General features: G+C 60.1%; 65 protein-coding genes and 3 tRNA genes (2 of these 68 only partly in view). 16 read left to right on the top strand and 52 right to left on the bottom strand.

Annotation, left to right across the window (positions count from 1 at the left end):
• Both ACD590_RS07695 and ACD590_RS07690 read left to right on the top strand, forming a co-directional pair.
• Nucleotides 1–757 carry the final stretch of a PAS-domain containing protein gene (locus ACD590_RS07695; protein ID WP_439002380.1) on the top strand. The gene continues 779 nt to the left of window position 1, outside the view, so the window shows 757 of its 1536 coding nt (coding positions 780–1536); the start codon falls outside the window, past its left edge; it ends in the stop codon at nt 755–757.
• Between the two features lie 63 nt (nt 758–820).
• Nucleotides 821–1444 (top strand): carboxymuconolactone decarboxylase family protein, encoded by a 624-nt coding sequence (locus tag ACD590_RS07690; protein ID WP_018241667.1) that lies wholly within the window; start codon nt 821–823, stop codon nt 1442–1444.
• Between the two features lie 70 nt (nt 1445–1514).
• Here the strand turns inward: ACD590_RS07690 and ACD590_RS07685 are convergent, their stop codons facing one another.
• Complete coding sequence (locus ACD590_RS07685; RefSeq protein WP_018447006.1) at nt 1515–2489, bottom strand: alpha/beta hydrolase; 975 nt, start codon at nt 2487–2489, stop codon at nt 1515–1517.
• A 169-nt stretch (nt 2490–2658) separates the two neighbouring features.
• Entirely contained in the window at nt 2659–3546 is an 888-nt protein-coding gene (locus ACD590_RS07680; protein ID WP_439002379.1) for a LysR family transcriptional regulator, read from the bottom strand.
• 126 nt (nt 3547–3672) lie between these two features.
• Between ACD590_RS07680 and ACD590_RS07675 the strand changes: the two genes are divergently transcribed.
• Nucleotides 3673–4524 carry an oxidoreductase gene (locus tag ACD590_RS07675; RefSeq protein WP_439002378.1) on the top strand — a complete coding sequence of 284 codons (852 nt, stop codon included), beginning with the start codon at nt 3673–3675 and terminating at the stop codon, nt 4522–4524.
• Between the two features lie 147 nt (nt 4525–4671).
• Nucleotides 4672–5676, top strand: coding sequence for a ketopantoate reductase family protein (locus tag ACD590_RS07670; protein WP_168300203.1), 1005 nt, complete (start codon nt 4672–4674; stop codon nt 5674–5676).
• Nucleotides 5677–5717: 41 nt separating this feature from the next.
• Here the strand turns inward: ACD590_RS07670 and ACD590_RS07665 are convergent, their stop codons facing one another.
• On the bottom strand, nt 5718–6665 hold the full coding sequence (locus ACD590_RS07665) for an alpha/beta fold hydrolase (protein WP_439002377.1): 948 nt from the start codon (nt 6663–6665) through the stop codon (nt 5718–5720).
• Between the two features lie 194 nt (nt 6666–6859).
• Here ACD590_RS07665 and ACD590_RS07660 point away from each other — a divergent pair, with 194 nt between their 5' ends.
• The 6 genes from ACD590_RS07660 (at nt 6860) to ACD590_RS07635 (ending at nt 9932) form a co-directional block, all read left to right on the top strand.
• Entirely contained in the window at nt 6860–7009 is a 150-nt protein-coding gene (locus ACD590_RS07660) for a hypothetical protein (protein WP_155256902.1), read from the top strand.
• A gap of 9 nt (nt 7010–7018) precedes the next feature.
• Nucleotides 7019–7939: a 4-hydroxy-tetrahydrodipicolinate synthase gene (gene dapA / locus ACD590_RS07655; RefSeq protein ID WP_439002376.1), complete on the top strand. Its 921-nt coding sequence runs from the start codon at nt 7019–7021 to the stop codon at nt 7937–7939.
• A gap of 122 nt (nt 7940–8061) precedes the next feature.
• Entirely contained in the window at nt 8062–8244 is a 183-nt protein-coding gene (locus ACD590_RS07650; protein ID WP_439002375.1) for a hypothetical protein, read from the top strand.
• A 26-nt stretch (nt 8245–8270) separates the two neighbouring features.
• Entirely contained in the window at nt 8271–8534 is a 264-nt protein-coding gene (locus ACD590_RS07645) for a hypothetical protein (RefSeq protein WP_439002374.1), read from the top strand.
• Nucleotides 8535–8665: 131 nt separating this feature from the next.
• Nucleotides 8666–8977, top strand: coding sequence for a DUF1883 domain-containing protein (locus ACD590_RS07640; RefSeq protein ID WP_018447014.1), 312 nt, complete (start codon nt 8666–8668; stop codon nt 8975–8977).
• Between the two features lie 280 nt (nt 8978–9257).
• Nucleotides 9258–9932, top strand: a complete 675-nt coding sequence (locus ACD590_RS07635; RefSeq protein ID WP_115156936.1) for a VIT1/CCC1 transporter family protein — start codon at nt 9258–9260, stop codon at nt 9930–9932.
• Nucleotides 9933–9963: 31 nt separating this feature from the next.
• Here the strand turns inward: ACD590_RS07635 and ACD590_RS07630 are convergent, their stop codons facing one another.
• Complete coding sequence (locus ACD590_RS07630; RefSeq protein WP_334543529.1) at nt 9964–11280, bottom strand: replication-associated recombination protein A; 1317 nt, start codon at nt 11278–11280, stop codon at nt 9964–9966.
• Nucleotides 11277–12680 carry a DegQ family serine endoprotease gene (locus ACD590_RS07625; RefSeq protein WP_112902580.1) on the bottom strand — a complete coding sequence of 468 codons (1404 nt, stop codon included), beginning with the start codon at nt 12678–12680 and terminating at the stop codon, nt 11277–11279. Before ACD590_RS07625 ends, ACD590_RS07630 begins: the two co-directional genes overlap by 4 nt.
• 256 nt (nt 12681–12936) lie before the next feature.
• Here ACD590_RS07625 and ACD590_RS07620 point away from each other — a divergent pair, with 256 nt between their 5' ends.
• Together ACD590_RS07620 and ACD590_RS07615 are read left to right on the top strand one after the other, a co-directional pair.
• Nucleotides 12937–13317, top strand: coding sequence for a YkvA family protein (locus ACD590_RS07620; RefSeq protein ID WP_439002373.1), 381 nt, complete (start codon nt 12937–12939; stop codon nt 13315–13317).
• 23 nt (nt 13318–13340) lie between these two features.
• A complete protein-coding gene (locus tag ACD590_RS07615) occupies nt 13341–13694 on the top strand; it encodes a lysozyme inhibitor LprI family protein (RefSeq protein WP_439002372.1) in 354 nt (117 codons plus the stop codon).
• Nucleotides 13695–13752: 58 nt separating this feature from the next.
• Here ACD590_RS07615 and ilvD read toward each other — a convergent pair whose 3' ends face one another.
• A complete protein-coding gene (gene ilvD, locus ACD590_RS07610; RefSeq protein WP_439002371.1) occupies nt 13753–15591 on the bottom strand; it encodes a dihydroxy-acid dehydratase in 1839 nt (612 codons plus the stop codon).
• Nucleotides 15592–15926: 335 nt separating this feature from the next.
• On the opposite strand from ilvD, the gene msrP reads away from it, so the two are divergent.
• Nucleotides 15927–16874: a protein-methionine-sulfoxide reductase catalytic subunit MsrP gene (gene msrP, locus ACD590_RS07605; protein WP_168339225.1), complete on the top strand. Its 948-nt coding sequence runs from the start codon at nt 15927–15929 to the stop codon at nt 16872–16874.
• The gene (gene msrQ / locus ACD590_RS07600; RefSeq protein ID WP_018241649.1) at nt 16874–17530 is read left to right on the top strand and encodes a protein-methionine-sulfoxide reductase heme-binding subunit MsrQ; all 657 of its coding nucleotides are present in this window, start codon (nt 16874–16876) and stop codon (nt 17528–17530) included. Before msrP ends, msrQ begins: the two co-directional genes overlap by 1 nt.
• Before the next feature lie 10 nt (nt 17531–17540).
• Here the strand turns inward: msrQ and ACD590_RS07595 are convergent, their stop codons facing one another.
• From ACD590_RS07595 to rpsL, 32 genes are all read right to left on the bottom strand, one after another.
• Entirely contained in the window at nt 17541–17960 is a 420-nt protein-coding gene (locus ACD590_RS07595) for a DUF2809 domain-containing protein (RefSeq protein WP_115156939.1), read from the bottom strand.
• Nucleotides 17961–18043: 83 nt separating this feature from the next.
• On the bottom strand, nt 18044–18466 hold the full coding sequence (gene rplQ / locus ACD590_RS07590; protein WP_003558556.1) for a 50S ribosomal protein L17: 423 nt from the start codon (nt 18464–18466) through the stop codon (nt 18044–18046).
• A 123-nt stretch (nt 18467–18589) separates the two neighbouring features.
• The gene (locus ACD590_RS07585; protein WP_003547579.1) at nt 18590–19600 is read right to left on the bottom strand and encodes a DNA-directed RNA polymerase subunit alpha; all 1011 of its coding nucleotides are present in this window, start codon (nt 19598–19600) and stop codon (nt 18590–18592) included.
• 97 nt (nt 19601–19697) lie between these two features.
• Nucleotides 19698–20087, bottom strand: coding sequence for a 30S ribosomal protein S11 (gene rpsK, locus ACD590_RS07580; RefSeq protein ID WP_003547577.1), 390 nt, complete (start codon nt 20085–20087; stop codon nt 19698–19700).
• Between the two features lie 133 nt (nt 20088–20220).
• Complete coding sequence (gene rpsM, locus ACD590_RS07575; protein WP_003573772.1) at nt 20221–20589, bottom strand: 30S ribosomal protein S13; 369 nt, start codon at nt 20587–20589, stop codon at nt 20221–20223.
• 222 nt (nt 20590–20811) lie between these two features.
• The gene (locus ACD590_RS07570) at nt 20812–21462 is read right to left on the bottom strand and encodes an adenylate kinase (RefSeq protein WP_017963910.1); all 651 of its coding nucleotides are present in this window, start codon (nt 21460–21462) and stop codon (nt 20812–20814) included.
• Nucleotides 21459–22799, bottom strand: coding sequence for a preprotein translocase subunit SecY (gene secY / locus ACD590_RS07565; protein ID WP_018447022.1), 1341 nt, complete (start codon nt 22797–22799; stop codon nt 21459–21461). Before secY ends, ACD590_RS07570 begins: the two co-directional genes overlap by 4 nt.
• Nucleotides 22800–23034: 235 nt before the next feature.
• Nucleotides 23035–23511 carry a 50S ribosomal protein L15 gene (gene rplO, locus ACD590_RS07560; RefSeq protein WP_003547567.1) on the bottom strand — a complete coding sequence of 159 codons (477 nt, stop codon included), beginning with the start codon at nt 23509–23511 and terminating at the stop codon, nt 23035–23037.
• A 16-nt stretch (nt 23512–23527) separates the two neighbouring features.
• Entirely contained in the window at nt 23528–23737 is a 210-nt protein-coding gene (gene rpmD, locus ACD590_RS07555) for a 50S ribosomal protein L30 (RefSeq protein WP_003547566.1), read from the bottom strand.
• Nucleotides 23738–23751: 14 nt separating this feature from the next.
• Complete coding sequence (rpsE, locus tag ACD590_RS07550) at nt 23752–24321, bottom strand: 30S ribosomal protein S5 (protein ID WP_017963908.1); 570 nt, start codon at nt 24319–24321, stop codon at nt 23752–23754.
• Nucleotides 24322–24451: 130 nt separating this feature from the next.
• Nucleotides 24452–24814: a 50S ribosomal protein L18 gene (rplR, locus tag ACD590_RS07545; protein ID WP_018241643.1), complete on the bottom strand. Its 363-nt coding sequence runs from the start codon at nt 24812–24814 to the stop codon at nt 24452–24454.
• 12 nt (nt 24815–24826) lie between these two features.
• The gene (gene rplF / locus ACD590_RS07540) at nt 24827–25360 is read right to left on the bottom strand and encodes a 50S ribosomal protein L6 (RefSeq protein ID WP_017963907.1); all 534 of its coding nucleotides are present in this window, start codon (nt 25358–25360) and stop codon (nt 24827–24829) included.
• A gap of 42 nt (nt 25361–25402) precedes the next feature.
• Entirely contained in the window at nt 25403–25801 is a 399-nt protein-coding gene (gene rpsH / locus ACD590_RS07535; RefSeq protein ID WP_003547562.1) for a 30S ribosomal protein S8, read from the bottom strand.
• Between the two features lie 12 nt (nt 25802–25813).
• Entirely contained in the window at nt 25814–26119 is a 306-nt protein-coding gene (rpsN, locus tag ACD590_RS07530; protein WP_003547561.1) for a 30S ribosomal protein S14, read from the bottom strand.
• 32 nt (nt 26120–26151) lie between these two features.
• The gene (gene rplE, locus ACD590_RS07525) at nt 26152–26709 is read right to left on the bottom strand and encodes a 50S ribosomal protein L5 (protein WP_018067987.1); all 558 of its coding nucleotides are present in this window, start codon (nt 26707–26709) and stop codon (nt 26152–26154) included.
• On the bottom strand, nt 26702–27010 hold the full coding sequence (gene rplX / locus ACD590_RS07520) for a 50S ribosomal protein L24 (RefSeq protein WP_003547559.1): 309 nt from the start codon (nt 27008–27010) through the stop codon (nt 26702–26704). The genes rplE and rplX overlap by 8 nt, the downstream gene beginning before the upstream one ends.
• 11 nt (nt 27011–27021) lie before the next feature.
• On the bottom strand, nt 27022–27390 hold the full coding sequence (gene rplN, locus ACD590_RS07515; RefSeq protein ID WP_003573790.1) for a 50S ribosomal protein L14: 369 nt from the start codon (nt 27388–27390) through the stop codon (nt 27022–27024).
• Between the two features lie 259 nt (nt 27391–27649).
• Nucleotides 27650–27889 (bottom strand): 30S ribosomal protein S17, encoded by a 240-nt coding sequence (gene rpsQ / locus ACD590_RS07510; RefSeq protein ID WP_003547557.1) that lies wholly within the window; start codon nt 27887–27889, stop codon nt 27650–27652.
• 12 nt (nt 27890–27901) lie between these two features.
• Nucleotides 27902–28102: a 50S ribosomal protein L29 gene (gene rpmC / locus ACD590_RS07505; RefSeq protein ID WP_018241642.1), complete on the bottom strand. Its 201-nt coding sequence runs from the start codon at nt 28100–28102 to the stop codon at nt 27902–27904.
• Nucleotides 28103–28114: 12 nt separating this feature from the next.
• Nucleotides 28115–28528 (bottom strand): 50S ribosomal protein L16, encoded by a 414-nt coding sequence (gene rplP, locus ACD590_RS07500; RefSeq protein ID WP_003573792.1) that lies wholly within the window; start codon nt 28526–28528, stop codon nt 28115–28117.
• A 36-nt stretch (nt 28529–28564) separates the two neighbouring features.
• Complete coding sequence (gene rpsC, locus ACD590_RS07495; protein WP_003547554.1) at nt 28565–29296, bottom strand: 30S ribosomal protein S3; 732 nt, start codon at nt 29294–29296, stop codon at nt 28565–28567.
• Complete coding sequence (gene rplV, locus ACD590_RS07490) at nt 29296–29685, bottom strand: 50S ribosomal protein L22 (protein ID WP_003547553.1); 390 nt, start codon at nt 29683–29685, stop codon at nt 29296–29298. The genes rpsC and rplV overlap by 1 nt, the downstream gene beginning before the upstream one ends.
• 2 nt (nt 29686–29687) lie before the next feature.
• Nucleotides 29688–29966, bottom strand: coding sequence for a 30S ribosomal protein S19 (rpsS, locus tag ACD590_RS07485; RefSeq protein WP_003547552.1), 279 nt, complete (start codon nt 29964–29966; stop codon nt 29688–29690).
• Nucleotides 29967–29981: 15 nt separating this feature from the next.
• On the bottom strand, nt 29982–30818 hold the full coding sequence (gene rplB, locus ACD590_RS07480) for a 50S ribosomal protein L2 (protein ID WP_018241641.1): 837 nt from the start codon (nt 30816–30818) through the stop codon (nt 29982–29984).
• Between the two features lie 11 nt (nt 30819–30829).
• Nucleotides 30830–31123, bottom strand: a complete 294-nt coding sequence (locus tag ACD590_RS07475; protein WP_003547550.1) for a 50S ribosomal protein L23 — start codon at nt 31121–31123, stop codon at nt 30830–30832.
• Nucleotides 31120–31740 (bottom strand): 50S ribosomal protein L4, encoded by a 621-nt coding sequence (gene rplD / locus ACD590_RS07470; protein WP_003573800.1) that lies wholly within the window; start codon nt 31738–31740, stop codon nt 31120–31122. Before rplD ends, ACD590_RS07475 begins: the two co-directional genes overlap by 4 nt.
• Before the next feature lie 13 nt (nt 31741–31753).
• Nucleotides 31754–32395, bottom strand: a complete 642-nt coding sequence (gene rplC, locus ACD590_RS07465) for a 50S ribosomal protein L3 (protein WP_439002370.1) — start codon at nt 32393–32395, stop codon at nt 31754–31756.
• Between the two features lie 39 nt (nt 32396–32434).
• Nucleotides 32435–32743: a 30S ribosomal protein S10 gene (gene rpsJ, locus ACD590_RS07460; RefSeq protein ID WP_003547547.1), complete on the bottom strand. Its 309-nt coding sequence runs from the start codon at nt 32741–32743 to the stop codon at nt 32435–32437.
• Between the two features lie 154 nt (nt 32744–32897).
• The gene (gene tuf, locus ACD590_RS07455) at nt 32898–34073 is read right to left on the bottom strand and encodes an elongation factor Tu (protein WP_018241634.1); all 1176 of its coding nucleotides are present in this window, start codon (nt 34071–34073) and stop codon (nt 32898–32900) included.
• Between the two features lie 68 nt (nt 34074–34141).
• Nucleotides 34142–36241: an elongation factor G gene (gene fusA, locus ACD590_RS07450; protein ID WP_018241640.1), complete on the bottom strand. Its 2100-nt coding sequence runs from the start codon at nt 36239–36241 to the stop codon at nt 34142–34144.
• Between the two features lie 29 nt (nt 36242–36270).
• Entirely contained in the window at nt 36271–36741 is a 471-nt protein-coding gene (gene rpsG / locus ACD590_RS07445) for a 30S ribosomal protein S7 (protein WP_003547538.1), read from the bottom strand.
• A 77-nt stretch (nt 36742–36818) separates the two neighbouring features.
• Complete coding sequence (rpsL, locus tag ACD590_RS07440) at nt 36819–37190, bottom strand: 30S ribosomal protein S12 (protein WP_003547537.1); 372 nt, start codon at nt 37188–37190, stop codon at nt 36819–36821.
• A 495-nt stretch (nt 37191–37685) separates the two neighbouring features.
• Between rpsL and ACD590_RS07435 the strand changes: the two genes are divergently transcribed.
• Nucleotides 37686–37979, top strand: a complete 294-nt coding sequence (locus tag ACD590_RS07435; RefSeq protein ID WP_003547528.1) for a hypothetical protein — start codon at nt 37686–37688, stop codon at nt 37977–37979.
• Nucleotides 37980–38118: 139 nt separating this feature from the next.
• Here ACD590_RS07435 and rpoC read toward each other — a convergent pair whose 3' ends face one another.
• From rpoC to ACD590_RS07365, 14 genes are all read right to left on the bottom strand, one after another.
• Nucleotides 38119–42327 carry a DNA-directed RNA polymerase subunit beta' gene (gene rpoC, locus ACD590_RS07430; protein ID WP_018241638.1) on the bottom strand — a complete coding sequence of 1403 codons (4209 nt, stop codon included), beginning with the start codon at nt 42325–42327 and terminating at the stop codon, nt 38119–38121.
• A gap of 190 nt (nt 42328–42517) precedes the next feature.
• Nucleotides 42518–46657 (bottom strand): DNA-directed RNA polymerase subunit beta, encoded by a 4140-nt coding sequence (gene rpoB / locus ACD590_RS07425; RefSeq protein ID WP_018241637.1) that lies wholly within the window; start codon nt 46655–46657, stop codon nt 42518–42520.
• Nucleotides 46658–46919: 262 nt separating this feature from the next.
• Complete coding sequence (gene rplL, locus ACD590_RS07420; RefSeq protein ID WP_439002369.1) at nt 46920–47300, bottom strand: 50S ribosomal protein L7/L12; 381 nt, start codon at nt 47298–47300, stop codon at nt 46920–46922.
• A 58-nt stretch (nt 47301–47358) separates the two neighbouring features.
• Nucleotides 47359–47877, bottom strand: coding sequence for a 50S ribosomal protein L10 (gene rplJ, locus ACD590_RS07415; protein ID WP_003547522.1), 519 nt, complete (start codon nt 47875–47877; stop codon nt 47359–47361).
• A gap of 329 nt (nt 47878–48206) precedes the next feature.
• The gene (gene rplA / locus ACD590_RS07410) at nt 48207–48908 is read right to left on the bottom strand and encodes a 50S ribosomal protein L1 (RefSeq protein WP_012757015.1); all 702 of its coding nucleotides are present in this window, start codon (nt 48906–48908) and stop codon (nt 48207–48209) included.
• Nucleotides 48909–48912: 4 nt separating this feature from the next.
• Complete coding sequence (gene rplK, locus ACD590_RS07405) at nt 48913–49344, bottom strand: 50S ribosomal protein L11 (RefSeq protein ID WP_003547518.1); 432 nt, start codon at nt 49342–49344, stop codon at nt 48913–48915.
• Between the two features lie 177 nt (nt 49345–49521).
• The gene (gene nusG / locus ACD590_RS07400; RefSeq protein ID WP_003547516.1) at nt 49522–50052 is read right to left on the bottom strand and encodes a transcription termination/antitermination protein NusG; all 531 of its coding nucleotides are present in this window, start codon (nt 50050–50052) and stop codon (nt 49522–49524) included.
• Between the two features lie 17 nt (nt 50053–50069).
• Nucleotides 50070–50270 (bottom strand): preprotein translocase subunit SecE, encoded by a 201-nt coding sequence (gene secE, locus ACD590_RS07395; protein WP_003547514.1) that lies wholly within the window; start codon nt 50268–50270, stop codon nt 50070–50072.
• A gap of 195 nt (nt 50271–50465) precedes the next feature.
• A tRNA-Trp gene (locus ACD590_RS07390) sits at nt 50466–50541 on the bottom strand.
• Nucleotides 50542–50708: 167 nt separating this feature from the next.
• A complete protein-coding gene (locus ACD590_RS07385) occupies nt 50709–51602 on the bottom strand; it encodes an NAD-dependent epimerase/dehydratase family protein (RefSeq protein WP_130652204.1) in 894 nt (297 codons plus the stop codon).
• Between the two features lie 171 nt (nt 51603–51773).
• Nucleotides 51774–51908, bottom strand: coding sequence for a hypothetical protein (locus tag ACD590_RS07380; RefSeq protein ID WP_003547509.1), 135 nt, complete (start codon nt 51906–51908; stop codon nt 51774–51776).
• 202 nt (nt 51909–52110) lie between these two features.
• Nucleotides 52111–53286, bottom strand: coding sequence for an elongation factor Tu (tuf, locus tag ACD590_RS07375; RefSeq protein WP_018241634.1), 1176 nt, complete (start codon nt 53284–53286; stop codon nt 52111–52113).
• A 348-nt stretch (nt 53287–53634) separates the two neighbouring features.
• Nucleotides 53635–53708, bottom strand: a tRNA-Gly gene (locus tag ACD590_RS07370).
• Nucleotides 53709–53732: 24 nt separating this feature from the next.
• Nucleotides 53733–53817: transfer RNA gene (locus ACD590_RS07365), tRNA-Tyr, on the bottom strand.
• A gap of 201 nt (nt 53818–54018) precedes the next feature.
• On the opposite strand from ACD590_RS07365, the gene rlmB reads away from it, so the two are divergent.
• Nucleotides 54019–54656: the 5' portion of a 23S rRNA (guanosine(2251)-2'-O)-methyltransferase RlmB gene (gene rlmB / locus ACD590_RS07360; RefSeq protein WP_047622609.1), read on the top strand. It continues 253 nt past the right edge of the window; only the first 638 of its 891 coding nucleotides appear in the window; it begins with the start codon at nt 54019–54021; its stop codon lies beyond the right edge, outside the window.

Genomic DNA, 54656 nt, shown 5'->3' with positions numbered 1-54656 from the left:
GCAGGCGCGGGAACTCGAGCGCATGCTGGCGCAGGAGCGGAACATCAACGAATTGCAGCAGCAATTCGTGGCGATGGCATCGCATGAATTCAGGACCCCGCTTGCAATCATCGACGCTGCTGCCCAGCGGCTGCTGCGAAAAAGGGGGGCGGTCGAGCCCGAATTTCTCAGCGACAAGGTCGATCAAATCCGCGCATCGGTGAACCGGATTGTCGATCTCATGGAGAGCATCCTGTCAGCGGGACGCCTTGCTACCGGCAAGATCGATATCAATTACGACGCCTGCGCATTGAGATCATTGATAAAAACCTGTTGCGAGCGGCAGTCGACGATCGCAAAGTCGCACAGTTTTGTGTTGGATATCGATGGGCTGCCGGAGTTCATCGATGCCGATCCCCGCACTTTGGCACAGGTCTTTACCAACCTGCTTTCCAATGCCGTCAAATACGCGCCTGGAACATCGGAAATTCGCGTCACGGCATGGGCGGAGACAGGAAACGTTAAAGTTTCCATCAGCGATGACGGGGTGGGGATCGATCCAGAAGACGTGCCACGGCTATTCCAGCGCTATTTTCGTGCCCGGACGTCGACCGGGATTGCCGGAACGGGTATCGGCCTCAACCTGGTGAAGCAGATCGTTGAACTGCATAGCGGCTCGATAGAGGTTCGAAGCGAAAGAGGATGCGGATCGACATTTACCGTAACCCTTCCCATCAAGAGAATTGGTAACGCTTCCGCGACCAGTGACGCTGCCTGATGTTTCAGGATTGCTGTCCTGCATATCTACCCTATCCTTCTCACAATAGAGGAGGATCATGCCATGGCTTTCATTCACACCCCCAATGCATCCGCCAGCGAGAAGACGACGTCGATGTATGCGTCGGCCGAGGCGAACTACGGATATCTGCCGAACATGTACCGGGCCTTCGGCCACCGGCCGGAGGTGATGGAGAGCTGGGCAGCGCTGCTTTCGAGCATTCGCGGCCATATGAGCCTGCGGCGCTATGAACTGGTGACGCTGGCGGCGGCAAAAGAGCTGAAATCCTCGTATTGCATGCTGGCGCACGGCTCGGTGCTGCTGCGCGAGGGTTTCACCAGCGACGGGCTGACAGCTGTTGTCAACGAGACGGAGAAGGCGCCGATCGATGCCGGCGAACGCGCGATCATGGCCTTTGCCGCCAAGGTGGCACGCGATGCGACGTCGGTGACACAGCAGGATATAGATGGCCTGAAAAAACACGGGCTGAGCGATGCCGATGTCTTCGACGTCACCGCTGCGGCAGCGGCCCGGTGTTTCTTCTCGAAAATGCTGGATGCGCTGGGCGCTGCACCCGACCACGCCTATATCGAGCGGCTGGAGCCGAATGTGCGAAAGACGCTCAGCGTCGGCCGGGAAGTCGAGCGGCCTCTGGCGCCCTCACCGTCCCGCGGCACATCGCAATGATGCGATGACGGAGAGCGTCCGGCGTGTGCTCTTGCGGCTCCAACTCCTCAGGCCGTCACTCCTGCGGCCTCTACTCCTGCGGTTTGTCCGCAAAATGCTGGATCGCGAACTCGGCGATATTCTGGCTCGACCGATCGGCATCGTCGAGCAAAGAGGGAAACAGCTGCCACTGATGCGGCATGCCCGGCCAGACCTCGGTGGTGACATCCACTCCCGCCTGGTGCGCCTTGTCGGCGAGCCGTAGCGTATCATCCAGCAGGACTTCGCCGGAGCCGACCTGCAGCAGCAGCGGTGGAAAACCGGCCATGTCGGCATAGAGCGGCGATGCCTGGGGATCGGTCGGAGACCGGCTGCGGAGATAGGTCTTGCGCAGCGTCTCGATCTCAGCCTTGCCGAGCAGTGGGTCGTTTCCGGCATTTGATGTCATCGAGCCGCCCGTCGCGGCAAGATCGGTGATGGGGCTGAGCGCAATCACGGCAGCCGGCAGCGGTTTCGCCGCCTGCATCTGCCGCAGCACCGTCTCGATCGCGATATTGCCGCCAGCGCCGTCTCCGGCGACGATGATGTTCTCGTTGCGATAGCCGTTGTCGAGAAGCCAACGATAGGCCGTCAGCGCATCGTTGATCTGCGCGGGATAAGCATATTCGGGCATCAGCCGATAATCGATGAGAAGAACGTCGCTGGACGCGGCCTTGGCGAGAGATCCCGCGAGCAGGCTGTGCGTGCGGATCGAGCCGCTGGAAAAGCCGCCGCCATGAACATAGAGGATCACCCTTTGGCCGATCGGATGATGAAGACGAGCGGGCCACATCAACTCGGCATCGACGCCGTCGGCATCGACTTGCCGAACCTGGATGCGCGTCGGTCCCGGCGTCGTCTCCATCAGCGTCCTGAAGGCTGTCCGCCGCTGCTGCAGGCTATCGGCGCCGGCAAAGTGATCTTTCCAGAGGCCGATGAATTTTTCGACCTGCTCGCGCGAGATTTGGCTTTGCGGTCCGATGTCCCGCCCGGTCGCCGCCGAGGCGAGCAGCATCAGCGCAGCCAACGCAGGAAACAGACCGCTGATCCGCTTTAGTCCTCTTCGATTGGCAGTTGGCAAAATCCGACGGTTCATCAACCTCTCCCGATGATGCGGGCCATGACGGCCATGGCAGTATCTTTGGCCAGTTCACGCGTCGGAGTCAAAAGGGTGAGCGATGCGAATCCCGACCTTTTTACTCGGCTCTCATCGCGTCGATGACTGCTCTGAAGCCCGCCGACATGTGGCGGCGGCTCGGATAGTAGAGATAGAGCGGTTCCTCCGGTTGGCACCAGTCGTCCAGCACCTGGATCAGCTCTCCGCTGGCGATCGCCTTCTCCACGCGCGGCTCCCAGATATAGGCAAGGCCGACACCGCCAAATGCCGCCTGCATCATCAGTTCGGGGTCATCGAGCGACAGCGGTCCGGTTGGCTGAAAGCTGACGGTCTGGCCATCCTTCTCGAATTCCCAGGCATAGCGCGCACCTGACGGAAACATGTTCTGAATGCAGAGATGGCGCTTGAGTTCGTGGGGTGTCGTCGGCTTCGGCCGGGTCTCGAAATAGGCGGGCGAACCGACGACGACCAAGCGGATGCGCGGCTTGATGCGCAGCGCGATCATGCCTTCCGTGACGCGCTCGCCGAAGCGGATGCCGGCATCGAAGCCCTCCTCGACGATATCGACCAGCCTGTCGGTCGCGTTGATCTCCAGCTGCAAATGGGGATTGCTTTTGAGCAAGGGGCCGATGATGCGGCCGATGACGAAGGGGCCGATCGAGTTCGGCACATTAATCCTCACCTTGCCGAACGGCGTGTCGCGGTAGCGGTTCAGAGCATCGAGCGCTGCTGCCATCTCGCCGAAGGCCGGATCGAGATGCGAGACCAGGAGTTCGCCGGCCTCGGTCAGCGAGACGCTGCGCGTCGTGCGGTTGAGCAGGCGAACGCCGATCCGGTCTTCGAGATTGAGCACGGCATGACTGATTGCGGAAGCGGTGACGCCCCGCTCCTCACTCGCCTTGCGGAAGCTCTTATGCCGCGCGACAGCCGCGAAGGCCGCAAGTTCGGACAGTTCGGTGGCTCTCATTACTGAAATACACTCATCATAGTTTCAAGAATAACAAATCTTATACAGCAACGGATTTTCGGTCAAATTCAAACCGTCAGCACAGAGATGCGACGCCAACCGAACAGTTATCGAGAGGAATTCGTCATGAAAGTCTGGTTCATCACTGGTGCATCCCGCGGCTTCGGCGCGCTGATGACCAAGGAAGCCCTCGCATCAGGCGATGCCGTCATCGCCACCGCCCGCAACCCGAAGACGGTGACCGAGCAGTTCGGTGATCATCCGAACCTGCTTGCTGTCGCCCTCGACGTCACCAACGAGGCACAGGCGAAAGAGGCCGCGGCTGCCGGCATCGCCCACTTCGGCCGCATCGATGTTCTCGCCAACAATGCCGGCTACGGCCTGCTCGGCGCTGTCGAGGAAGCCACTGCCGAAGAGATCGAAAGGCTCTATGCCACGAACGTCTTCGGGCTCCTGAAGGTGACGCGCGCCGTGCTGCCCTATATGCGCCGCCAGCGTTCCGGCCACATCCTGAACTTTTCCTCGATCGGCGGTTACTTCGGCTATCCCGGCTGGGGCGTCTACGGCTCGACGAAGTTCGCCGTCGAAGGTTTGTCCGAGTCGATGGCCGCCGAACTCGAACCTTTCGGCATCAAGGTGACGATCGTCGAGCCCGGCTTCTTCCGCACGGATTTCCTCGCCGACACGTCGCTGGCGGTGAGCCCGGCCTCCATCGCCGACTACGAAGGCACGCCGGCCGGCAACATGCGCAGTTTCGCCGCCGACGCCAACCATGCCCAGCCCGGCAATCCCGCCAGGCTCGCCACCGGCATCATGACGATGGTCAACTCGGCCAATCCGCCGCTGCGGATGCCGTTCGGCAGCGACACGGTGGCCGTCATCGAGCAGCAGCATGCCAGCGTCGAAAAGGAACTTGCCGCCTGGCGCCAGCTCGCGCTGTCCACGGATTTTCCAAGCGATGCAACGGCCTTGGCCTGAGGGGCACTGCCCGCCGCATCCCAGATCTCGGGAAGGCGGCGGCAGCGCCGCTGTGAGCAGGAAAACCCATGATGCGGCAAATTAGCATTCGCCTCACGTCTGGAATGACCTAGATCTAGGTTCGACCACCACCATGAAGAGGCGAGCATGTCCATCAAGTCCATCTGCATCTATGGCGCTGGCGCACTCGGCGGCGCTATCGCCGTCAAGCTTGCAAGCCAAGCCGGAAACGACGCCACCATCTCCGTCGTCGCGCGCGGAGCCCATCTCGACGCCATCCGCGACAACGGTCTCAGCCTGCGCGAAGCCGATGCGGAAAGGCCGCTCAATGTCCGCCTCACCGCGACCGACGATCCCAAGACATTGCCGCCGCAGGATCTCGTCATCACCGGCCTCAAGGGGCATCAGCTGGCACCCGCTGCCGAAGGCATTGCAAGCCTCCTCAAGGAAGGTACCCGCGTCGTCATGATCCTTAACGGCATTCCGTGGTGGTATTTTCACCGCGATACGCTGAGCAGGCATGCCGAGCTGCAATTCGACGAACTCGATCCCGGCGGCAGGCTTTGGCGGCTGATCGGGCCGGAACGGGTCATCGGCGGTGTCGCTTATCAAGGCGCAGAGGTGATCAACGCCGGTGAGATCCAGCTTGCCAACAACGGCCGCTTCGTGCTCGGCGAGCCCTCGGGCGAGATCTCGCCCGATCTCGAGGCGATCGCCGCGGTGCTGACCGACGCCGGCCTCAACATCACGACGACGCCTTTTATCCGCGACGAGATCTGGAGCAAGCTGATGGGCAATACTGCCTTCAACCCGATCAGCGCGCTGACCAGGGCGCTGATGACCGACATCATGGCAGATCCGGCACTTTCGACCACGGTCGGCAAGGTGATGAACGAGGTCCGCGCCGTCGGCGAGGCCTTGGGCGCGCGTTTCAGCATGACCGTCGAGCAGCGGCTCGAACAATCGCGCCACATCGGCGCCGTGCGCACATCGATGCTGCAGGACCTGATCGGCGGCAAGGCGCTCGAAATCACGCCGCTGGTCGGCATGGTAGTGACGCTCGGACGCCTGAGTGCCGTGCCGACGCCAGTCTCGGAAACGATCCTGGCGCTGGTAACGCAATTGGATAGGGAAAACCAGCGCGGCAGCTGATCGCAGAGGGAAAGGCGACCGGAAAGCCCGGCCGTCTTCACTTACTTTCCGACCTGCTCGGCCCAGTTCGGCGCCTTGCCGCCGCCATCGAGGAAGGTCATTGCCATATTCGCCATAAGGGGCGAGGCGAAAGTCTCGTAATGGGTGAGATCAGGCAGGATCGCCAGCCGGTTCCTCGACATGTTTTCCCGCATCCAGCCTGCATCGCGCAGACCGCCGCCGAGCTTGTGGTAGAAGTCGATCATATGCTCGGGCCGAATCATGTCGGCATCGCCATAGATCAGCATGACCGGCATGGTAAGCTTGGCGACGGCATCGCTATAGTCGATAGGTTCGCGCATCAGTGCGCCCATGGCGTCGAGCAGCTTCGGAAATTCGGAAACGTCAGGCGCCACCGCCTTGTAGGAGAGGAACATCGGCGTGTCCTTCATCATGTCGGCCATACCAGCGCCGACGGCCGCCTGTTGCGGCAGCATCTCCGGGAAGAAGCCGTTCTGCGCATAGGGCGCCGAGAGTATCACCAGCCGGCGCACCCGGTCGGGCGCGGTCGCCGCCATGTTCAGCGCCACCCCGCCGCCGAAGGAATAACCGAAGACATCGAGCTTGTCGTAGCCGAGTTGCTTCACCAGGATCGCGAGATCGGCGCCGATGGCCGGAAGCTCGATCGGCCGCTTGCCGAGGGGCGTGCGGCCATGGCCCTGCAGATCGACGGCAATCACCTGCCGGTGGTCGGTGAAAACAGGCATGACCGGCGCGAACATCTCGATCTGCCCCAGGCCGCCGTGAAGGAGCAGCAGCGGTTCGCCCTCTCCACGGATCTCGTAATAATAATCGATGCCGTTGACCGGCACGCTTCCCTTCCTGACGATCGGCGCTACGGCCTTTCTGTCCTCGCTCGCCGGCGTGCCACCGTCAGCACCTGATATATCGGGCGCGGCCAGGAATGCGGCGACCGTTGCGATCATCGAAATCAGCGTCATCTTCGACATGTCCTTGCTCCGTGTTTGCGTCGATACCGCAAGGACGGCGGCGGCTATCCCTTTCCGACACCGCGCTTCGAAATTTCTGCCATCACCTTTATGCCATTCCTATATTTTCGCCCCGTGCCCCGAATGGATTTCCTATCGCGCGCAGCAGTAGGCTTTCGCCATCACTGCAAAGGTCAAATGCCATGCGATATGTCATGTCCTCCGATTCTAAACCCCTTCACCCCTACAGGATCACGCGCGGCAGCCGGCGGATGCGCGAGAAGCGCACTGCCCGAGCGCTGATCGTCTTCGGCGTGGTGCTCGCCTGCGTCGAGCTCTACGTCGTCGTTTTCGGCTGGCTCTGAGGCCGGCCCGTGGAAACGGCGAGAATGCCGCGCCTTGGCGGCGCGATCACCACTCTCATCACGCCGTTTCGTCATGGCTGTCTCGACAGGCCGGCGCTCCGGGCGCTTGCGGAATGGCAGATCCTTAGCGGCGTCGACGGGCTCACGGTCTGCTCGACAACGGGGGAAGGCCCGACGCTTTCGCAGCAGGAGCGCGCCGAGGCAATCGATCTCGTCATCCGCTCTGCGGCCGGCCGCGTGCCGGTCATCGCCGCCACCGGCACCAATTCCACCGACAGCACGATCGCGCTCACCCGCGAGGCGGAAGTGCTCGGCGCCGCAGCAGCGCTCGTCACAGTGCCCTATTATTCCAAGCCTGGGCAGCAGGGCATCGTCTACCACTTCGAGCAGCTGTCGGCGGCAAGCGGACTGCCCGTCATCATCGACCATGCGCCGGCGCAGACGGCGAGCGATCTTTCGACGGAGACGCTTGGCAGACTGGCAACCATCCCGGGAATCTTTGGCATCCGCGACGCCACGGGCGACATCGCTCGCTTCGTCGGCCTTTCGGCTATCCTGCGGCAGCGCTTCCGCTTCTTTTCCGGGCACGACCCTTCCGCGCTCGCCTTCACCATCGCCGGCGGCGACGGCACGATCTCGTCGGGCGCCAATGTGGTGCCGCGGCTCTTCATCTCGATGCAGCAGGCGGCCCGGGCCGGGAACCTTTCGGCCGCGCGTTCGCTGCAGGACCGGCTGATGCCGCTGATATCAGCGCTCGGACCGGAGGGCGATCCGGCGAGGATCAAGCATGCGCTGCGGCTGGTGCGCGGGCTGAAGGCCGAGCTTCGCCTTCCGCTTGTCGCCGCCGAGCCGGAGGTGTGTTTGGCCATCGGCGAGGCGCTTGCGCCTTTCCTTGACGAAAGCAGCACGAGGATGGCGCTATCCCTATGAGATTTTTATATTTTCCTCTCTGGCGCCAAATGGAAACCCTATCCGCAGACGCCTATCTTCCAAGGCGTGACACCGCCGCACTATCAAGCGGCGGTTGAGTGAGACTTCGAAAGGACAAACCGATGTCACGCCTGACTGAACCGAGTGCCGAGAGCGACCCGCTGCAACGCAGCCACCCCAGCACACTCGCCGCCGATCCCTCCCATACGATGCTCTCCGGCCTTGCCGCCATTGCGCCCCGCCTTGGGGCAGCGATGGCCTTTGCCGGGCTGGTGCAGATGACCTTCAACCTCATCTCCCGATGAACCATCAGGACCGAAGAATCATTACAATGGCAAACGCACAGCAACGCCGCAGCCTGCCTTCCGCAGCGCACTCGCCTTCTGCCCGCTTCACCGTCGGCCGCGACAGAAGCGGCCGCTGGATCGTCCACGATCGCGATGGCCTCGTTGGCGGGCTCTTCATCGATGAGGCGGCCGCCCTCCATTTCGCTGCAGGGGAATGCAACTGCCCCTCGGCTGATATCCATAGGGCGGCCGCAGGCATGGTGCTCGAATTCGCGCCCTTTGCGCGTAGCACCGCGAATATCCACTAAATCTTATCGGTCTCCCGCCGTTTTCAGCCGGCGGGAGACCGAAGACATGGGTTGGGGGCCAATATCCAACTTTTCCTTAACCGGCATGCTGGTAAAATCCTGGCGCAGAGACTTCAGACGCCGCGAGACCGATGCCGAAACCGAATTTCCGCTTCACCCATTATGATCTCAAGGAACAACGCGCCGGAACGATCATCGAGGTGTCGTTGAATGCGGTGAACAATGTCCGCCTGATGACGGCGCCGAATTTCCAGCGGTTCACCGAGGTTCTCGATTTCAAATATATCGGCGGCGTGGCGCGCAAATCGCCGATCAAGATCGCCGTTCCGGAAAGTGGTCACTGGCATGTCGTCGTCGACATGGAAGGTCATCACGGGCTTGCGGAATCGTCCGTCAAGGTAATCGCCGCACCACCAAATCAGAAGACACCGCGCGTTTCCTGAGCTTGGCAGCACCACGCATCTTCTCGGCTCGTCTCTCCTGCCAACCAGCCGGCGCCCCCGATTAGGGCGTTCGTGCAGCCATCAAGCGCTCGAAAAACGCGTACATCCTCCCCGATCCTTGATCAGGATCATTGAATCAGACTGCCACGTCGATCACAGTTCTCCTGTCGCGAGGCTTGCCCGCGCCGCAGCGCCACCAGATGCAGCTCGGCTCGCCATTTGATGCGCCGAGGGTAAGTGGGGTAGCAGACGAAGATCTTCACAACGTGGGGAGTAGGCCATGACTTCGAGCCCAATGGGTCGTATCACCAATATCATCGATCCTGGCGATGCGCTCGGCGAAGTACTTTTCGGATTGATTATGGCGCTCACGTGGACGATTGGTTCGAGACTTGTTCTTGAAAAAGAGGGGTTAAATGTTCAGGAGCTTTTAGTTGCAACAATCGGATGCAATGTCGCTTGGGGGATCATTGACGCCGTATTGTTCATCCTGGGCACGACATTCTACAGGAGCAGACGGCTGCGCCTTTTTCGGCAAATCAAAGCCGCCAAAAGTGAATCTGCGGCGCTCAAGGTGCTCGCGAACGAATTCCCGATTGAAGAAGCACCATTTTCTGGAAAGGCCGCCGATGCGGAGGCACTCTATCGGTCACTCCTGACGCTCGCATCGCGGGCCGATCCTGTGAAGGTGTCCCTATCGAAAGGCGATCTGTTTGCCGCAATTGCGATCTTCTTTTTGGTTTCTGCCACCTCCATTCCGGCAGTTATCCCTTTCCTTCTCATCGACAATGCGCAGCTTGCCCTGAGAGCCAGCAACCTGTTTCTTGTCATGCTGCTATTTGTGACGGGCTATGCGTGGGCGACGTTTTCAGGAGGCAGGCCCTTTTATGCAGGGATGACGATGACTTGTCTCGGATTGCTTCTGGTTGCAATAGCGATCGTTCTTGGCGGCTGAGCCCCTTCACCAACCGAACAGGCACCGCGCCTCAGCGCGGATTGCGCTCCTTGCGAAGCTTTGCCCACCATTCCAGCCGCTTGCGGATATCGCGTTCGAAACCGCGCTCCGGCGGATCGTAGAATATCTGGCGACCCATCTTCTCCGGGAAATAGTCCTGGCCGGAAAAGGCGTCCGGCTCGTCGTGGTCGTAGCGATAACCTTCGCCGTAACCCTCGCCCTTCATCAGCTTGGTCGGCGCATTGAGGATATGCTTCGGCGGCAGCAGCGAGCCATTCTGCTTCGCGGCCTGGCTTGCCGCCTTGAAGGCAGTGTAGACCGCATTCGATTTCGGCGCGGTGGCGAGATAGACGCAGGCCTGGGCCAGCGCCAGTTCACCTTCCGGCGAGCCGAGATACTCATAGGCATCCTTGGCGGCATTACAGATCACCAGCGCCTGCGGATCGGCAAGACCGATATCCTCCACCGCCATGCGCACCAGCCGCCGGCCGAGATAGAGCGGATCCTCGCCGGCATCGAACATACGGGCGAGATAGTAGAGCGCGGCATCGGGATCCGAGCCGCGTACGGATTTATGCAGCGCCGAGATCAGATTGTAGTGACCATCCTGCGCCTTGTCGTAGACCGGGGCACGGCGCTGGACGATGCGCGTCAGGCCTTCTGTGTCGAAGCTCTCGCCTTCGCGCGCCGCGCGCCAGACTTCTTCGGCGAGCGTCAGCACCGCGCGGCCATCGCCGTCGGCCATGCGGATCAGGCTGACGCGAGCATCCTCCGTCAGCGGCAGCGGCTTCTGCTCGATCGCCTCGGCACGCTTCAGCAGTTCCTCGAGGCTCCCCTCGTCATGCGACTTGAAGGTGAGCACACGGGCACGCGACAGCAGAGCGGCGTTGAGCTCAAAGGATGGGTTCTCGGTGGTGGCGCCGACGAGGATGACGGTGCCATCCTCCATGACGGGCAGGAAACTGTCCTGCTGGGCGCGGTTGAAACGATGGATCTCATCGACGAAGAGCAGCGTCTGACGGCCGTCCATACGCCGCAAACGGGCTGTCTCGAACACCTTCTTCAGATCGGCGACGCCGGAGAAGATCGCCGATATCTGCTCGAAGGCCAGGCCCGCCTCGCCCGAAAGCAACCGTGCCACCGTCGTCTTGCCGGTGCCGGGCGGACCCCAGAAGATCATCGAGCCGAGCGAGCCGCTTTCGATCATCCTTTTCAGCACGCCATCCTCACCGGTCAGGTGTTCCTGACCGGTGACATCGGCAAGCGTCTTCGGCCGCAGCCGGTCGGCAAGCGGCCGCCTGGCAGCGACCTCCTCCGGAACACGCGGCGCGAAGAGATCGTTGCTCATCGGAAAAATTGCCGGATGCGCTGGCCGTCGCGCTCTATCTCGACCCGCCAGAGGCCGGGGTCGCTATCGGCGATCTGGGATAGTTCGCTGGTCGACTTCACATCCGTGCCGTTGATCGAGACGATGATATCCTTCGGTTCGAAACCGAGACGGGCAGCAGGCGAATCGTCCTTCACCTCGGATACGACGACGCCTGCCGATTCCGGCGGCATGCGCAGCTCGTCGGCGACCCGGGGCGACAGGTTCTCGACGACGGCGCCGGTAAACGGCGTATGCCCGCCGATCGTGCGCTGGTCGCGCGGCGAGGTTTCCGGGGCACGGGCGAGCGTCAGCGGCAGCTGCTCCTCGCGGCCGTTCTCGACGACGGTGAGGTTGACCGATTTGCCGAGCCCCGCCGTCGTCAGCCGGTAGAGCAGCGCATCCGGATGTTCGACAGAAATCCCGTCGACGGCAGTGACGATTTCTCCGGCTTTCAGCCCGGCCTTGGCCGCCGGCCCGCCTTCCGAGACCTTGACGACGAGCGCGCCGCGGGCCTTGTTCAGCCCCAGCGCCTCAGCGACTTCCGAGGTTACGGCATCGAAGCTCGCGCCGACATAGGGCCGTTCGAAGGATTTGACGCCGGCATCGGCAGAGGAGAGGAAGACCTTGACCAGATTGGCAGGGATGGCGAAGCCGATGCCGTTCGAGCCGCCGCCGCGCGAGAAGATCGCCGTGTTGATGCCGATCAGTTCGCCCTTCATGTTCATCAAGGCGCCGCCGGAATTGCCGGGATTGATAGAGGCATCGGTCTGGATGAAGAAGCCGAATTCGTTCCTGACCACCTGGTTGCGGGCAAGTGCTGAGACGATACCGCTCGTCACCGTCTGGCCGACGCCGAAGGGGTTGCCGATCGCCAGCACGAGATCGCCGACCTCGACCGTATCGGAATTGCCGATCGGCAATGTCGGGAAGCTTTCCTTGGTGTCGATCTTCAGCACGGCGAGATCGACACGGTCATCACGCAGCACCACCTTGCAGGGGAATTCGCGGCCATCCGACAGTGCGATCTTGATGTCGTCGGCGCCTTCGACGACATGATTGTTGGTCACGACAGTGCCGTTCGCCTCGACGATGACGCCGGAACCGAGCGACGACTGCTTTTCCGAACGGTTTGGCATCTGCTGGCCGAAAAACTGCTCGAAGAAAGGGTCGCCGGCAAAGGGCGACTGCCGCTTGACGGTCTTTTCCGCATAGACGTTGACGACGGCGCCCGACGTCTGTTTGACGAGCGGGGCGAAGGAGAGCTGCATCTGCATCTGGCTCTCGGGTACGGTCTTTGCCGTCTGCGCATGGGCCGCAGCCGGCAGAACGAGCATGAGAGCGAATAGCGAGACGGAGGCGCGCTTGAACAGGCCTTGCATGGGTATCCCTTTTGAATCCTCTTGAGGAACGTTTTAGAGCATGATGCCGAAAAGTGTGAGCGGTTTTCGGACGACATCATGCTCTAACTATTTAATTGCGAACAGGATTCAGATTTTAGGCCGACCGGCCTGAAATCATCCTGTTCTGCGGCCCGACGCTAGAAAGGAAAGAGGGCGGAAGCATGGAAGAATAAGGCAAGGGGACGTCTTGGAAACCGGTTGAAGTCAATATGAATTTGATTCAGGAAGATTGGCCATGCAACTGATATCAAAAGCCAAAAACTGGGCGAAGTCACTGAGGCGTGACATCGTGGCCCTATGGCTTGCCGCCCGCGATCCCCGCGTGCCGTGGCATGCTAAAGCGGTGGCCGGCGCCGTTGCCGCCTACGCGCTGTCGCCCATCGATCTCATCCCCGATTTCATCCCCATCCTCGGCTATCTCGACGATCTCCTCATCGTGCCGCTCGGCATCATGCTGGCGATCCGGCTCGTTCCGGCAGAGGTGATGAACGAGCTTCGCACGGAGGCGGCAAGGCGCGTCGAACGTCCCTCCAGCCGGGTCGGACTGATCTTCATCCTTGCCGTCTGGCTCATCTGCATCATCTTCCTGGCTCTGGCACTGCGGAAGCTGGCCTGACCGGCGGCAATAGGAACATATGAATGATCACGACAAGAACGACGACAGCGGCCCTCGGCTTTGCGATGCTGCTCATTGCATCCAACCTGGTACAGGCAGCAAGCTTCGATTGCGATGCGAAGGAATTGAAGCCGGATGAGAAAGCGATCTGCGACAACCGCGCACTCAACGATGCCGACGTGAAGATGGTGACGACCTTCGAGCTGCTCTCCGGCCTGCTGGCGATGGGCTCGCGTGGAACATTGCAGGACGAACAGACCGCCTGGCTGAAGAAACGGCAGGAATGCGGGGCGGATGCGGCCTGCATCAAGGCTGCCTATGACGAGCGGCTGAAGCAGCTCGGCGAGACCTATAAAAACATCAACCGGCCGCTTTGAAAGCGACCGGTCGGCGGAGCAGCTGACTCTTAATCAGCGGGTCGCAGGTTGAAGCGACTCAGCGGGCGTTCAGATCGCGCACGGCGCCGCGGTCCGCACTCGTTGCGAAGGCGGCGTAGGCCTTCAGGGCGGTCGTGACGTTGCGCTTGCGGACTTCTGTGGGATACCAGCCCTTTCCATCCTGCTCGGAGCGGCGGGCGGCGAGCTCGGTCTCGCTGACACGCAGGCTGATCGTGCGGTTGGGGATGTCGATGTCGATCATGTCACCTTCGCGAACCAGGCCGATCGTGCCGCCATTTGCCGCCTCCGGCGAGACATGGCCGATCGAGAGGCCGGAGGTGCCGCCGGAGAAGCGGCCGTCGGTGATGAGCGCGCAGGCCTTGCCGAGGCCCTTCGACTTCAGATAGCTGGTCGGATAGAGCATTTCCTGCATGCCAGGGCCGCCCTTCGGGCCTTCGTAGCGGATGACGACGACGTCGCCGGCCTTCACCTCGTTGGCAAGGATCGCCTTGACGGAGGCATCCTGGCTTTCGAAGACGCGGGCGGGGCCGGAGAACTTCAGGATCGATTCATCGACGCCGGCGGTCTTGACGATGCAGCCGTCGATCGCAAGGTTGCCCTTGAGCACGGCAAGACCACCATCCTTGGAGAAGGGATGTTCGACCGAGCGGATGACGCCGTTTTCGCGGTCGGTGTCGAGTTCGTCCCAGCGGGCCTCCTGGCTGAAGGCGACCTGGGTGGGAATGCCACCCGGAGCGGCACGATAAAAGTTGCGAACGGTCTCGCTGTTGGTGCGGGTGATATCCCAGCGATCGATCGCATCGCCCAGCGTCTCGGCATGGACGGTCGGGCAATCGCGGTTCAAGAGACCGCCCTTGTCGAGTTCGCCGAGGATCGACATGATGCCGCCGGCGCGGTGGACGTCTTCCATATGGACATCGCTCTTGGCGGGGGCGACCTTCGACAGACACGGCACCCGGCGCGACAGCGCATCGATATCGGTCATGGTGAAATCGATCTCGCCTTCATGGGCGGCAGCAAGGATGTGCAGGACCGTATTGGTCGAACCGCCCATGGCGATATCGAGCGTCATGGCATTCTCGAAGGCCTGCTTGGAGGCGATGGTGCGCGGCAGCGCCTTGACGTCATCCTGCTCGTAATAACGGCGGGCGAGATCGACAATCAGATGGCCGGCCTCGACGAAGAGGCGCTTGCGGTCGGCGTGGGTGGCAAGTGTCGAGCCGTTGCCGGGCAGCGACAGGCCGAGTGCTTCCGTCAGGCAGTTCATCGAATTGGCGGTGAACATGCCGGAGCAGGAGCCGCAGGTCGGACAGGCAGAGCGTTCGATGGTCTGGACGTCCTCGTCACTGATCTTGTCATCGGCTGCGGCGACCATGGCATCGACGAGGTCGAGCGCATGCGTCTTGCCGTGCAGCACGACCTTGCCGGCTTCCATCGGACCGCCCGAGACGAAGACGGTCGGGATATTGAGGCGCAGCGACGCCATCAACATGCCGGGGGTGATCTTGTCGCAGTTGGAGATGCAGACCATGGCGTCAGCGCAATGGGCATTGACCATGTATTCAACGCTGTCGGCGATGAGCTCTCGCGAGGGCAGCGAATACAGCATGCCGTCATGACCCATGGCGATGCCGTCATCGACGGCGATCGTGTTGAATTCCTTGGCAACACCGCCGGCCGCCTCGATCTCGCGGGCGACGAGCTGGCCAAGGTCCTTCAGGTGCACGTGGCCGGGCACGAACTGGGTGAAGGAATTCACCACCGCGATGATCGGCTTGCCGAAATCCGAATCCTTCATGCCCGTGGCGCGCCAAAGGCCGCGGGCGCCCGCCATGTTGCGGCCATGGGTCGTGGTTCTGGAACGGTAAGCTGGCATCGGTGTCTTCCTCAACGTGTCGGAATTATCAGGCGAAGCGGGGCGGCATGGAGCCTGCAGGCCGGGCAAACGCTGCTTTTTCGAATTGTCCTAATCCAATCGACGGGGGCTGTCACTACCGTGAAGGCCAAATCCGGTACGCCATGGCCTGAGCGCCATGAGGCCCATCGATCATATACGGTAAGGCGCGACGTTTCGTTACAGCCTATTCCATCACGGCCGAACACAAAAAATTGGCTTCACGTCTGTAATATTCAAGGCTTAGACACTCATCCGAACATGCGGGCGGTTCGTTTAAAGACTATATTGCAGAAATCCGCCCAGGAGATTTCGACATGCCAACCTATCGCCCACCGAAGATCGCGTCATCGGAGATCACGCCGCGCCAGATCTATGTGCGCCGTCGTGAATTCCTCGGCGCGGCAGCACTTGGCGCCATGGCGCTCTACAGCGCCGGCAAGGCGAGCGCTGCGGCCCTCTCCGCCGTTGAGAGCAAGTACAAGGTCGACGAGAAGGCGACGCCGCTCAAGGACGTCACGACCTACAATAATTTCTATGAGTTCGGCCTCGACAAGGGTGATCCCGCAGCACTTTCCAGCGATTTCAAGCCGCTGCCCTGGACGATCAAGGTCGACGGCATGGTCAACAAGCCAGGTACCTTCGACCTCGAGGCGCTGATGAAGGAATTCCCGATCGAGGAGCGCACCTACCGGATGCGCTGCGTCGAGGCCTGGTCCATGGTCATCCCCTGGGACGGCTTTCCGCTGGCATCGCTGCTCGACAAGGTGGAGCCGCTCGGCAGCGCCAAATACGTCTCATTCGAAACCGTCGTGCGGCCGGACGAGATGCCTGGGCAGAAGGGCTTCTTCCAGTCGCTCGACTGGCCCTATGTCGAAGGTCTGCGCCTGGACGAGGCGCGCCATCCGCTGACGCTGCTTGCCGTCGGGCTCTATGGCGAAACGCTGCCAAACCAGAACGGCGCGCCGATCCGGCTCGTCGTGCCGTGGAAATACGGCTTCAAGGGCATCAAGTCGATCGTCAGGATCACACTCACCGACCAGCAGCCCAAGAATACCTGGCAGGTCACCAATCCGCAGGAATACGGCTTCTACGCCAACGTCAATCCAGCGGTCGACCATCCCCGCTGGAGCCAGGCGAGCGAACGGCGCATCGGCGAAAGCGGCTTCTTCGGCGCGAGCCGCCATCCCACCCTGCCCTTCAACGGTTATGCCGACGAGGTGGCGAGCCTTTATGCCGGCATGGACCTGAAGGCGAATTTCTGATGGCGGAACTGTCGCTCGCCATCCCGAAGCGCTGGCAACCCGCCTCCGTCTGGCTGCTTTATGTCGTCGGGCTCGTGCCTGCGGCCTGGACTTTCTATCTCGGCGCGACCGATCAGCTCGGCGCGGATCCGGTCAAAACCTTCGAGCTCTTCCTCGGCATCTGGACGATCCGTTTTTTGATCCTGACCCTTGCCGTTTCCCCTGCCCGTGAGCTCTTCGGCTGGAACTATCTACGCTATCGCCGCGCCCTCGGTCTGCTGACCTTCTACTACGCGCTGATGCACTTCACCGTCTACATGGTGCTCGACCAGGCGATGGATATTTCCGCCGTCATCAACGACGTGCTGAAGCGCCCCTTCATCATGTTCGGCATGGCCGGGCTTGCGATGCTCATTCCGCTGGCGCTGACATCCAACAATCTCTCGATCCGCCGCCTCGGCAAGAACTGGATCTGGCTGCATCGCCTCGTCTATATCGTCGCCGCCTGCGGGGCGTTGCACTTCGCGCTCTCGACCAAGATCCTCGACCTCGAGCAATATATCTATGTCGGGCTGATCATCGCGCTGATCCTCTACCGCTCTTATCGGCCCATCGCACGCAACAGGCAGAAGGGCAAAGGGCGGACGCGCAATCGCGCAGTAGCGTCTGTTTCGTAGGATTGCAGACTTACCCGCGAGGATGCGTCGCAGCCCGACGTGCGGGATCGAAGGCGCAGGCCGCGGCTATGCCGATGGCATAAGCCAGCATGTTCCAAAGCGAAAATACCCGGCCAAGCAACAACGCGCCTGCCGTGGTCAGCCGAAACGCGTCGAGCCAGGGCGTGTGATAAAGCCGGAACAATTCCACTGAGATCGCTATGAACAGCGCTGTGACAGAAATTACTGCCGGCCGTGAACTTGTGACAAAGAGCGCCACGAGCAGATAGACCATCGCTCCCCAGAGTGCCGATCCGCCATATTTGACGACGATAAAAGGCAGATCGACCGCATAGCCAAACCTGCGGAGCACCAGCCCGAGAACGATGACAAGAAACAGGGCGGCCAGACGAAGGAACTGCGGAGAGCGAATCTGAATGATTTTGCGCAATGGAGCCGGTCTCGTCACTATATCAGAAACAAAAACAGCCGGGCTTTCCAGCCCGGCTGTTCTGTTTCCGCCGGAGCGGAAGATTAAGCGGCGACAGCCTGCTCTTCGGCAGCGACGCGGGCCTTGTCGGCTGCGCCCTTGGCATAGGCATCGCGATCCACGAATTCGATCACAGCCATGGCGGCATTGTCGCCCTGGCGGAAGCCGGCCTTCATAATGCGCAGGTAGCCGCCGTTGCGGGTGGCGTAGCGCGTTGCGATCGTGTCGAACAACTTCGAGACGACAGCGGCATCGCGGATCTGCGAGATCGCCTGACGGCGAGCGTGCAGGTCGCCGCGCTTGCCGAGCGTGACGAGCTTCTCGACGATCGGGCGGATTTCCTTGGCCTTCGGCAGGGTCGTGACGATCTGCTCGTGGGTAATCAGCGAAGCCGCCATGTTGGCGAACATCGCCTTGCGGTGGCTTGCAGTTCTATTCAGCTTGCGGCCGGCTTTACCATGGCGCATTGCTATTCTCCTTTAATGCAGGTGCCCTTACGCTAAGTGGGCCTGCCGTTTCCTGGCACATGCAGGCGATCGGCCTGCTGTTTGACGGGGAAAGGCAGCCGAAAGAGCCTGCCTTTTGTTTTCTCAGTATTGGTCTTCGTAACGCTTGGCGAGATCTTCGATGTTCTCGGGCGGCCATGCCGGCACTTCCATGCCGAGGTGCAGGCCCATGGAAGCGAGAACTTCCTTGATTTCGTTCAGCGACTTGCGACCAAAATTCGGTGTGCGGAGCATTTCTGCTTCGGTCTTCTGAATGAGGTCGCCGATGTAGACGATGTTGTCGTTCTTCAGGCAGTTTGCCGAACGGACCGACAGTTCGAGTTCGTCCACCTTCTTCAGGAGAGCCGGGTTGAAAGCGAGTTCGGTGACTGCTTCCTCTTCGGTTTCCTTCTGCGGCTCGTCGAAGTTGACGAAGACGCCAAGCTGATCCTGGAGGATGCGCGCCGCAAAAGCGACCGCGTCTTCGCCGGTGATCGAGCCATCGGTTTCGATGGTCATGTTCAGCTTGTCGTAGTCGAGAACCTGTCCTTCACGGGTATTTTCAACCTTGTAGGACACCTTCTTGACCGGCGAATAGAGGCTGTCGACCGGGATGAGACCGATCGGAGCATCTTCCGCACGATTGCGTTCGGCCGGAACGTAGCCCTTGCCGTTGTTGACGGTGAACTCCATGCGGATCTCGGCGCCCTCGTCGAGCGTGCAGATGACATGCTCGGGGTTGAGGATTTCGATATCGCCGACCGTCTGAATGTCGCCAGCCGTGACAACGCCCGGGCCCTGCTTGCGCACGACCATGCGCTTTGCATCATCGCCATCCATCTTGATGGCGATTTCCTTGATGTTGAGCACGATGTCCGTCACGTCTTCGCGGACGCCCGGGATCGAGGAGAATTCATGCAGCACGCCATCGATCTGCACCGCCGTGACGGCAGCACCGCGCAGCGAGGAGAGCAGAACGCGGCGAAGCGCGTTGCCGAGCGTGAGGCCGAAGCCGCGCTCCAGCGGTTCGGCAACAAGCGTCGCCCTGGTGCGCGAGCTCGAAGAGAACTCCACCTTGTTCGGCTTGATCAGTTCCTGCCAGTTCTTCTGAATCATGAGTTTGCCTTCCGTTCGTTGCCACCATCCAATCGTGACAACCGAGCTTGAAAACCACCGGGAGCGCGAAGGCGCTCACCGGTGACGAGAGCGATGATCAGACGCGGCGCTTCTTGCGCGGACGGCAGCCATTGTGCGGGATCGGGGTCACGTCGCGGATGGACGTGATCATGAAACCTGCAGCCTGGAGCGCGCGCAGAGCCGATTCACGACCCGAACCCGGACCGCAAACTTCGACTTCCAGCGACTTCATGCCGTGCTCCTGGGCCTTCTTGGCGCAGTCTTCGGCAGCGATCTGGGCGGCGAACGGGGTCGACTTGCGCGAGCCCTTGAAGCCCTTGGCGCCAGCCGACGACCAGGCGATCGCATTGCCCTGCGCGTCGGTGATGGTGATCATCGTGTTGTTGAAGGTCGAGTTGACGTGAGCGACACCCGACGAGATGTTCTTGCGCTCGCGACGGCGAACGCGGACGGCTTCCTTAGCCATGGTATTCCTTTCGTTGATCTCTTCACCGCCGTAATGCCAGCGGCTACACCGGAACGGCGCCTATATGGTCCCGCTCCAAACTCAAAAGAGGCCGGCGCAGACCGCCAGCCTCCCCACCCCGGTTTCCCGGAAATTACTTCTTCTTGCCAGCGATTGCCTTTGCCGGACCCTTGCGGGTGCGGGCATTTGTGTGCGTGCGCTGACCGCGAACCGGAAGGCCGCGGCGATGACGCAGGCCACGGTAGCAGCCGAGGTCCATCAGACGCTTGATGTTCATCGCGGTATCACGACGAAGATCGCCTTCCACCTGATAGTCGCGATCGATGGCTTCGCGGATCTGAAGGACTTCTGCGTCCGTCAGCTGATGCACACGACGTTCGGCCGGGATACCGACCTTTTCGACGATTTCCTGTGCGAATTTCGGACCGATCCCGTGAATGTAGGTCAGCGCGATAACAACGCGCTTCGCAGTCGGGATGTTGACGCCAGCGATACGTGCCACGCCTGTTCTCCTTGCATTCCAGTTGCCATCCGGCAAGTGGGCTTCGTTATGCGGCTCTTGAGAACCGCCCGTTCAGATTTACGTCCGTAACATGTCAAAACGACCGCACCCGGACTTCCCTGGGAAATCCGCGCCGATCGCATGGAATGTCGCGAGTTGGCGCGGTGTTTAGCGGAATCACTGCTGAAAAGCAACCGTTCCGCCAAGTTTATTTTCAAAGCCTTAAAGCTTGGAAAGAATGCTTTCGACCTCGGCCGTCACCTGATCGATCTCTGCCATGCCGTCCACGGACTTGAGCTTGCCCTTGGCATGGTAATAACCGATCAGCGGCGAGGTTTCCTTGTAGTAGACCTGCAGCCGAGCCGTCATGGTCTCCGGGGTGTCATCGGGACGGCGCTTGAAGTGCGTCGAACCGCACTTGTCGCACACGCCCTCAGCAGCCGGAACCTTATCGGTATCGTGATAGACGCTGCCACACTGTGCACAGGAGTAGCGACCGGCAACACGTCGGATCAATTCGTCATCATCGACACGGAATTCAATGACAACGGAGAGGCCGAGACCCTTTGCCTTCAGCATCGCCTCGGTGGCATCAGCCTGGACGAGCGTCCTGGGGAAGCCGTCGAGAATGAAGCCGTTGGCGCAATCGGGTTGATCGATTCGCTCGGAAACGATGGCAATGACGATCTCATCTGAGACGAGCTTGCCGGCGTCCATAACCGCCTTCGCGCGCTTGCCGACATCCGTGCCGGCGTTAACCGCTGCACGCAGCATGTCCCCCGTGGAAAGCTGCGGAATGCCGTGCTTTTCCACGATCCGCTGGGCCTGGGTTCCCTTACCCGCGCCCGGCGGCCCCAAAAGGATAAGTCTCATCGCCCCCTCTTTCCTCCACGCAACTTCGATTTCTTGATCAGGCCTTCGTATTGCTGCGCGATCAGGTGACCCTGGATCTGTGCAACCGTATCAAGAGTTACGCTAACCACGATCAAAAGCGAAGTCCCACCAAGGGCTAATGGAATGCCGGTTTGCGACACCAGAATCTCTGGGAGAATGCAGACGAAGACGAGATAGATCGCGCCGATCACCGTGATGCGGGTCAGCACGTAGTCGATATATTCGGCAGTGCGCTCGCCCGGGCGGATGCCGGGAATGAAGCCGCCATGCTTCTTCAAATTGTCGGCCGTGTCCTTCGGATTGAAGACGATAGCCGTATAGAAGAAGGCGAAGAAGGCGATCAGCGCGCCGTACAGCACCATGTAGAGCGGCTGGCCATGACCGAGGGCCGCGACGATCGATGTCGCCCAGGAAGGCATTGCCGTGGTATTGGCGAAACCCGCGACCGTTGCCGGCAGCAGCAGCAGAGACGACGCGAAGATCGCCGGAATGACACCTGAAGTGTTGAGCTTCAGCGGCAGGTGCGAGGTATCGCCCTGGAACATCCGATTGCCAACCTGACGCTTCGGATACTGAATCAGCAGCCGGCGCTGGGCGCGTTCGACGAAGACGATGATGCCGATGACGGCGATCGCGACGACAATGACGAGCAGGATGAGGAAGGTCGACAGCGCACCGGTGCGGCCGAGTTCGAGCGTGCCGGCAAGAGCAGTGGGAAGGCCGGCGGCGATGCCGGCGAAAATGATCAGCGAGATGCCGTTGCCGATGCCGCGCGAGGTAATCTGCTCGCCGAGCCACATCAGGAACATCGTGCCGCCGAGCAGCGTCAGAACGGTGGAAACACGGAAGAACCAGCCTGGCTCGACGACGAGGCCCTGGCCGCTTTCAAGGCCGGCGGCAATGCCATAGGCCTGGAGCGCACCGAGGATGACGGTGCCATAGCGGGTATACTGGTTGATGATCTTACGGCCCTGCTCGCCTTCCTTCTTGAGGTTTTCGAGCGCCGGCACGACCGAGGTCATGAGCTGCACGATGATCGAAGCGGAGATATAGGGCATGATGCCGAGCGCGAAGATCGCCATGCGCTGAACAGCGCCGCCCGAGAACATGTTGAAAAGGCCGAGAATGCCGCCTGACTGGCCGCGGAAAGCCTGGGCATAGGCTTCGGGATTGAGACCCGGAAGCGGAATATGCGTGCCGAGTCGGTAGACGAGGAGAGCTGCCAGTGTGAACCACAGGCGCTTCTTCAAATCCTCGGCTTTGGCGAAGGTCGAAAAATTGAGGTTGGATGCCAATTGTTCCGCTGCAGAAGCCATGCGTTTCTCCGCGCTACCAATTCCGGCGTCTCTGGGGGACAGACCGGACCCGGAATCAGTATGAAATTATTCAAAACCGGGTTCAGGACGGATTGCGGCGCAACCCCTTGCCTCACCCTTGTTTTCGAGTCTTACCGGCATGACGCGGGCGCGCCAGCCAAGTTTTTGTGAGGCCCACATATGGGAGCAAAATCGCCCGGTGTGAAGCACCCCGGGCGATATATCATCAGATTATTTATTCGGCTGCAGCCGGAGCCGAAAGCAGCGTCACGGTGCCGCCGGCCTTTTCGATCTTCTCGACGGCAGGCTTGGAGGCGCCTGCAACGACGATGGTGATCTTGGCCTTGATCTCGCCGTCGGCGAGAACGCGAACGCCATCCTTGACGCGGCGGATGACACCAGCAGCCTTGAGGGCAGCTGCGTCAACGGTCGTCTTGGCATCGAGCTTGCCGGCGTCGATCGCCGTCTGAATACGGGCCAGCGACACGACAACAAAATCGGAAGCGAAAATGTTGTTGAAGCCGCGCTTCGGCAGGCGACGATAGATCGGCATCTGGCCGCCTTCGAAGCCATTGATGGCGACGCCCGAACGGGACTTCTGACCCTTTACGCCGCGACCACCTGTCTTGCCCGAGCCCGAACCGATACCGCGGCCGAGGCGCTTGCGGCTGTGGGTCGAGCCTTCGTTGTCCTTGATTTCATTGAGTTTCATGAGCGTTTCCTCCGTCTCACTTCTCGTCGACGACGCGAACGAGATGCTGGACAGCACGGATCATGCCACGAACCGAAGGAGTATCCTCCAGCGTGCGGCGACGGTGCATCTTGTTCAGTCCGAGACCGATCAGCGTGCGCTGCTGGACGTCCGGACGGCGGATCGGGCTGCCGATCTGTTCGATCGTGACAGTCTTCGCTTCAGCCTTCTTGGTAGCCTTGGCCATCTGTCAAACTCCTCTTATTCTTCAGAGGCGTTGCCGGAGGCGCCACGACGAGCCTGCAGCGTTGCATACTTGATGCCGCGCTGAGCTGCGATGTCCTTCGGGTGAACCTGGTGCTTCAGAGCGTCGAAGGTGGCGCGAACCATGTTGTAGGGGTTCGACGAACCGGTCGACTTGGCGACGACGTCGTGCATACCGAGTGTTTCGAATACGGCGCGCATCGGACCGCCGGCGATGATGCCGGTACCGACCTTGGCCGAGCGCAGCAGAACCTTGCCGGCGCCGTGGCGGCCATGAACATCGTGATGCAGCGTACGACCGTCACGCAGCGGTACGAAGATCAGCTCGCGCTTGGCGGCTTCGGTTGCCTTGCGGATGGCTTCCGGCACTTCACGTGCCTTGCCATGGCCGAAGCCGACGCGGCCCTTCTGGTCGCCAACGACGACGAGTGCTGCGAAACCGAAACGACGGCCGCCCTTGACGACCTTGGCGACGCGGTTGATCGCGACAAGCTTGTCGACGAATTCGCTATCGCGCTCTTCACGGCTCTGGCGGTCGTCCCGCTGCGGCCTTCTTTCCTGTGCCATTGTCCTCTTCCTTTTTCTTTTCCGGGTGCAATCGGCAAACAAATGTGGACCGCATCAGCCTCCCCTTTCGGAGAGTGCCTGCGGTCCGGCGAAAATCCGGCCGGCGCTTGAGCGTCCGGCCGGAAACTGATCAGAAGGTGAGACCGCCTTCGCGGGCCGCTTCGGCGAGAGCCTTGATGCGGCCGTGATAGATGAAGGCGCCACGGTCGAACACGACTTCCGTAACACCGGCCTTGGAGGCGCGCTCTGCGAGGAGCTTGCCCACAACGGCAGCGGCGGCGGTATCGGCACCGGTCTTCAGAGAACCGCGCAGATCCTTCTCGAGAGTGGAGGCAGACGCAAGCGTCTTGCCGGCCACATCATCGATGACCTGGGCGTAGATGTTCTTCGAGGAGCGATGAACCGACAGGCGCGGACGGCCATTGGCCACCGACTTGAGATGACGGCGCACGCGGTTGGCACGACGTGCAAGTGCTTCTTTCCTGCTAGCCATTTCGCGTGATCCTTACTTCTTCTTGCCTTCTTTGCGGACGATCCGCTCGTCAGCGTACTTGACGCCCTTGCCCTTGTAAGGCTCGGGACCGCGGTATTCGCGGATTTCGGCGGCAACCTGACCGACCTGCTGCTTGTTGATGCCGCTGACGACGATTTCCGTCGGCTTCGGAACAACGATCGAGATACCGACCGGCGGCTCGTAGATCACGTCGTGGCTGAAACCGAGAGCCAGCTGCAGGTTCTTGCCCTGCATGGCGGCGCGGTAACCGACACCGTTGATTTCAAGCTTGCGCTCGAAACCGTCCTTGACGCCCTTGAAGATGCCTTCGATCATCGTGCGGGACATGCCCCACTTTGCGCGCGCATCCTTGGTCTGGTTCACCGGCGTCACGACGACGGCGTTATTTTCAAGCTTGAGGCTGATTTCGTCGTTAGCAACGAAAAACAGCTCGCCCTTCGGGCCCTTTGCAGTCACCTTCTGGCCATCGACCGTAGCCGTGATCCCAGCAGGCACCTGAACGGGCTTTTTACCGATACGAGACATGTTTCAATCCTGTCTGTTCGCTATGGAGACCCCTGCCCGATCTTAGAAGACCGAGCAAAGAACCTCGCCACCAACGTTCTGTTCGCGAGCCTGGTGATCGGCCATCACACCCTTCGGAGTCGAAAGGATGGTGATGCCGAGACCGTTCGCGACCTGCGGAATGGACTTGACCGAGACATAAACCCGGCGGCCCGGCTTGGACACACGGCCGATCTCACGGATCACCGATGCGCCTTCATAATATTTCAGCTCGATGCTGAGTTCCGACTTGCCATTGCCGAAATCGACAACGGAATAGCCACGGATGTAGCCTTCGGACTGCAGAACATCGAGAACACGTGCACGGAGCTTCGAAGCAGGCGTCGAGACCGACGACTTGCGGCGGGAAGCGCCGTTACGGATGCGAGTGAGCATATCGCCCAACGGATCAGTCATTGTCATGTAACCTGCTCCTTACCAGCTCGACTTGACGATACCCGGCACCTTGCCGAGATTGCCGAGTTCACGCAGCGCAATACGCGACATGCGCAGTTTGCGGTAATATGCGCGCGGACGCCCCGAAACTTCGCAACGGTTGCGAATACGGGTCTTCGATCCATCACGCGGCAGGGATGCCAGCTTGATCGAGGCCTTGAACCGCTCTTCGATCGGAAGAGCCTGGTTCATGATGATCGCCTTCAAACCAGCCCGCTTAGCGGCCTGGTTGGCGACCGTAGTACGGCGGCGCTTGTTCTTTTCAACTGCGCTTGTCTTCGCCATGTCAGGTTCCTTTTCTACGCTCGTCGTTACGGTTATTGACGGAACGGGAAGCTGAACTCTTTCAGAAGAGCCCGAGCTTCGTCGTCGGTCGTCGCCGTCGTGCAAACGATGATGTCCATGCCCCACATCTGATCAACCTTGTCGTAGTTGATCTCAGGGAACACAATGTGCTCCTTGATGCCCATGGCGAAGTTGCCACGGCCGTCAAAGCTCTTCGGGTTCAGGCCGCGGAAGTCGCGAACGCGCGGGAGCGCGATGTTCACGAGGCGGTCCATGAACTCGTACATGCGGGCGCCGCGCAGGGTGACCTTCGCGCCGATCGGCATCTGTTCGCGGACCTTGAAGCCTGCGATAGAGTTACGTGCGCGGGTGATGACCGGCTTCTGGCCGGCGATCGCTGCGAGGTCGGCGGCAGCTACCGTCGGCTTCTTCGAGTCAGCGGTCGCTTCGCCGACACCCATGTTGATCACGATCTTGTCGAGCTTCGGGATCATCATCTCGTTGGCGTAGGAGAACTGCTCCTGCATCGCCTTGCGGATGCGCTCGACATATTCCTTCTTGAGCCGCGGCTCATATTTTGCCTCAGCCATCGATCACTTCTCCAGAACGCTTGGCCACACGGACCTTCTTGCCGTCAACAACCTTGAAACCGACGCGGGTCGGCTTGCCGTCCTTGTCGATGATTGCAACGTTGGACAGGTGAACCGGGGCTTCCTTGTTGATGATGCCGGCTTCCTGGGTCTGCGTCTGGCGCTGGTGGCGCTTGACGACGTTGACGCCACGAACAACGGCACGATCTTCCTTCGGCATGACCTGAACAACTTCGCCGGTACGGCCCTTGTCCTTGCCAGCGAGCATGACGACCTTGTCGCCCTTACGAATCTTCTGCATCGCTTCGCTCCTTACAGTACTTCGGGAGCCAGCGAGATGATCTTCATGTGGTTCTTGGCGCGAAGTTCGCGCGGAACCGGTCCGAAGATACGGGTGCCGATCGGCTCTTTCTTGTTGTCGATGAGGACTGCTGCGTTGGTGTCGAAGCGGATGACGGAGCCATCCGGACGACGGATATCCTTAGCGGTGCGAACGACAACCGCCTTCATCACGTCACCCTTCTTCACACGGCCGCGCGGGATCGCTTCCTTGATCGAAACGACGATGACGTCGCCGATCGAGGCATACTTGCGCTTCGAGCCGCCCAGCACCTTGATGCACATGACACGACGTGCGCCGGAATTATCCGCGACGTCGAGGTTTGTTTGCATCTGAATCATATCAGGTCGCCTTCTTGGTTTACCGGAATGGTTGGGCTAGCCCCCTACTCCGGCTTATGAAAATTTTCGCCGGCCGAGCTGCCATGACGGCAGCACAGACGCGGCAATAGCTGAATAGCGCGGGATCGATCGTGCCAGGGTGGTTTCCCGAACGGGACCTTCCGTGCGCTCAAAGCAAAAGAACGCCCGGCATTCGAGCGTTCTGACGCTGCTTCATACAGATATTTCGGCGAGACGCAAGGCCTCGCGCAAAATTCTGTTACTTGCCCTGGGCGGAAATCACCGTCCAGCGCTTGTCCTTGGAAATCGGCGCGCATTCCTCGATGGATACGGTATCGCCGATCTTGTACTGGTTGTTCTCGTCGTGGGCCTTGTACTTCTTGGAACGACGAACGGTCTTCTGGAGCAGCGGGTGAGCGAAACGACGCTCGACACGAACCACTACCGTCTTCTCGTTCTTGTCGCCAACGACGACGCCCTGCAGGATGCGCTTCGGCATATTTTTCTTCCTTTAGGCCTTAACTTCTGCCGCCTTCTGGCGGGCAATGGTTTTCACGCGGGCGATATCCTTACGGACTTCGTTGATGCGCGAGGACTTTTCGAGCTGGCCGGTTGCCTTCTGAAAGCGCAGGTTGAACTGCTCTTTCTTCAGCTTGGCAAGCTCGTCCTTGAGTTGGTCAGCGCTGAACGCGCGAACGTCTGAGGCTTTCATGAGCTCAATCCCTTACTCTGCAATGCGCTGAACGAAGCGCGTCTTGACCGAGAGCTTGGCAGAGCCGAGGCGAAGCGCCTCACGGGCGATTTCTTCGCTGACACCGTCGATCTCGAACATCATACGGCCGGGCTTGACCTTGCATGCCCAGTATTCAACGGAGCCCTTACCCTTACCCATACGGACTTCGGTCGGCTTTGCGGTTACCGGAACGTCCGGGAACACGCGGATCCATACACGGCCGGCGCGCTTCATATAACGCGTGATCGCGCGGCGGGCCGCTTCGATCTCGCGCGCGTTTACGCGGTTGGGTTCCTGTGCCTTCAGGCCGAATTCGCCGAATGCCAGGTCAGAACCGCCCTTGGCGACGCCCTTGATGCGGCCCTTGAACTGCTTGCGGTACTTGGTACGCTTTGGCTGCAACATTTTCTTATTCTCCGAACTTCTCTGCCACGCGCGCTATCAAGCGTTGTCGCGGCGACGGTCTCTGTCGCGGTCACGATCACGGCTTGCCGGACCCTGGGCGTCACCTTCCATCGCACGGCGCTCGGAAGCCATCGGATCATGCTCAAGGATTTCGCCCTTGAAGATCCAGACCTTGATGCCGCAGATGCCGAATGCGGTTTCTGCTTCAGCCGTGCCGTAGTCGATGTCGGCGCGCAGCGTGTGCAACGGCACACGACCTTCGCGGTACCATTCCGTACGGGCGATTTCAGCACCGCCGAGACGGCCGGCGCAGGTGATCTTGATGCCTTCGGCGCCAAGACGCATCGCCGACTGAACGGCGCGCTTCATGGCGCGGCGGAAAGCGACGCGACGCTCGAGCTGCTGGGCGATCGACTGAGCGACCAGCGTCGCATCGACTTCGGGCTTGCGCACTTCGACGATGTTGAGGTGCGTTTCCGAATTCGTCATCTCCGACAGCTTCTTGCGGAGCTTGTCGATGTCTGCGCCCTTGCGGCCGATGATCAGGCCCGGACGTGCCGAGTGGATCGTGACGCGGCACTTCTTGTGCGGACGCTCGATGACCACCTTGGAGATCCCGGCCTGCTTCAGTTCGCTCATGACGAACTTGCGCATCTTCAGGTCTTCGTGCAGCAGCTGGCCGTACTCGGCATTGTCCGCAAACCAGCGGCTATCCCAGGTACGGTTGATGCCGAGGCGGAAACCGATTGGATTGATTTTCTGACCCATTATGCGGCCTCCTCTGCTGCCTGCACTTCACGAACGACGATCGTCAGGTGCGCGAAGGGCTTTTCAATGCGCGACGCACGACCGCGGCCACGAGCGTGGAAACGCTTCATGACGATCGACTTGCCCACATAGGCCTCGGCGACAACCAGCGAGTCGACGTCGAGATCGTGGTTGTTCTCGGCGTTGGCGATCGCAGATTCGAGCGTCTTCTTGACGGCGCCTGCGATGCGCTTGCGGGAGAACTCCAGCTCAGCGAGTGCGCGCTCGACCTTCTTGCCGCGGATAGCCGCAGCAACCAGGTTGAGCTTCTGGGGGCTGACGCGGAGCGTGCGGGCGACTGCTTGCGCCTCGTTGTCCTTCAGCCGGCGTTCGGCTTTTGCCTTGCCCATTGTTACTTCCTCTTCGCCTTCTTGTCCGCGCCGTGACCGTAGTAGGTGCGGGTCGGAGAGAATTCACCGAATTTGTGGCCGACCATGTCTTCATTGACGCTGACCGGGATATGCTTGCTGCCGTTGTAGACGCCGAAGGTGAGACCGACGAACTGCGGCAGGATCGTGGAGCGACGGCTCCAGATCTTGATCACTTCACTGCGACCGCCTTCACGAACCTTCTCAGCCTTCTTGAGAAGATAGCCGTCAACGAACGGACCTTTCCATACTGAACGAGCCATTGGAGACTTCCTCTCTTACTTCTTACGCTGATGACGCGAGCGCATGATCATCTTGTCGGTCGACTTGTTCGACCGCGTGCGCTTGCCCTTGGTCGGCTTGCCCCACGGTGTCACCGGATGGCGACCACCGGAAGTGCGGCCTTCACCACCGCCGTGCGGATGGTCGACCGGGTTCATGACAACACCGCGGTTATGCGGACGCTTGCCGCGCCAAACGGTACGACCGGCCTTGCCGTCGTTGATGTTGGCGTGGTCAGGGTTGGAGACGGCGCCGATCGAAGCAAGGCAGGAGCCATGAACGAGACGCTGTTCACCGGAGTTCAGGCGAAGGATCGCCATGCCCTGGTCGCGGCCGACGAGCTGTGCGTAGCCACCGGCGGAGCGAGCGATCTGACCACCCTTGCCCGGCTTCATTTCCACGTTGTGGATGATGGAGCCGACCGGGATGAACTGCAGCGGCATGGTGTTGCCGGGCTTGACGTCGACAGCCTTCTCGGAAGCGATAACCTTGTCACCGGCAGCCAGGCGCTGAGGAGCGAGGATATAAGCCTTTTCGCCGTCAGCATAGTTCACCAGCGCGATGAAAGCCGTGCGGTTCGGATCGTATTCGATACGCTCGACCGTGCCTTCGATGTCGAACTTGCGACGCTTGAAGTCGATCAGACGATAGGTGCGCTTGTGACCGCCGCCGATGAAGCGGGCGGTGATGCGACCGAGGTTGTTACGACCGCCGCTCTTGGTCAGACCTTCCGTCAACGCCTTAACCGGCTTGCCCTTGTAGAGGGCCGAGCGGTCGACGATGACCAGCTGGCGCTGGCTCGGGGTGATCGGATTGAATGTTTTCAATGCCATTTTCTTATACCTCAGAGACCGGTGGAGACGTCGATCGTCTGGCCTTCAGCCAGCGTCACAACAGCCTTCTTCACGTCCTTCTGCTTGCCGACGAAACCGCGGAACCGCTTGGTCTTGCCCTTGCGCAGCAGAGTGTTGACAGCCGTGACCTTGACGCCGAACAGCGCCTCGACCGCAGCCTTGATTTCCGGCTTCGTCGCCTGCTTGGCGACATTGAAAACAACCTGGTTGTTTTCGGATACCAGCGTGGATTTTTCGGTGATCGCCGGAGAGACGATCACATCGTAGTGGCGAAGATCGGTCACTTGAATCGCTCCTCTAGCGCTTCAACCGCAGCCTTGGAAAGCACGAGCTTGCCGCGGCGCACGATGTCGTAAACGTTGATGCCCTGGATCGGCAGAACATCGATGTTCGGGATGTTCTGAGCTGCGAGCTTGAAGTTGCCGTCAAGCTCTGCGCCGCCGATGAAGAGGGCGTTGGTCAGGCCGAGCGTCTCGAAAACGGACGCGAGAGCCTTGGTCTTGGCTTCGGTGGCAACCAGGTTGTCGATGACGATGACGTCATCGGCCTTGATCTTGGCCGAAAGGGCGTGGCGAAGGCCGAGTGCACGAACCTTCTTCGGAAGATCGTGCTCGTGGCTGCGGACGACCGGGCCGTGGGCCTTGCCGCCGCCGCGGAACTGCGGAGCGCGAGCCGAATGGTGGCGGGCGCGGCCCGTACCCTTCTGCTTGTACATCTTGGCGCCGGTGCGCGAAACTTCAGCGCGGCCCTTAGCCTTGTGCGTGCCCTGCTGCTTCTTGGCAAGCTGCCAGCGAATGACGCGGGCGAGAATGTCTTCACGGGGCTCGAGGCCGAAAATCGCGTCCGAAAGGGAAACCTTCCCGGCGTCTTTTCCCTCGAGGGTCTTGACGTTGAATTCCATTGATCTGGCTCCCTTACTTCGCGGCCGACTTGACGGCGTCGCGCACGATGATCCAAGCACCCTTGGAACCAGGAACAGCACCCTTGATCAGGATCAGACCACGATCTTCGTCGGTCGAAACCACTTCCAGGTTCTGCGTCGTGACGCGCGTCTGGCCCATGTGACCAGCCATCTTCTTGTTCTTGAAAACCTTGCCCGGATCCTGGCGCGAGCCGGTCGAACCGTGCGAGCGGTGAGACACCGACACACCGTGCGTGGCACGCAGACCGCCGAAACCGTGACGCTTCATGGCGCCGGCAAAACCCTTACCGATCGTCGTGCCCGTCACGTCGACGAGCTGACCGGCTGCAAAGTGACCCGCCTTGATCTCAGTGCCGATCTCGAGCAGCTGATCTTCCGACACGCGGAATTCAGTGATCTTGGCCTTCGGCTCGACGTTGGCAATGGCAAAGTTGCCACGCATCGCCTTCGACGTGTTCTTCACCTTCGCCTGGCCGGCACCGAGCTGAACTGCGGTATAGCCATTCTTTTCGACAGTGCGCGTGGCTACGACCTGGCAGCCTTCCATACGCAGTACCGTTACCGGGACATGCTCGCCGGCGTCGTTATAGACGCGGGTCATTCCCACCTTCTGTGCAATCACACCTGAACGCATCGGTTCAATCCTTCTCACTCAGCCCGAAGACCCGAGGTCTCAGAGCTTGATCTCAACATCGACACCGGCGGCGAGATCGAGCTTCATCAGCGCGTCTACCGTCTGCGGGGTCGGGTCAACGATATCGAGAAGGCGCTTATGCGTGCGCATCTCGAACTGTTCGCGGCTCTTCTTGTCGATGTGCGGGGACCGGTTGACCGTAAACTTCTCGATGCGGGTCGGAAGCGGAACGGGGCCCCGGACGCTTGCACCGGTGCGCTTAGCCGTCGATACGATCTCGCGCGTGGAGGCATCGAGAATCCGGTGATCGAACGCCTTCAGGCGGATGCGGATATTCTGGCCGTTCATTCGACTTTATCCTTGTGTCTGTTATCCGCGTGTCACCACTTAGGGACACGACTTACCTTCAGTTACGTTAGCGGGCCACCGGTTTCAAAGATCGAGAGGGACACCGAGATCGGCGTCCCTATCCTTTCCTTGGGCCTGGTGGCCCAGCCGCTAATTATTCGACGATCGACGCGACGATGCCGGCGCCGACGGTGCGGCCGCCTTCGCGGATAGCGAAGCGCAGCTTTTCTTCCATCGCGATCGGAACGATCAGCTCGACGGCAACCGTGACGTTGTCGCCCGGCATCACCATCTCCGTGCCTTCCGGCAGCGTCACAATGCCCGTCACGTCGGTCGTGCGGAAGTAGAACTGCGGACGGTAGTTGGTGAAGAACGGCGTATGACGGCCACCCTCTTCCTTCGTCAGGATGTAGGCTTCTGCCATGAACTTCTTGTGCGGCTTGACAGAGCCGGGCTTCGCCAGGATCTGGCCACGCTCGACGCCGTCACGGTTCACACCGCGGATCAGCGCACCGATGTTGTCGCCAGCCTGGCCCTGATCGAGCAGCTTGCGGAACATTTCAACGCCGGTCACCGTCGTCTTCGAGGTCGGACGGATGCCGACGATCTCGACTTCTTCGCCAACCTTGACAATGCCACGCTCGACGCGGCCGGTCACAACCGTGCCGCGGCCCGAGATCGAGAACACGTCTTCGATCGGCATCAGGAACGGCTGGTCGATCGGACGCTCAGGCGTCGGGATGTAGGCGTCAACAGCAGCCATCAGTTCGCGGATCGCGTCTTCGCCGATCTTCTTGTCCGAATCTTCGAGAGCAGCAAGTGCCGAACCCTTGACGACCGGGATATCGTCGCCCGGGAAGTCGTAGGACGACAGCAGTTCGCGAACTTCGAGCTCGACCAGTTCGAGAAGCTCGGCGTCGTCAACCTGGTCGACCTTGTTCAGGAACACAACGATTGCCGGAACGCCGACCTGGCGGGCCAGCAGGATGTGTTCGCGCGTCTGCGGCATCGGGCCGTCAGCGGCCGAGCACACCAGGATCGCGCCGTCCATCTGGGCAGCACCGGTGATCATGTTCTTGACGTAGTCGGCGTGGCCGGGGCAGTCGACGTGCGCGTAGTGGCGGGCCGGCGTCTCATACTCGACGTGCGCCGTCGAGATGGTGATGCCACGGGCCTTTTCTTCCGGAGCCGCGTCGATCTGATCGTACGCCTTGTACTCACCGAAGTACTTCGTGATCGCTGCCGTCAGAGACGTCTTACCGTGGTCAACGTGGCCAATCGTGCCAATGTTGACGTGCGGCTTGTTGCGCTCAAACTTACTCTTTCCCATTTTCGGGTCTCCATTTTGCTAGTCCCCGAAGGGATCTAATTCTTGTTATCGGTCAATTGGTATTCCGGTCACTTCTGACCGGAATACTTTGCCTGGATTTCAGTTGCGACGTTCGACGGGACCGGCGAGTAGTGATCGAAGGTCATCGTGTACTGGGCGCGGCCCTGGGACATGGAGCGCAGGTTGTCGACGTACTTGAACATGTTCGCGAGCGGGACGTTCGCGTTGATGACGACGGCGATACCGCGGCTTTCCTGGCCCTGGATCTGACCGCGACGGGAGTTCAGGTCGCCGATAACGTCGCCGACGTAATCTTCCGGGGTGACGACTTCGACCTTCATCATCGGCTCGAGCAGCTGAGCGCCGGCCTTCTTGGCTGCTTCACGGAAGCAGGCACGCGATGCAATTTCGAAGGCGAGAACCGAGGAGTCGACGTCGTGGAAGGCACCATCGATGAGGGTCGCCTTGACGCCGAGCATCGGGAAGCCTGCGAGCGGACCCGAAGACAGAACACTTTCGATGCCCTTCTGGACGCCGGGGATGTATTCCTTCGGAACGGAACCGCCGACGATCTTGGACTCGAACTTGAATTCGTCGCCGTCCGGGTTCGGTTCGAAGACGATCTTGACGCGCGCGAACTGGCCGGTACCACCGGACTGCTTCTTGTGCGTGTAGTCTTCTTCATGCGTCCGGGTGATGGTTTCGCGGTAGGCAACCTGCGGCGCGCCGACAGTTGCTTCGACCTTGAATTCACGACGCATGCGGTCGACGATGATGTCGAGATGCAGTTCGCCCATGCCGGCGATGATGGTCTGGCCGGATTCCTGGTCGGTCTTGACGCGGAAGGACGGATCTTCAGCAGCCAGGCGGTTGAGCGCGAGGCCCATCTTTTCCTGGTCGCCCTTGGTCTTCGGCTCGATGGCGATCTGGATGACCGGCTCCGGGAATTCCATGCGCTCGAGGATAACCGGCTTCAGCGGATCGCAGAGCGTGTCGCCGGTCGTGGTTTCCTTGAGGCCGGCGAGAGCGACGATGTCACCTGCGAAGGCTTCTTCGATGTCTTCACGCGAGTTGGAGTGCATCTGCAGCATACGGCCGACGCGCTCGCGCTTGTCCTTGACCGTGTTGATGACCGACGCGCCCTTTTCAAGCTTGCCGGAGTAGATGCGAGCGAAGGTCAACGAACCAACGAAGGGGTCGTTCATGATCTTGAAGGCGAGCATGGAGAGCGGCTCGCTGTCATCGGCATGACGCTCGATTTCAGCTTCCGTCTTGAAGTCGATGCCCTTGATCGCCGGGATGTCCATTGGCGACGGCAGGTAGTCGACAACGGCGTCGAGCAGCGGCTGCACGCCCTTGTTCTTGAAGGCGGTGCCGCAGAACATCGGGTGGAACTTGACGTCGATCGTGCCGCGGCGAACCAGTGCACGGATCTGCTCGTTGTCGGGCAAAATGCCTTCGAGGTAAGCTTCGGTGGCGGCTTCGTCGATGTCGACGACCGTCTCGATCAGCTTTTCGCGATATTCTTCAGCCTTGGCCTTCATGTCCTCGGGGATCTCGACGACATCCCACTGGGCGCCGAGCGACTCGTCGCGCCAGATGAGCGCGTTCATCTCGACCAGGTCGATGACGCCCTTGAATTCGGTTTCTGCACCAATCGGCAACTGCATGACGACAGCCGTAGCACCGAGACGGGTCTTGATCATCTCGACGGAGCGGTAGAAGTCCGCGCCGGTCTTGTCCATCTTGTTGCAGAAGATCATCCGCGGAACATTATACTTTTCGGCCTGGCGCCAGACGGTTTCCGTCTGCGGCTCAACACCGGCGTTGGCGTCGAGCAGCGCGATGGCGCCGTCGAGAACGCGCAGCGAACGCTCGACTTCAATGGTGAAGTCGACGTGGCCGGGAGTGTCGATGATGTTGAAGCGGCGCATTTTGCCGTCACGGCCCTTCCAGAAGGTCGTGGTGGCAGCAGAGGTGATCGTGATGCCACGCTCCTGCTCCTGCTCCATCCAGTCCATGGTGGCTGCGCCGTCGTGGACTTCGCCGATCTTGTGCGACTTGCCGGTATAATAAAGAATACGCTCGGTGGTCGTGGTCTTGCCGGCGTCGATATGCGCCATGATACCGAAATTACGGTAGTCTTCGATCTTATATTCGCGAGCCATTGTGGACTGCCTTTCGATACCGTTCGGAATTACCAGCGATAGTGCGAGAACGCGCGGTTGGCGTCAGCCATCTTGTGCGTGTCTTCGCGCTTCTTAACGGCGGAGCCGCGGTTGTTGGACGCATCGAGCAGTTCGCCGGAAAGGCGGTCAACCATAGTCGTTTCATTGCGCTTGCGGGCAGCAGCGATCAGCCAGCGAATAGCAAGAGCCTGGCGGCGCTCCGGACGAACATCGACGGGGACCTGATAGGTCGCACCACCGACACGACGCGAGCGAACTTCAACGTGCGGGGCAATGTTCTCAAGCGCAGAATGGAAAACCGTGAGAGGCTCCTGCTTGGACTTGCCATGAACAACGTCGAACGCACCGTAGACGATGTTTTCAGCAACGGACTTCTTGCCGTCGAGCATGATGGCATTCATGAATTTGGTGACGACGAGATCACCGAACTTCGGGTCCGGATTGATCTCGCGCTTTTCTGCTTTATGACGTCTGGACATAGTTTTGTCTCTTCAACCGTTAAGGCGCTTCATGACGCGGAGGACCTCGCGCAGCGCCGGATTATTCAAAAGCCGAATTACTTCGGACGCTTCGCGCCGTACTTGGAGCGGCGCTGCTTACGGTTCTTGACACCCTGGGTATCGAGAACGCCGCGGATGATGTGATAACGGACACCCGGAAGGTCCTTAACGCGGCCGCCACGGATCATGACGACGGAGTGTTCCTGAAGGTTGTGACCTTCGCCGGGGATGTAACCAATGACTTCGAAGCCGTTGGTCAGGCGGATCTTTGCGACCTTACGCAGAGCCGAGTTCGGCTTCTTCGGCGTCGTCGTGTAGACGCGCGTGCAAACGCCGCGCTTCTGCGGGTTCTCCTGGAGTGCGGGAACCTTGTTACGCTTTACGTTCGCCTGGCGAGGCTTGCGGATCAGCTGGTTTACGGTAGGCATTCAACCATCCCTTACGTTTTATCTCAGTACCCTTGCGGGCTTGAACTCGCGCCGTCTCCGGCAGTGACGCACTCTCCGTCAATGCGCAAAATATGGCCCGATCCGCTTCCGCAGATGGACCACAAGGAGCAGAGGACGCATAAAACATGCGTCGTGCGTGCAGCATCATGACTTCAACGTGCGTTTAGAACCTTGTTTGAGGTGAACTTCAGGGCGCGTCGCCCCGAACAGCCAAGCCTCACATGGGATCTGATGGCCGGGGTACTACTGGTTTCCACCCGTCTCGTCAAGGCCGGTTAAGAAATAAACTCGCCGTATCGCCTTGATATGGCGGCCCAACGCCCTGTTTCATCCTTCTGGACGAATTCACGGCTATGCACCAAGATAAAAACTTGGGCATTGCAGCAAAAACAGTTAAGGAATCAGCAATTGCGGCGTTCGGCCCTCACAGCAGGATTCGAGCGACCGAATCGTCAAAGAGCCGAAGGACAGGCGATGATCACGACACCTGATAACGACAATAATTTCGACGGCCCGATGATCTTCATCATTATCGGCAAGGGCTACGAGTCCGACGCCAGCGAAGGCATCGACCTGCACATCATGCTGAAGGCGCCTGACGACGACACCGCCGTACGCGAGGCCTTGAACGCCCTTGCCGAGGAAGGCTTCATCGAGGCCGATCTCGACCAGATCGGCATGCTGACCGAGGTCCCGGCCGAAGAGCCGCACGCCTCTGCCTATCAGGGCGCCGTCGAAGGCGAAGTCGCGATCATCCGGTTCAACTGAAAGGAGCCGCCGCTGACGCTGTCAAGGCAGCCTAAGCGAAGCAGCGCCTCCCTCCCCGCCAGACCAGTCAGAGCAAATAAAACAAAAACCGCCCGGATCGCTCCGGGCGGTTTTTCAATTCGTCGACTTCAGCCGCGGATTATTCCGCAGCCGGAGCCTTTTCGGCCATGTCCTGCAGCATCGGCGTGGCAACGGCAGCACCCGTGCCCTTGCGGCGCTCTTCGAGGATCATCTCGTCGCGCGACGTGGCGATGCGGCGGATCTGGGTCATGGTACCGCCGGTACCGGCCGGGATGAGGCGGCCGACGATGACGTTTTCCTTCAGACCCTGCAGACCGTCGGTCTTGCCGGCGATTGCAGCTTCCGTCAGCACCTTGGTCGTTTCCTGGAAGGATGCGGCCGAGATGAAGGACGGGGTCTGCAGCGACGCCTTGGTGATGCCGAGAAGAACCGGATCGCCGTAGGCTGGCTTCTTGCCCTGCTCGATCAGATGATCGTTGACGTCTTCGAGCTCGATCCGGTCGACATTGTCGCCGACGATATAGGTCGAGTCGCCTGCGTCGGTGATTTCCACCTTCTGCAGCATCTGACGGACAATCACCTCGATGTGCTTGTCGTTGATGACGACGCCCTGCAGGCGGTAGACTTCCTGGATCTCGTTGACGAGGTAGGAGGCCAGAGCCTCCACGCCCTTGATCGCCAGGATGTCGTGCGGAGCCGGGTTACCGTCGAGGATGTAGTCACCCTTTTCGATATAGTCGCCTTCCTGAAGGTGGAAGGGCTTGCCCTTCGGGATCAGGTATTCGACAGGCTCGACACCGTCTTCCGCCGGCTCGATGATGACGCGACGCTTGTTCTTGTAGTCGCGGCCGAGACGGATCGTACCATCGATCTCTGCGATGATGGCGTGGTCCTTCGGACGACGGGCTTCGAACAGCTCGGCAACACGCGGCAGACCGCCGGTGATGTCCTTGGTCTTGGCGCTTTCGAGCGGCGAACGGGCGAGAACGTCACCCTGGGAGACCTTCGTGCCCGGCTCGACCGACAAGATCGCATCGACCGAGAGCAGGAAGCGGGCATCACCACCACGGGACAGCTTGGCGATATTGCCGCTGGCATCCTTGATGACGATCGCCGGCTTGAGGTCCGAGCCGCGCGGGGTCGAACGCCAGTCGATGACCTGACGCTTGGTGATGCCGGTCGATTCGTCGGTCGCTTCCAGAACGGAGAGACCGTCGACCAGATCTTCAAACTGAACGGTACCGGCCACTTCCGTCATCATTGGACGGGTGTAGGGGTCCCACTCTGCCAGACGCTGGCCGCGCTTGACCTTATCGCCTTCGTCGACATGCAGCTTCGAACCGTAGGCCACACGCTGCGACGACCGCTCGACACCACGTTCGTCCAGGATCTGGACGGTCATGTTGCGGCCCATGGCAACGAGATTGCCATCGGAGTTGCGCAGGATGTTGCGGTTCTTGATCTGCACCGTACCTTCGTACGAGGCTTCAAGGAACGACTGGTCGACCACGGTTGCCGTACCGCCAAGGTGGAAGGTACGCATGGTGAGCTGGGTGCCCGGCTCGCCGATCGACTGAGCAGCGATGACGCCGACGGCTTCGCCCATATTGACCGGCGTACCGCGCGCGAGGTCGCGGCCGTAGCAGACAGAGCAGACGCCCGTCTGGATTTCGCAGGTCAGTGCCGAGCGGATGCGGATCGACTGGATGCCGGCCTTTTCGATTTCGACGACGTCGGGCTCGAGGATCATCTTGCCGGCATCGACGATGCGCTCACCCGTGACCGGATGATCGATGTCGTCGAGCGCCGTGCGGCCGAGGATACGGGCGCCGATCGAGGCAACCACCTGGCCGGCATCGACGATGGCGGTCATGGTGAGGCCCGTCTGCGTTCCGCAGTCGACATGCGTGACGATGCAATCCTGCGCGACGTCGACGAGACGGCGGGTCAGGTAGCCGGAGTTGGCGGTCTTCAGGGCGGTGTCTGCCAGACCCTTACGGGCGCCGTGCGTCGAGTTGAAGTACTCGTTGACGGTCAGGCCTTCCTTGAAGTTCGAGATGATCGGGGTCTCGATGATTTCGCCCGACGGCTTGGCCATGAGGCCACGCATGCCGCCCAGCTGGCGCATCTGGTTCGGAGAACCGCGGGCACCGGAGTGGCTCATCATGTAGATCGAGTTCATCGGCTTCTGGCGACCGGTCTTCTCATCGAATTCGACCGCCTTGATGCGCGCCATCATCTCTTCGGCGACCTTTTCGGTCGCCTTGCCCCAGGCGTCGACAACCTTGTTGTACTTCTCGCCCTGGGTGATGAGGCCGTCATTGTACTGCTGCTCGTATTCCTTCACCAGATTTTCGGTGTCGGCAACGATCTTGGCCTTGGCATCCGGAATGACCATGTCGTCCTTGCCGAACGAAATGCCGGCGCGGCAGGCATGGGCGAAACCGAGCTGCATGATGCGGTCGCAGAAAATGACCGTGTCCTTCTGGCCGCAATGGCGATAGACCGTGTCGATCATCTTCGAGATGTTCTTCTTGGTCATTTCCTGGTTGCAGATATCGAAGGGTACCTTGCCGTTCTTCGGCAACAGTTCACCGATGAGCAGACGGCCAGGCGTCGTCTCGTAGATCTTCGAGTAAGGCTTGCCATCCTCGTCGACCGACTTGAAGCGGCCGCGGATCTTGGTGTGCAGCGTCACGACCTTGCTTTCGAGAGCGTGATGCAGCTCGCCGAGATCGGAGAAGGCCATGCCTTCGCCCGGCTCGTTCTGGTTGAGGATCGACAGATAATAGAGGCCGAGAACCATGTCCTGCGAGGGAACGATGATCGGCGCGCCGTTGGCCGGGTGCAGGATGTTGTTGGTCGACATCATCAGCACGCGGGCTTCGAGCTGGGCTTCGAGCGACAGCGGCACGTGAACGGCCATCTGGTCACCGTCGAAGTCGGCGTTGAAGGCCGTGCAGACGAGCGGATGCAGCTGGATCGCCTTGCCTTCGACCAGGGTAGGTTCGAAGGCCTGGATGCCCAGGCGGTGCAGCGTCGGTGCGCGGTTCAAGAGAACCGGATGCTCGCGGATGACCTCGTCGAGGATATCCCAGACTTCCGGCTTTTCCTTTTCGACCAACTTCTTGGCCTGCTTGACGGTCGAGGAGTAACCCTTGGCGTCGAGGCGGGCATAGATGAACGGCTTGAAGAGCTCGAGCGCCATCTTCTTCGGCAGGCCGCACTGGTGCAGCTTCAGTTCCGGACCGGTGACGATGACCGAACGGCCGGAATAGTCGACGCGCTTGCCGAGCAGGTTCTGGCGGAAGCGGCCCTGCTTGCCCTTCAGCATGTCGGAGAGCGACTTCAGCGGACGCTTGTTGGCGCCGGTGATGACACGGCCGCGGCGACCGTTGTCGAACAACGCGTCAACGGATTCCTGCAGCATGCGCTTTTCGTTGCGGATGATGATGCCAGGCGCACGAAGCTCGATCAGGCGCTTCAGACGATTGTTACGGTTGATGACGCGGCGGTAGAGATCGTTCAGATCCGACGTCGCGAAACGGCCGCCGTCGAGCGGAACCAGCGGACGCAGGTCCGGCGGGATGACCGGAACGACCTTCATGATCATCCATTCCGGACGATTGCCCGACTCCATGAAGTTCTCGACGATCTTCAGGCGCTTCATCAGCTTCTTCTGCTTGAGATCCGACGTGGTGTCGGCAAGCTCGGCGCGCAGGTCGCCAGCGATCTTCTCGAGGTTCATCGAGGCCAGCATCTCGTAGATCGCCTCGGCGCCGATCATCGCGGTGAACTGGTCTTCGCCGTATTCGTCGACGGCGAGCATGTACTCTTCTTCCGAGAGGAGCTGGTGCTCCTTCAGGGCAGTCAGGCCCGGCTCGGTGACGATGTAGTTTTCGAAGTAGAGGACGCGCTCGACATCCTTCAGCGTCATGTCGAGCAGCGTCGAAATGCGGCTCGGCAGCGACTTCAGGAACCAGATGTGGGCAACGGGAGCGGCGAGCTCGATATGGCCCATGCGCTCACGGCGAACGCGCGACAGCGTGACTTCGACGCCGCACTTTTCGCAGATGATGCCCTTGTATTTCATGCGCTTGTACTTGCCGCACAGGCATTCGTAGTCCTTGATCGGCCCGAAGATGCGCGCGCAGAACAGACCGTCGCGTTCCGGCTTGAACGTACGGTAGTTGATGGTTTCCGGCTTCTTGATCTCACCGTAAGACCAGGAGAGGATCTTCTCCGGAGACGCGATCGAAATCCGAATAGAATCGAAATTCTGTGCAGGCACCTGCGGATTGAAAAGATTCATGACCTCTTGGTTCATGCCTGTCTCCTTCATGGGCTAAAGCGCCCTTAAAATGCGATGGTCGGCGGCAAATTCCCGGGAGCCGCCTCCCTCGCTTAAACGAGAATAACCGCTAGATGCGGCGAAACTTCCCTTCCGGGCCGACACGGATACGGCGCCCGGCGGGACCGGCGTGCGCCGCATTGGCAGCGCACGCCCTATCAAGTGCTTACTCGGCCGCGTCGGGCAGCTGAGCTGCCTGCGCCTCGTCAAGCTTGGTGTTCTCGAGCTCGACGCTGAGGCCCAGCGAGCGCATTTCCTTGACGAGAACGTTGAAGCTTTCCGGAATACCGGCTTCGAACGTGTCGTCTCCGCGGACAATGGCTTCGTAGACCTTGGTGCGGCCGGCGACGTCGTCCGACTTCACCGTCAGCATTTCCTGCAGCGTGTAGGCCGCGCCGTATGCTTCGAGCGCCCAGACTTCCATTTCGCCGAAGCGCTGACCGCCGAACTGCGCCTTGCCGCCCAGCGGCTGCTGGGTCACGAGCGAGTAAGGACCGATCGAACGAGCATGGATCTTATCGTCGACCAAGTGGTTGAGCTTCAGCATGTAGATGTAGCCCACGGTCACCTGGCGGTCGAACTGCTCGCCGGTACGGCCGTCATAGAGCGTTGACTGACCGGTATCCTTGAGACCTGCCAGGCGTAGCATGTCGTTGACGTCGGCTTCGTTCGCACCGTCGAAAACAGGCGTTGCAATCGAAACGCCACGCTTCCACTGGTCGGCGAGACGCAGAACCGAGTCATCGTCGAACTCATGGACCTGTTCGGCCTTCGGGCCGGTACCGACGACATCGCCGATGGTCTTGCGCAGCGGCTCAATGTTGCCATTGGCCTTGTATGCATCGATCAGTTCGCCGATCTGGCGACCCATGCCGGCGCAAGCCCAACCCAGATGCGTTTCGAGGATCTGGCCTACGTTCATGCGCGAAGGCACGCCGAGCGGGTTCAGAACGACGTCGACATGCGTGCCGTCTTCGAGGAACGGCATGTCTTCCACCGGCACAATGCGCGAGACGACGCCCTTGTTCCCGTGACGGCCGGCCATCTTGTCGCCCGGCTGGATCTTGCGCTTTACTGCGACGAAGACCTTGACCATCTTCATGACGCCAGGGGGCATTTCATCGCCGCGCTGGACCTTTTCGACCTTGTCCATGAAGCGCTGTTCGAGGCGCGACTTGGATTCGTCGTACTGACCACGCAGGGCTTCGAGCTCGCTCTGGACCTTTTCGTCTTCGACCGCGAACATCCACCACTGCGAGCGGGGATATTCGGAGACGACGGCGTTGGAAAGCTCGCTGCCCTTCTTGAAGCCCTTCGGGCCGGCAATGGAAGCCTGGCCGCGCAGCATCTCGATCAGACGGCCGTAGACGTTACGGTCGAGGATCGCCTGCTCATCGTCACGGTCCTTTGCCAGACGCTCGATTTCTTCGCGCTCGATTGCCATCGCGCGCTCGTCCTTTTCAACGCCGTGGCGGTTGAAGACGCGAACTTCGACGATCGTGCCGTAAGTGCCGGGCGGCATGCGCATCGAGGTGTCGCGCACGTCGGAGGCCTTTTCGCCGAAGATGGCGCGCAGAAGCTTTTCTTCCGGCGTCATCGGGCTTTCGCCCTTCGGTGTGATCTTGCCGACGAGGATATCGCCCGGCTGAACTTCGGCGCCGATATAGACGATGCCGGCTTCGTCGAGATTCTTCAGCGCTTCTTCCGAAACGTTCGGAATATCGCGGGTGATTTCCTCAGGACCAAGCTTGGTGTCGCGCGCCATCACTTCGAATTCCTCGATGTGGATGGAGGTGAACACGTCGTCGGCAACGATACGCTCGGAGAGCAGGATCGAGTCTTCGTAGTTGTAGCCGTTCCAAGGCATGAACGCGACGAGCGCGTTGCGGCCGAGCGCCAGGTCGCCGAGATCGGTCGACGGGCCGTCGGCGAGGATGTCGCCGCGGTTGACCTCGTCACCGACGGTGACCAGCGGGCGCTGGTTGACGCAGGTGTTCTGGTTCGAACGCTGGAACTTCTGCAGGCGGTAGATATCGACGCCGGATTTGCCGGCTTCGAGGTCTTCCGTGGCGCGGATAACGATACGCGTCGCGTCGACCTGGTCGACCACGCCGCCGCGACGTGCGCCGATGGCGGCACCGGAGTCACGGGCGACGACCGGTTCCATGCCGGTACCGACGAACGGAGCTTCGGCACGCAGCAGCGGCACTGCCTGACGCTGCATGTTCGAGCCCATGAGCGCGCGGTTGGCGTCGTCGTTTTCCAGGAACGGGATGAGCGCGGCGGCGACCGAAACGACCTGCTTCGGCGAGACGTCCATCAGGTTCATGCTGTCGCGCGGGGCGAGCATAACTTCACCGGCATGACGGCAGACGACGAATTCGTCGACGAAGGAACCGTCAGCGTTCATCTCGGCGTTGGCCTGGGCGACGTAGTACTTCGCCTCTTCCATGGCGGAGAGGTAGAGCACGTCGTTCGTCACCTTGCCGTCGACGATGCGGCGGTACGGGCTTTCGATGAAGCCGTACTTGTTGACGCGGGCAAAGGTCGCAAGCGAGTTGATGAGACCGATGTTCGGGCCTTCCGGCGTTTCAATCGGGCAGATGCGGCCATAGTGGGTCGGATGCACGTCGCGGACTTCGAAGCCGGCACGCTCACGGGTCAGACCGCCCGGGCCAAGAGCCGAAAGACGGCGCTTGTGGGTGATTTCCGAGAGCGGGTTGACCTGGTCCATGAACTGCGAGAGCTGCGAGGAACCGAAGAATTCGCGAACGGCAGCGGCGGCCGGCTTGGCGTTGATCAGGTCCTGCGGCATGACCGTGTCGATCTCGATCGAGGACATGCGTTCCTTGATCGCGCGCTCCATGCGCAGCAGGCCGAGACGGTACTGGTTTTCCATCAGCTCGCCGACCGAACGGACGCGGCGGTTGCCGAGGTTGTCGATGTCGTCGATCTCGCCCTTGCCATCGCGCAGTTCGACCAGCATCCGGACCACGGCCAGGATGTCATCCTTGCGCAGGATGCGGACGGTGTCTTCGACGGTCAGGTCGAGGCGCATGTTCATCTTGACGCGGCCGACGGCGGAGAGGTCGTAACGCTCCGCATCGAAGAACAGCGAGTTGAACATGGCTTCGGCCGATTCCATGGTCGGCGGCTCACCCGGACGCATGACGCGGTAGATGTCGAACAGAGCGTCCTGACGGTTCTCGTTCTTGTCGGCTGTCAGCGTGTTGCGGATATAGGCGCCGACATTGATGTGATCGATGCCGAGAACCGGGATCTCGTCGAAACCATTCGCCAGGATAACGCCAAGCGTCTTCTCGTCGATTTCGTCGCCGGCCTCGAGGTAGATCTCACCCGTCGAGTAGTTGACAATATCGCCGGCAAGGTAATTGCCGTAAAGATCGTCGTCGGCGGCCTTGAGTGCCTTCAGGCCCTTGTCGGAAAGCTGGCGCAGCAGGCGCGGGGTCAGCTTCTTGCCGGCTTCCACGACGACTTCGCCGGTATCGGCGTCGACCATCTCGGTGATCGCCTTGGCACCCTTCAGCGTTTCCGGCTTGAAGGGAATGCGCCAGCCTTCGCCGTCGCGCTTGTAGAGCGACTTCGTGTAGAAGGTGTCGAGGATTTCCTCGCCGTCCATGCCGAGCGCCATCAGCAGCGACGTCACGGGGATCTTGCGGCGGCGGTCGATACGGGCGTAGACGATGTCCTTGGCGTCGAATTCGATATCGAGCCAGGAACCGCGATAGGGGATGACGCGCGCAGCAAAGAGCAGCTTGCCGGAAGAATGGCTCTTGCCCTTGTCATGGTCGAAGAAGACGCCCGGCGAACGGTGCATCTGGGAAACGATCACGCGCTCGGTGCCGTTGACGATAAACGTGCCGTTGTTGGTCATGAGCGGCATGTCGCCCATGTAGACGGACTGTTCCTTGATGTCCTTGATCGACTTCGCGCCGGTATCCTCGTCGATATCGAACACGATGAGGCGCAGCGTCACCTTCAGCGGCGCGGCATAGGTCAGGTCGCGCTGACGGCATTCGTCAACGTCGAACTTCGGCGGTTCGAATTCGTAGGACACGAATTCCAGCATCGATGCACCGGAGAAATCGGTGATTGGGAAAACCGACTTGAAAACGGCCTGAAGACCTTCGTCGGGTCGGCCGCCCTTCGGCTCTTCAACCATTAGAAACTGGTCGTAGGACGCCTTCTGAACCTCGATGAGGTTCGGCATTTCTGCGACTTCGGGGATCTTACCAAAAAACTTGCGTACGCGCCTGCGACCATTGAACGAAAGGGTCTGAGCCATCGTCGCTCCTTCAAAATCTTGCACCCGGGCCTGCAACGGACGGGAACCGATGGCCAGTCGATCCCGTCAATCAATGAGTAGTTCAATCTCGTCCGACTCCAGAAAACGCTCAGCTCGGATTGCTGTGCTGCCCTCGGTGCGAGACCATCCTTTTGAAGAACCCATTACCCAAAAGCCGTTTCGACGCGGCTTTTGGGTAATTCGTTCAGAAAAACGGCAAATGGGAGGCAGTAGAAATACTGCCTCCCAAAGCAGTTCAAGATTACTTGACGTCGGCCTTGGCGCCAGCGTCTTCAAGCTTCTTCTTGATGTCAGCGGCTTCAGCCTTGTTGACGCCTTCCTTGACAGCCTTCGGAGCGGCTTCGACGAGGTCCTTGGCTTCCTTGAGGCCGAGACCGGTGATGGCGCGGACTTCCTTGATGACGTTGATCTTGTTGGCACCAGCTTCGACGAGGATGACGTCGAATTCGGTCTTTTCTTCTTCAACGATAGCAGCAGCGCCAGCACCGCCGGCAGCGGCAGCAACAGCTACCGGAGCAGCAGCGGAAACGCCCCACTTTTCTTCAAGAAGCTTCGACAGTTCTGCAGCTTCCAGAACGGTCAGCGAGGAGAGGTCGTCAACGATCTTTGCGAGATCAGCCATTTTACTAGTTCCTTTTGTTCGGTTCGAACCGGTTGATTATAAACAGCGAAAAACCGCCTTACGCGGCTTCGTCCTTCTTGGCGTAGGCCGCAAACACGCGGGCAAGCTGGCTTGCCGGTGCTGCAACAACCCCAGCGATGCGGGTAGCCGGTGTCTGGATCATGCCCAGCAGCTTCGCACGCAACTCATCGAGCGAAGGCAGGGTCGCAAGCGACTTGACTGCATCGGCGTTGAGCGTGGTTGTTCCCATGGCGCCGCCCAGAACAATGATCTTGTCATTGGTCTTGGCGAAATCCATGACGACTTTCGGAGCGGTGATCGGATCGGTGCTGTATGCAATCAGCGTCTGACCCTTGAAGAGATTGGACATCCCTTCCGCTTCCGTACCCTGAAGGGCGATCTTGGCCAGGCGGTTCTTCGCGACTTTGACGGTGCCGCCAGCTGCGCGCATCTTCGAACGAAAATCGTTCATCTGCGCGACTGTAGCACCAGCATAGTGGGCCACGACAACTGAGCCCGAAGCCTTGAAGACTTCGTTCAGTTCCGTGACGAATTCGCGTTTTTCCGCTCTTTCCACTGCCTATCTCCAGTTGGCGGGACCAAAAACGGGCCCGCCGGTTGCCTTTTGCCTCCTGGGATCATGCGAGATCCCAAGCGACGCTTGAGGATCCTGTCCCCCCGCGCTCTCGCGCCAATCAAGGCTAAAGAGGCACAAGGCATCCAAGGCTCGAACCGAGTTCCTAGAAGCGAACTTCATGCAATTCGGGTCTTACCCGTCTCATGCAGGCTAAGTGATTAAGGGAAAACCACCTGCAATCTCGGACAGGATTCCGGATTTCTCCGGAATATTCCGGCCCCTTGCGAGGCCGGAAATTCAGTCGCCGGATTTAAAGCCCGGCAGTAAACTTATGCAGCCGGCGCACCGGTGACCGAGCCGGGCTCGATCTTGACGCCTGGACCCATGGTCGAGGAAATCGCCACGCGCTTGACGTAGTTGCCCTTGGCGCCTGCCGGCTTCGCCTTGATGACGGCGTCAGCAAAGGCGCGGATGTTTTCTTCCAGAGCCTTGGCGTCGAAAGAGGCCTTGCCGATCCCGGCATGGACGATGCCAGCCTTCTCGACGCGGAACTCGACAGCGCCGCCCTTGGAAGCCTTGACAGCTCCGGCGACGTCCATGGTGACGGTACCGACCTTCGGGTTCGGCATCATGCCGCGGGGGCCGAGAACCTTACCGAGACGGCCGACGAGCGGCATCATATCGGGGGTGGCGATGCAGCGATCGAATTCGATCTTGCCGCCCTGGACGATTTCGACAAGCTCTTCGGCGCCAACGATATCGGCACCGGCGGCCTTGGCTTCGTCAGCCTTGGCGCCACGAGCGAAGACGGCAACGCGAACCGTACGGCCCGTGCCGTTCGGAAGGTTGACGACGCCGCGAACCATCTGGTCCGCATGGCGCGGGTCAACGCCGAGGTTCATCGAGACTTCGATGGTTTCGTCGAACTTGGCGACAGCCCGTTCCTTGACCATGCCGATGGCCAGGGTCAGAGCGTAGAGCTTGGTGGGATCAACACCTTCGTTGATCTTCTGCGTGCGCTTACCTGCCATGATCTTAACCCACCACTTCCAGGCCCATGGCGCGGGCAGAGCCCTCGATCATCGCCATTGCACCTTCGATATCCGCTGCGTTCAGATCCTTCATCTTGGCTTCTGCGATCGACTTGATCTGAGCCTTGGTGAGGGAACCGGCCTTGGCGCCCTTGCCGGGCGTCTTGGAACCGGATGTGATCTTCGCTTCCTTCTTCAGCCAGTAGCTGACCGGCGGCTGCTTCATCGCGAAGGTGAACGACTTGTCCTGGTAATAGGTAATGACGACCGGGATCGGCATACCCTTTTCCATTTCCTGCGTGGCGGCATTGAACGCCTTGCAGAATTCCATGATGTTAATGCCACGCTGACCAAGCGCCGGACCAATCGGCGGGGACGGGTTTGCCGATCCTGCCTTGACCTGAAGCTTGAGCTGGCCTGCAACTTTCTTAGCCATATCTCTCTGCCTTTCATGAACGGCCGGTCGCCCGGCCCGTGATGCCGGACCTCTCCGGCGGCTGCGGTTGCGTGGTGCGGATCATCAGGGTCCGGCTAAGACCCCCTCACCTTCCACGCGGGTGCGGACAAGGTCCGCAGGAAACAGGCCGCAAGGGCCAGCTTCCAGTTTCTGCAATCAGACCTTCTCGACCTGAGCGTATTCCAGCTCGACCGGCGTTGCGCGGCCGAAGATCGACACTTCCACCTTCAGGCGCGAACGCTCTTCGTCCACATCCTGAACCGTGCCATTGAACGACGCGAATGGGCCGTCGGAAACGCGGACCTGCTCGCCGATCTCGAAGGTAATGGAAGCCTTCGGCCGCTCGACACCTTCCTGGACCTGACCGAGAATGCGCTCGGCTTCGTAGTCGGGAATCGGAACGGGCTTATTGTCGGAGCCGAGGAAGCCTGTGACCTTCGGCGTATTCTTGATCAGATGGTAGGCTTCGTCCGTCAGATTGGCACGAACCATGACATAGCCCGGGAAGAACTTGCGCTCGGAATCGACCTTGCGGCCGCGACGCACTTCCACCACCTTTTCGGTCGGCACGAGGATCTTCTCGAACAGGTGCTCAAGCCCCTTCTGGCGAGCCTTGTTCTCGATATCTTCAGCCACCTTCTTTTCAAAATTAGAATATGCGTGGACGATGTACCAACGTGCCGCCATTTTCATCTCCACCCGTATCAGTTGCCGGTATTCAGCACGAAGCTCAGAGCCCAGCCGATCAGCTGGTCAGCGGCAAAGAAAAACAGCGCGGCGAAAACCACCATCACCAGCACCATGACCGTCGAGATCATGGTCTCGCGGCGCGATGGCCATGTAACTTTGGACGTCTCGGAGCGAACCTGCTGCAGAAACGCAAACGGATTGGATTTGGATGCCATCGACTGCCCACGCAATTACGGCGCGTAAAGCTGAAACTATCAGCCCCACGCACCGCGTGTCTGTTGAACCCTAAATAAACACCGATTTCCGAATACACAAGAGGGAAACCGAAGTTTAACGAAATTACTTACCACCAATCAATCCTCGGCCGGAAATGCCGCGAGCATATCCGCGCTGTCCCGCATCAAGGAAAATGGCAGGGGCAGTAGGGCTCGAACCTACGACCTGCGGTTTTGGAGACCGCCGCTCTACCAACTGAGCTATACCCCTTCATACCGATCATTCAGCGCCTGAGCCAAGGCCCGCAAATCGCTGCTGAAAAGCATGGCGCTCCCTTTAAGACGACGACACGGGATTGGCAAGCACGATTTTCGATTTTCAAAGCCATTCTCATGATATGCGAACGATCGGCTTTTCAATCGCGTGACCAGATCCGTTCAGACCTTCACATATTTCCGCCAATCGTGCTCTTCCCTGAAGCCCAGCACCTCGCGGATCTTGCGGTTGGAGAGCAGGCTCTCATATTCGCCGATCTCGCGAGTGAAAGGCACGTTCGGAAAGAATCGCTTCGCAAGCTCCTTCGATGGCGTATTGGCCGAGACGGTGTCATTGGCGGCATTGAAGACCTGATAGCCGAGGCCGTCCTTCTCGATGCAGAGATGGCAGATCTGTCCGAGGTCGCGGGCGTCGATATAGCTCCAGGCGATGCGCTTGCGCATCTCGGGATTGGCGAAATAGGTCGGGAACTTCTCGTAGTCGTCAGGTTCGATGACGTTGCCGATGCGCAGCGCATAGATATCGAAGCCCGAACGTTCGGCAAAGGCGCGCGCCGTCTTTTCGTTGACCACCTTCGAAAGGCCGTAGGAATCCATCGGATTGACGTCGTAGTCCTCCTCCAGCGGGAACTGGTGGAAATCGCGGTGACCTTCGGCGAAGCAGACGCCGTAGGTCGTCTCGCTCGATGCGACGATGATCTTCCTGATGCCGAGCTTCACCGCCGCCTCGATGACATTATAGGTGCCCATCGTGTTGATTCTGAAGGTTTCGTTATCGGGCTTGATCAGGATGCGCGGGATGGCGGCGAAATGCACGACGGCGTCGAAGGGCTGCACGCCTCTGCCCGCGTCGAGATCGGGAAAATCGCGATGCATCGAGAGCGCGTTGAACACCTGACCGCTATCGGTGATGTCGGCGATGAGATTGGTGACGCCGGCGCTATCCAGCGGCACAAGATCGAGGTTGTGAACCTCGTAACCGGCATTGACGAGCCATGGCACAGCATGGCGACCTGCCTTGCCCGAACCGCCAGTGAACAGAATACGTCTTTTCATGGAATATCCTCCGCGTCATGAAATCGGAGGCATAGATAGACGCTTCCGCGCGAAGAGCAAGCGAGCGTCCTGCAAGGGTTCACCCCCGCGTCGCCAGGAGCATCCTATCCGGGAGCACCTGGCCGATCATTTCCGATCATCGCAGAACCCTGCGATGCTCGGCAAAGGTCGTCACTTGACGACACTTACCTCGCCAATCTGCACTACGGCAGACTGAACAACTTCTTGCGGAATTGCAGCGATGAAAAACATCGTGAAAACATACATCGCGAATATCGTCGCAGCGAATGTGGCCTTTGGAATCATCCGGGCTCTCCTCTTTGCAAGAAGGAGTCTGGACTACAATGTTCCAATCACAAACCGGTTTCTGAACGTGAGATGAACAAAATACTGTGACAGGCCAATTTAACGATATTTTTACAACACCTGTTAAGCCTACAGGAAGCCATGAAAATGAAAAACCCCGCTGTTTCCAGCGGGGTCTTCATAATTGCGGATAACTCGAAAGTTATTCGACGATCGACGCGACGATGCCGGCGCCGACGGTGCGGCCGCCTTCGCGGATCGCGAAGCGCAGCTTTTCTTCCATCGCGATCGGAACGATCAGCTCGACGGCAACCGTGACGTTGTCGCCCGGCATCACCATCTCCGTGCCTTCCGGCAGCGTCACAATGCCCGTCACGTCGGTCGTGCGGAAGTAGAACTGCGGACGGTAGTTGGTGAAGAACGGCGTATGACGGCCACCCTCTTCCTTCGTCAGGATGTAGGCTTCTGCCATGAACTTCTTGTGCGGCTTGACAGAGCCGGGCTTCGCCAGGATCTGGCCACGCTCGACGCCGTCACGGTTCACACCGCGGATCAGCGCACCGATGTTGTCGCCAGCCTGGCCCTGATCGAGCAGCTTGCGGAACATTTCAACGCCGGTCACCGTCGTCTTCGAGGTCGGACGGATGCCGACGATCTCGACTTCTTCGCCAACCTTGACAATGCCACGCTCGACGCGGCCGGTCACAACCGTGCCGCGGCCCGAGATCGAGAACACGTCTTCGATCGGCATCAGGAACGGCTGGTCGATCGGACGCTCAGGCGTCGGGATGTAGGCGTCAACAGCAGCCATCAGTTCGCGGATCGCGTCTTCGCCGATCTTCTTGTCCGAATCTTCGAGAGCAGCAAGTGCCGAACCCTTGACGACCGGGATATCGTCGCCCGGGAAGTCGTAGGACGACAGCAGTTCGCGAACTTCGAGCTCGACCAGTTCGAGAAGCTCGGCGTCGTCAACCTGGTCGACCTTGTTCAGGAACACAACGATTGCCGGAACGCCGACCTGGCGGGCCAGCAGGATGTGTTCGCGCGTCTGCGGCATCGGGCCGTCAGCGGCCGAGCACACCAGGATCGCGCCGTCCATCTGGGCAGCACCGGTGATCATGTTCTTGACGTAGTCGGCGTGGCCGGGGCAGTCGACGTGCGCGTAGTGGCGGGCCGGCGTCTCATACTCGACGTGCGCCGTCGAGATGGTGATGCCACGGGCCTTTTCTTCCGGAGCCGCGTCGATCTGATCGTACGCCTTGTACTCACCGAAGTACTTCGTGATCGCTGCCGTCAGAGACGTCTTACCGTGGTCAACGTGGCCAATCGTGCCAATGTTGACGTGCGGCTTGTTGCGCTCAAACTTACTCTTTCCCATTTGAATGCTTCCTGTGAACGAAAATGGTGGCCCCGGCGAACCGGTTTAGTGCCGCCGTTTAAGGCTTTCGGCGACATTGCGCAAGACTTAATTGCAGACGCCATTCTTGGCCTGAGAGCGCATATGGGAGACAATTCGCCGCCTGCAAGGCGATTCGCCAAAGCCCCCTCGAAAATCGCTGAAATCTTAAAGAAAATCGCATTGACCGCCCGAGACACGCCATAGCCGTTCCGCGTCGAGCGCCCTTCCCTGCCAGTCGACAATCGCAATCGTCAGCTTCTCCGCCAGCGCCGGAGACATCTCGGGGACTACGGCAGCAGCGGTCGAATAAAGTAGCGTAACGGAAACTGGAGCGGGTAGCGGGAATCGAACCCGCGTATTCAGCTTGGAAGGCTGCTGCTCTACCATTGAGCTATACCCGCGGGGTGGTCCGATCCGATGACGAATGGTGGAGAGAGTTGGATTTGAACCAACGTAGGCTGAGCCAACGGATTTACAGTCCGTCCCCTTTAACCACTCGGGCATCTCTCCAGTTTTCGTCCGGATCGCAAGACCAAGTTCGTCAGACTTCGAAGCGTTGCTGCCCGTCGTCTGCGCCGCGTATATGACCGGAGCATTTCAGTCTGTCAACACGATGACAACGGAAAAAACACGAAAAATTTCATTCGCCACCGAAAGCCGGCATATGAAAGAAAGCCTATGCGGCAGCCAGCGCCATAGCTATAAAGCTGCATGAGCAAAGACAACAAATCCGGCGGCAAGACCGCGACAGACCCATCCGCCAAGGATACGCATTACGCCACTCTGCGGCGCGCCCACCGCGACGCCAAGCGCGAACGCGGGGAGATTCCGACGCCTCAGCCGCAGAAGCGAAAGCGCGGCGGCGAAGACTGGAAGCCGCCGGCGCTTGCGCCCGACCAGGTGCATCTCTATGGCCTGCATACGGTGCGCGCGGCGCTCGACAATCCCGAGCGCAAGAAGATCAAGCTGTTCGTGACGCAGAACGCACTCGCGCGCCTCGAAGTCGACGTCGAAACGCTCGGCATGCCCTTCGAGATCGTTTCGCCGCAGGAAATCGACAAGGTGCTCGGCCCCGAGGCGATCCATCAGGGTGTGATGCTTGAAACACGGCCGCTTCCGGTACGCCGACTCGAAGCACTGAAGGAAAGCCCTCTCCTGCTCGTCCTCGATCAGGTGACCGATCCGCACAATGTCGGCGCGATCATGCGCTCGGCCGTCGCCTTCAATGCCGGCGCGGTCATTACCACGCAGCGACATAGCCCGACCGAATCGGGCGTGCTCGCCAAGTCCGCCTCCGGCGCGCTGGAACTGATACCTTATATACAGGTTACCAATCTCGCCGATGCGCT

The sequence above is a fragment of the Rhizobium sp. 862_C5_N1_2 genome, from assembly GCF_051811205.1.
GTDB lineage: Bacteria > Pseudomonadota > Alphaproteobacteria > Rhizobiales > Rhizobiaceae > Rhizobium > Rhizobium leguminosarum.
Note: the sequence above shows the minus strand (reverse complement) of the source record. Positions and strands in the feature narration are given on the sequence as shown.

Bases quoted from the DNA above. Each gene is read 5' to 3' on its own strand.
- ACD590_RS07625 (WP_112902580.1), bottom strand. From the start codon at position 12,680: ATGCAAGGCCTGTTCAAGCGCGCCTCCGTCTCGCTATTCGCTCTCATG.
- secE (WP_003547514.1), bottom strand. From the start codon at position 50,270: ATGGCATCCAAATCCAATCCGTTTGCGTTTCTGCAGCAGGTTCGCTCC.
- ACD590_RS07385 (WP_130652204.1), bottom strand. From the start codon at position 51,602: ATGAAAAGACGTATTCTGTTCACTGGCGGTTCGGGCAAGGCAGGTCGC.
- ACD590_RS07650 (WP_439002375.1), top strand. From the start codon at position 8,062: ATGTCACGCCTGACTGAACCGAGTGCCGAGAGCGACCCGCTGCAACGC.
- rpsG (WP_003547538.1), bottom strand. From the start codon at position 36,741: ATGTCCAGACGTCATAAAGCAGAAAAGCGCGAGATCAATCCGGACCCG.
- rplN (WP_003573790.1), bottom strand. From the start codon at position 27,390: ATGATTCAGATGCAAACAAACCTCGACGTCGCGGATAATTCCGGCGCA.
- rpmD (WP_003547566.1), bottom strand. From the start codon at position 23,737: ATGGCCAAGGCTACCAAGAAGGCTGAAGCGAAGACTGTCACGATCGAA.
- rplK (WP_003547518.1), bottom strand. From the start codon at position 49,344: ATGGCTAAGAAAGTTGCAGGCCAGCTCAAGCTTCAGGTCAAGGCAGGA.
- rpsH (WP_003547562.1), bottom strand. From the start codon at position 25,801: ATGACAATGACTGATCCGTTGGGCGATATGCTCACTCGCATCCGTAAC.
- rplA (WP_012757015.1), bottom strand. From the start codon at position 48,908: ATGGCAGGTAAGCGCACGCAGAAGATCAACGAAGGTGTTGATCCCACC.
- fusA (WP_018241640.1), bottom strand. From the start codon at position 36,241: ATGGCTCGCGAATATAAGATCGAAGACTACCGTAATTTCGGTATCATG.
- rplP (WP_003573792.1), bottom strand. From the start codon at position 28,528: ATGTTGCAGCCAAAGCGTACCAAGTACCGCAAGCAGTTCAAGGGCCGC.
- nusG (WP_003547516.1), bottom strand. From the start codon at position 50,052: ATGGCGGCACGTTGGTACATCGTCCACGCATATTCTAATTTTGAAAAG.
- msrQ (WP_018241649.1), top strand. From the start codon at position 16,874: ATGGCGGAACTGTCGCTCGCCATCCCGAAGCGCTGGCAACCCGCCTCC.
- ACD590_RS07435 (WP_003547528.1), top strand. From the start codon at position 37,686: ATGATCACGACACCTGATAACGACAATAATTTCGACGGCCCGATGATC.
- rpsQ (WP_003547557.1), bottom strand. From the start codon at position 27,889: ATGCCGAAGCGCATCCTGCAGGGCGTCGTCGTTGGCGACAAGAACGAG.
- rplQ (WP_003558556.1), bottom strand. From the start codon at position 18,466: ATGCGCCATGGTAAAGCCGGCCGCAAGCTGAATAGAACTGCAAGCCAC.
- rpoC (WP_018241638.1), bottom strand. From the start codon at position 42,327: ATGAACCAAGAGGTCATGAATCTTTTCAATCCGCAGGTGCCTGCACAG.
- rpsK (WP_003547577.1), bottom strand. From the start codon at position 20,087: ATGGCTAAGGAAGCCGTCCGCGTTCGCCGTCGCGAGCGCAAGAACATC.
- ACD590_RS07640 (WP_018447014.1), top strand. From the start codon at position 8,666: ATGCCGAAACCGAATTTCCGCTTCACCCATTATGATCTCAAGGAACAA.
- rplX (WP_003547559.1), bottom strand. From the start codon at position 27,010: ATGCAGAAGATTCGTAAGGGCGACAAGGTCGTCATGCTCGCTGGCAAG.
- ACD590_RS07690 (WP_018241667.1), top strand. From the start codon at position 821: ATGGCTTTCATTCACACCCCCAATGCATCCGCCAGCGAGAAGACGACG.
- ACD590_RS07660 (WP_155256902.1), top strand. From the start codon at position 6,860: ATGTCCTCCGATTCTAAACCCCTTCACCCCTACAGGATCACGCGCGGC.
- rpsE (WP_017963908.1), bottom strand. From the start codon at position 24,321: ATGGCACAGGAAAGAAGGCCGCAGCGGGACGACCGCCAGAGCCGTGAA.
- tuf (WP_018241634.1), bottom strand. From the start codon at position 53,286: ATGGGAAAGAGTAAGTTTGAGCGCAACAAGCCGCACGTCAACATTGGC.
- rpsJ (WP_003547547.1), bottom strand. From the start codon at position 32,743: ATGAACGGCCAGAATATCCGCATCCGCCTGAAGGCGTTCGATCACCGG.
- rplC (WP_439002370.1), bottom strand. From the start codon at position 32,395: ATGCGTTCAGGTGTGATTGCACAGAAGGTGGGAATGACCCGCGTCTAT.
- rplL (WP_439002369.1), bottom strand. From the start codon at position 47,300: ATGGCTGATCTCGCAAAGATCGTTGACGACCTCTCCTCGCTGACCGTT.
- msrP (WP_168339225.1), top strand. From the start codon at position 15,927: ATGCCAACCTATCGCCCACCGAAGATCGCGTCATCGGAGATCACGCCG.
- rplD (WP_003573800.1), bottom strand. From the start codon at position 31,740: ATGGAATTCAACGTCAAGACCCTCGAGGGAAAAGACGCCGGGAAGGTT.
- tuf (WP_018241634.1), bottom strand. From the start codon at position 34,073: ATGGGAAAGAGTAAGTTTGAGCGCAACAAGCCGCACGTCAACATTGGC.
- rpsN (WP_003547561.1), bottom strand. From the start codon at position 26,119: ATGGCGAAGACAAGCGCAGTTGAAAAGAACAAGCGCCGCCGTACTACG.
- rplB (WP_018241641.1), bottom strand. From the start codon at position 30,818: ATGGCATTGAAAACATTCAATCCGATCACCCCGAGCCAGCGCCAGCTG.
- ACD590_RS07665 (WP_439002377.1), bottom strand. From the start codon at position 6,665: ATGTCGAAGATGACGCTGATTTCGATGATCGCAACGGTCGCCGCATTC.
- ACD590_RS07630 (WP_334543529.1), bottom strand. From the start codon at position 11,280: ATGAGCAACGATCTCTTCGCGCCGCGTGTTCCGGAGGAGGTCGCTGCC.
- rpsS (WP_003547552.1), bottom strand. From the start codon at position 29,966: ATGGCTCGTTCAGTATGGAAAGGTCCGTTCGTTGACGGCTATCTTCTC.
- rplF (WP_017963907.1), bottom strand. From the start codon at position 25,360: ATGTCTCGTATCGGTAAAAAGCCCGTTCAGGTGCCTGCTGGGATCACG.
- ACD590_RS07680 (WP_439002379.1), bottom strand. From the start codon at position 3,546: ATGAGAGCCACCGAACTGTCCGAACTTGCGGCCTTCGCGGCTGTCGCG.
- secY (WP_018447022.1), bottom strand. From the start codon at position 22,799: ATGGCTTCTGCAGCGGAACAATTGGCATCCAACCTCAATTTTTCGACC.
- ACD590_RS07570 (WP_017963910.1), bottom strand. From the start codon at position 21,462: ATGAGACTTATCCTTTTGGGGCCGCCGGGCGCGGGTAAGGGAACCCAG.
- ACD590_RS07380 (WP_003547509.1), bottom strand. From the start codon at position 51,908: ATGATTCCAAAGGCCACATTCGCTGCGACGATATTCGCGATGTATGTT.
- ACD590_RS07670 (WP_168300203.1), top strand. From the start codon at position 4,672: ATGTCCATCAAGTCCATCTGCATCTATGGCGCTGGCGCACTCGGCGGC.
- ACD590_RS07635 (WP_115156936.1), top strand. From the start codon at position 9,258: ATGACTTCGAGCCCAATGGGTCGTATCACCAATATCATCGATCCTGGC.
- rplV (WP_003547553.1), bottom strand. From the start codon at position 29,685: ATGGGCAAGGCAAAAGCCGAACGCCGGCTGAAGGACAACGAGGCGCAA.
- ACD590_RS07645 (WP_439002374.1), top strand. From the start codon at position 8,271: ATGGCAAACGCACAGCAACGCCGCAGCCTGCCTTCCGCAGCGCACTCG.
- rplR (WP_018241643.1), bottom strand. From the start codon at position 24,814: ATGGCTAGCAGGAAAGAAGCACTTGCACGTCGTGCCAACCGCGTGCGC.
- ACD590_RS07675 (WP_439002378.1), top strand. From the start codon at position 3,673: ATGAAAGTCTGGTTCATCACTGGTGCATCCCGCGGCTTCGGCGCGCTG.
- ACD590_RS07585 (WP_003547579.1), bottom strand. From the start codon at position 19,600: ATGATTCAGAAGAACTGGCAGGAACTGATCAAGCCGAACAAGGTGGAG.
- ACD590_RS07620 (WP_439002373.1), top strand. From the start codon at position 12,937: ATGCAACTGATATCAAAAGCCAAAAACTGGGCGAAGTCACTGAGGCGT.
- rpsC (WP_003547554.1), bottom strand. From the start codon at position 29,296: ATGGGTCAGAAAATCAATCCAATCGGTTTCCGCCTCGGCATCAACCGT.
- rplO (WP_003547567.1), bottom strand. From the start codon at position 23,511: ATGAAACTCAATGAAATCAAGGACAACGAAGGCTCGACCCACAGCCGC.
- ilvD (WP_439002371.1), bottom strand. From the start codon at position 15,591: ATGCCAGCTTACCGTTCCAGAACCACGACCCATGGCCGCAACATGGCG.
- rpmC (WP_018241642.1), bottom strand. From the start codon at position 28,102: ATGAAAGCCTCAGACGTTCGCGCGTTCAGCGCTGACCAACTCAAGGAC.
- rpsL (WP_003547537.1), bottom strand. From the start codon at position 37,190: ATGCCTACCGTAAACCAGCTGATCCGCAAGCCTCGCCAGGCGAACGTA.
- rpoB (WP_018241637.1), bottom strand. From the start codon at position 46,657: ATGGCTCAGACCCTTTCGTTCAATGGTCGCAGGCGCGTACGCAAGTTT.
- rplE (WP_018067987.1), bottom strand. From the start codon at position 26,709: ATGGCTGAGGCAAAATATGAGCCGCGGCTCAAGAAGGAATATGTCGAG.
- ACD590_RS07615 (WP_439002372.1), top strand. From the start codon at position 13,341: ATGATCACGACAAGAACGACGACAGCGGCCCTCGGCTTTGCGATGCTG.